The sequence below is a fragment of the Pseudoalteromonas sp. Cn5-37 genome (assembly GCF_021532495.1).
In the GTDB taxonomy this organism is placed as follows: Bacteria; Pseudomonadota; Gammaproteobacteria; order Enterobacterales; family Alteromonadaceae; genus Pseudoalteromonas; species Pseudoalteromonas simplex.
In genome coordinates, this window is sequence record NZ_JAKGBA010000017.1 from 1 (window position 1) to 57671 (window position 57671).

Here is a 57671-nt window from a genome sequence, read left to right on the forward strand (position 1 = left end):
CATACCAACCTTCGTTACATTGTCAGAGCCGCTACTTTATTCAGGCTCCTAGGATCATCTGGTGATACAGATGGTTCACTCATTAAGCGGTGAACAGCGCTTCATACGACTTCACGTCGCACGCCCCTTTATGAGTTTACGTAACAGAAAGGTGTTTTTGCTTAATAGAAAATTCCCCAATATTTCTTAATGACTGGTCATGCAAAACCGATGTATGGTTTATCCAAAAAGCGTTTACTTTTAACATTTCTAGTTTAGTCACACATTTGCATACCTATTCCTGAGCAGTTGAGATAAAATCCGGTTGATTTTATCAAGTTGTGGTAATTCATAAGGTCACTAGCATATTACTAGTTGTTCAGAAGTAACGGAGTATAGTTTGACGCACGCTTGGCAAGTAGCAGCAATTATTGCGACTAAAAACAGGTCTGACTTGTTGAAAAATAGAGCATTATATTCAATCTTGAACCAATCTAGATTGCCGGATTACCTTATTGTAGTAGATGACTCACCAGAAAATGTTCAACAACAGAATCGATACATTGTCGAATCTCTAGCATTAAGTAACTGCCACAAACAATATCTGATAAATCAGCGAACTCAAGGTGCTAGCGGGGCGTGGAATACAGCTGTAGACTACCTGTGTGCACAGCAAGGTAAATATTTTGACTCGTTGTTTCTGGCATTTCTTGACGACGATGATGAGTGGCATTCTGATTATTTGGAACGCTGTTTAGCGACAGCTAGTATGAAAAACTGCAATATGGTCGCCGCTGGATTTTATCGTTACGAAAGCAATGACCAACCGCCTATTGAGAGTTTACCCCCTACGTTTTTAGATGAAGACCTATTCCTGAGAGGAAACCCAGGTATTCAGGGTTCTAACTTGTTCCTGTCTCTTGATATTATGCTGATGGCCGGTTGCTTTGATGAGCATTTAGTCAGCAGTACAGACCGCGATTTGTGTATACGCCTTTGTGAGATAGGGTCTCTTCAATATCACAGTATAGATGAAGTGTTGCTAAATCATTATGCAGATAGCTGCCGCCAACGTTTAAGTACGCCAAATTCACCATCTAAGCAAAACGGTTTGTCTGCATTTTGGCAGAAGTACAATGGGCGGATGAATAACACACAGCATGACGCATTTCTTAAGCGTGCCCAGAACCTGTTTAATTGGCAGCCCAAATCACCCTTACTACCACAAGCAACATCAACGTCCGCAGTTCAATTTGGACTAACACTTGGAGTTGATTTAGGAAATATCTCCTTTGGTCAACTAAAGAATCTCATCATTAAAATTCACCAAGTAGATCAGCAGAACTTAGTAGGTTTTAACCTGATCTTGACCGCAGTAACTGAAGTATTGAATCTGAATGATTTGAATACATTTCTTGAATTTTTGGGAAGTCAGGGTATCACGTATTACAACTTATGCGATCAGCAAACATGTGTTGAAACGGCTACTGCAATTGTTGCCCAAGAGAACGTCGGTCATAGCGCATGGGTCTTAAAAAATAGGTGGCATCAAGAACAACTAATGGATAAAGGTGATAACGATACTTTAACACTGTTACGCCGGCTAGGCGCTTATCAGTTGAACTGCGTTACCTTTGATGATCAATTTAAAAAACAACAAAAAGAACTCGTTCAAAGGATAAAACAGTGCCGTGTTGAGGTTGCGCAATCTCGAATCTCAAAGCTATTTTGTATCGATGATCTGAAATTGCTTGGCACCGGTTCGGAAGCCATTGTAATGACCGATGGTAAACGAGTTTTTAAGTGCATCGATTACTGGAAAACTCGTATACCTACTAAGCAAATTAAGTTCCTACAACAGAGCTGCTCAAAATGGCATGACCTGCCCGGTTTATATGCTCTGAACGAAGTTTTTATCAATGGAACAAGCTTAGTCCTTACTTATCCTTACGAGGAAAGTATCCCATATCAAGGTGGTGACAGTGAACACGTTATTAACCTGCTTCACAGTTGCAGCAAAGCGGGTATTGTTTGTAATAATATCCATCCTAAAAACTTGATTAAAACCAAGTACGAGGTGAAGTTGATAGATTATGGCTCAGATATTCGACCATGGAATGAACTCGGTTTTGAACATATGGCACGGCGAGCATATCTAGCTATACATCATGCAGATAATCCTCGCCTTAAATCCTTAATGCGGCAGTCATTGCAAACTATAAACATGCCAGAAATGCAGGGTTATCAAGTTTTTCGCCAACGATTAGCTGGTATTGACTGCAATTTAGAGCAAGCAAATCGAGCGAGGCTCTCTCTGGCTCCGTCAGGGCCAGTAACTCCTTTTGTGCTGACCATTGGTGTCATTACCGGAGATGCCTATAAATTGTTACCCTTGCTTAACAGCATTGCTGAACTAGAACAATGTAGTTACTTGTCCGAGGTAAACACTATCGTACTTTGTAACGGTTGCTCAACCAGAATCGTTGAAGATGTTCTTATGCATAGCAAGCGTCCATTGAGCACCATAAGAATAATCAGCGAAACACAACAAATAGAAGATACGGAAAATGGCTTATTCGGTCGATGTTTCACTAGTCGTCAGGCTGGGCAGGTAGGTATTGCACATGCTCGCAGTATGCTACAAAAGTATGTTGGTTTAGAGTGTGAAACGAAGCCAGGTAGCGTTGCTTGGATCCTTGATGATGACATGCGTTTAGATGCACGTGCGAAACAATACCTCCCTTGGTTACCAAGATTTAGGCAAAATGGTATTGATGTTGTTATTGGGCAATATGAAGGTTCCTCACCTAATCCGCCATTAAATGGGTTACGTGGTCAGTTGTTGGATCTGCTACATAACTTACGTTGGTTAGAGACTTTATCGAACGATATTGAACTTCCAGATCGAAGCAGTGAGAATACTATTCTTCGCACCAAATACCCTGATTATTACTATGATCTATCACGCAAACACTCAGGTCATGTTGAAGCCCCATTTTGGATTGAACCTGCTTATGTTGGTGAAACTGTAGCGGAAGCACGTGCTCGTTTATTTGCTTTTGCACCAATGTTAGTCACCGGGTTCCCGCTTACTCGCGGTATCATCCCGTCATGCACTGAAAATCCATTAATGGCCGCGAAAGACACCGTTAATCGCGGGGGAAATACCTTTGTTTTAAACCCTAAAGCGTTAACACAAGTACCCAACTTGATACCAATAATAAATGATCGTGAGGCCCGCCGTTCAGATATGCTTTGGGCAATAGCCAACAAGCATCATAATCGGCTGAACATTAAAAGCGCACCATTCCCTGTACAACACACTGGCCGTGTGCAAAATGAGAAAATATTAGATTTGGAGAAAGTACAGGATGAAATTATGGGTTCAGCGTTGTATGCAGGTTTACAAGAATTCTTGTCAGCAAAAGAACAACATAACCTGGTTTTTAATCCTGATGAGATCTCTGACGTCTGGCAAGCAACCAGAAATGCACGCAATACCCGTCTTGCACGCTTAACACTCAGTTATTACAGGATTAATGGATTGGCACAGGCGTTGTCCAAGTATCCAGAGCTTACTGAACTGAGTGAATATCTTGCACGCTCTTTTAATTTCAGTGCAATTGAGAAACTAAAAAATCAGGTTGAGCAAATGAATGAGCATCATATTTGCGATTTTTTAAACCAAATAGTGCCGCAAAGTGCCCGCTTTGCGAATGCGCATAAGAACACTTTTGAGATAGTTGAATAAAAAATGCCTTATAAAATTTACTGTGAGCTCCCTACACTACACGGTACATTTCGAATGTATGACACTGGCAATGAGTTGTTAAGAGTGGTTACCTTTGGCGATATCAACAACCTAGGTAGCAAGCCTATGGTAAGAATACACTCTTCATGCCTTGCCTCAGAAGTATTTGAAGCTCGAGATTGCGACTGTGCAGACCAATTACGCGAAGCTATGAAAGCCATGGCTCATGATGGAAGTGGAATTATTTTTCATTTACATCAAGAAGGAAGGGGGCAAGGTCTATCTAAGAAAATTCAGGCAGTGTACAAAATGCAGGCGGAAGCCCTGGATACAGCTGAATCATTTCAAGCTATGGGCTTAGACCAAGATATTCGAGATTACGGGCCAGCGATTAGTGTACTAAAAAAAATGGCCATCGAAGAAGTGCGCCTAGTCTCAAATAATCCGCGAAAACGAAGTGCTTTAGAACAAGCTGGTATTGCGGTAGAAGTTGTAAATACACATCCGCAAGTACGCCCTGAAAACGCAGGCTATTTGCAGAGTAAGAATGATAAATTGGGGCACTACCTGCCGTTAAGTGTTGAGAATGATAATTCCAGTCCAATTCATTTTTATCATTCAGACCAAACATGGGGAGAGTTTTCCAACTTTTCACAACATGCCGTATATATACAAGGCAAAATTTGGCGAACAACCGAGCACTTTTATCAAGCACAAAAATTTACTGATCCAGTACTACAGGAACGTATCCGCACAGCTGCGAGCCCAATGTTAGCCAAAGAAATAGCCAGTCAGTTAGAAGTAAAACACCTGCAAGAAGACTGGTGTAACAAAAAAGAGAAGGCGATGTGGCAGGCAATAACAGCGAAGTTTACTCAACACCCTGAACTCAAAGAATTATTGTTATCGACAGAGCAACGTAACATAGCAGAACATACGAATAATGATAGTTATTGGGGGGATGCAGAAGATGGCTCTGGATTAAACCGGTTAGGTGAGTTATTGATGCAATTACGTAGTCAGTTACTGGATAGCCAAGAACAGAAATTATGTGCGGAATAGCGCTGCTCTATGGCGATACTGCAAAGGATAAGGTATCTGCCACATTAACCAAACTTTCTCATCGAGGGCCGGATGATCGGCACTGTTGGATAAATGGACAACTAGCTATAGGGTTTGTCCGTTTGGCTATAAACGATGAAAGCACGTCTGGGCGACAACCATACAACGCTGGTGAAATGATTGGCGCAATTAATGGTGAAATATACAATGCTGATGCTCTTGCTAAACAATATCACCTCACGTTAAAAAGTGAGTGTGATACACATGTCGTCGTTCCTCTATTTTCTGAAATAGGTAATCAGGTCCTGGCCGAGTTAGATGGATTTTATTCAGGTGTAATCTACCAATCTGATACGCAGACTCTTTATCTATTGCGGGATCATATAGGGAAAAAGCCCCTATTTTATGGACGAGCAGATAATAACTTATTTGTTGTAAGCGAGCTCAAAGCACTGCAAGACATTGAATGGTTTGAGCAAGTCCCATTGGGAATTAGCCAGTTAGAGTTAACTTCTGGAAAGTTAACTCTAATAGCAGAGCACCCAGAATTAGTCACTACAAAGCTTAATCTTGCTATGGCAATGGAAAAAGCGGTGATTAAGCGTTTACCAAAGCAACCTGTCGGTATTTTTCTTAGTGGTGGTTTGGATAGTTCAATTATTGCAGCTTTAGCACATCAATATCATAAAAATATTACTTATTTTGTACTGGGAAATCCTGATAGCCCGGATGTAGTAATGGTTAAAAAGCTTGTTAATCACTTGGGAATAAAGCGGGTTAACTATATTCCACTGCCAACGGAACAAGAGTTACCTACTTTGATTGCCAAGATAGTACGCGCAACTGAAAGCTACAACCCATCGTTCATTAGCAATGGTTTAGCAACCTACTTATTAGCAGATTCAGCACATAAAGAAGGATTAAAAGTTGTCCTAACCGGAGAAGGTGCGGATGAGCTTTTTGCTGGGTATCACGAAATGCTATCAGAAGATGAATGGCAATCAATTCGTTCAAATCTGATAAATGATATGCGCTTTACTGAGCTACGTAGATTAGATAAATGCAGTATGGCGCATAGTATTGAAGCTCGTTGTCCATTTTTGGATCGGACGGTGAAGAGTATCGCTGATACCTTAGAGCACAAAAATTTTTATTCGTATGGCCAAAATAAGGTGGCACTTAGGGATACCTTTGGGCATTTATTACCAGTTGAAATTGCTGATCGCAAGAAAACTTCATTTGATGTTGGTAGTGGCATCCGCAAATTAGTCGTGGAGTACTTAACTCGTAACACTAATACAGAAATCGTCGAGCTAAAGAAAATTTGGAGTCAAACATTTACAAACAACGCTGACAATTCTTACTTTTTTAGTTACCCAACATTCGATAACGTTATTGCAAAACGTGGGGGGTTCCACAGATGACAGTACGGTTAGCCCAACAAATATTGCTCGAAAAGTTTCAACGAGAGCCGTTTCACAACTTCTATTTAATCAATGATATTCAGCCTACTACCGGGGTATACGGGGGGACCTGTTCAGATAAGACTCTGAGTTACTTAGAAGCAGTAAAAACTGCGGGGCTAGATGCGCATTTGCATTCTGCACGGATTGGAGGGAAAGAAATCCATCGACTGGTGAGACTTGAAATAGATAATCAGCGCTATTTTGCTGATATTGGAAATGGCTGGCCATCTATTCATCTCTTCCCTGTGGATACACCAATTGAGTATGAGTGTTACGGCATGACTTATAGAACAAAAATAAAAGATGGTGTTATCACTGTGTACCACAGAAAAAACGGCGTCGAAAAGCAACAGATGGATATAGATATTGCAGAAAAATCGGATGCGGAAATCCGTCAAAGAATAGCTAATCGTTTTTCAGCCAATATAAATTATCCATTTAGCAATCAGCTGAGATTTTCAATGATTGTTGGTCAACGTTTTGTGTTTATTCGTGACACTCAGCTAGAAATATACAGTAGTGATGGTTACGAGGAAGTAACCAATATCACTAAAAGTGACATAAAAACAGTGATAATGAAATATTTTAACTACGATATCTCACCACTTGAATCATTCATTTTTAATAAAAAAGTTAACATATAAACAACGAGTAGCCCTCTATTATGATTAGTAAAGTGAGACGGAGATAATGAATGTATCATCGATAAAGTTGCATAACTTTATAGTGTTAAGTAGGCTGTTTTATCTTCTGCTTTGCCATTTTCTTGAATCTCATGCTATGCGACAAGCGGTGCCTTATTGCATTATGGGATACCAAAAGTTATCGATAGACTGGAAATTGGCACGTTGTTGTAACTCGGAATTGTCCAGTAACGAGTTATTATCTTATTAATGCTATTCATACTTAAAACATACATAGTCACCAAACCTCTCACTTATCTCATCACATAACTTAGTTCGGTAGATAATCCCACTACATTACAGCTGTAATAATGCTCTCGGAGGATCTTAACTACTTTTAAGCTTGATCTAGATCAAAGAAACTTTATACGCTGCAATTTATAGTGCGCGGCTGCAATTTTCGTTGTTTTTAAAAACTAGATTAGATTTTAAAAACAATACCCATTTATAGTGCTTAAAGGTGTGTCATGGCATTACTCATCAATAACAAATGTATTAACTGCGACATGTGTGATCCTGAGTGCCCGAATGAAGCTATTTATATGGGTGCAAAAATCTATCAAATCGATCCTAATAAATGCACTGAGTGTGTTGGGCATTATGATAATCCTACCTGCGTTAGTGTATGTCCTATCGACTGTATTAAGCCTGATCCTAATCATCGTGAAACGTTAGATGAGCTTGCTGAAAAATATATCAAGCTGACTGAGTGAATTAATAATAAAATTTACAGCTTATTAGTACACCTTGATTCAAATGTTCTACACTTACTTTAATGCACGTTAATCTCTTGAGGATCCTATGTTTTTCAGTAAGTCAGTAAACTCTGAGCTTGTGTCGTTAAAGACTGAGTTATTTCATCTACAGCAAGTGTGTGATGGCTTGAATGAAGAAATGATTTCGCTTAATGTACTTGAAAGCGGCGAGGTATCCTATATAAATCAAAACTTTACCAAAGCACTTGGCTACGATAAAGATGCGTTCCCTGGCACGCACTTATTTGACATCATTACAAATGAGTCCAAATCTACTGAACAATTTAGCCAATTCTCTTCTGCTTTAGAGCATTGTAAGCACTGGGTTGGGGCGCTGCAGTTTTATCACAAAAGTGGTAAAACAGAGTGGCTTAGAATTATTTCGCACCCAGTAAAAGGTCCTCAAGATCAAATTCTATTTTTCGCAATTTATGCCACTTTACTAACCGATACAATTGCTACCGCAAGAGAGCATAAAGACATTATTAAAGCGTTACACCGTGCTATGGCGGTTATTGAATTTGATTTAGAGGGTCATGTTTTAAGTGCAAATAGTCATTTTTACAATGCGATGGGTTACTCCGAAAAAGAGATAAAAGGTAAACATCACAGAATGTTTTGCGAACCAGAAGAAGCAAACTCTACTGAGTATGAGCAATTTTGGCAGCGTTTAAAAAATGGTGAGTACATAGCGTCTCGCTTTAAACGTGTTGATAAGTTTGGTAATACCGTTTGGCTTGAGGCCTCTTACAATCCGATTTTTAATGATTTTGGGGATCTCTATAAAGTAATGAAATTTGCAACTGTGATCACTGAACAAGTGAATCGTGAGCATGCAATTTCTCAAGCGGCAGAGATTGCTTACGGTACCTCAACAGGAACCGACAAACTCGCTGTAAAAGGAGCTGAAGTACTTAAAAACACAGTGGCTGTTATGGATGAACTTGCTTTACAGATGGAGCAAGCGGCGCAAGAAATCGCAGCCTTAGATAAGCAGTCGCAACATATAGCAAGTATTGTACAAAGCATTAGTAGTATTGCTGATCAAACTAACTTATTAGCGCTTAACGCTGCAATTGAAGCAGCTCGTGCAGGTGAGCAAGGCCGTGGTTTTGCGGTGGTTGCAGATGAGGTTAGGCAATTAGCATCTCGGACATCTAAAGCAACTGAAGAGATTGTGGAAGTTGTTCAGCGAAATCAATCATTAACTCAAAATACAGTAAAGGTTATAGAACAAGGGAAAGTCAAAGCAGAGCAAGGTCTTGCTTTGTCGAATGAATCAGGACAAGTAATGGAAGATATTCAACATGGAGCACAGCAAGTTGTTGATGCGGTTGGCCAGTTTGCTAACCAGTTAAATAAGTGATTCTAATTTGCAATAAGCCTTAGGCATCTGCATTGATGCAGCTGTAGAGTATTATAAGCAACCTAATAACGAGATTTTGCTGTGTTATCAATGCGGTTTAATTTCCTTAAAGCTCCTCCTATTTTTTGCGAATTGGAAGGAATACCTTGTCTCACTTCTTGAAACTCCATATCATAGAAATATAGGGATATATTGTAATAGTTTAATATTCAGTAACTTTTTAAGTAAATGAGTTCACTGTTTGAATTTTAATTTAGCAATGAAGTGATGTACCCCATGTTTTCTACCAAGCCACTAAAAAATAAAATAACCAATCTTGAAGACGAATTATTTAGGGTTTCTCAAATAAAGCAAAATCTTGATGAGCTAATGCTTACATTAACGCTTGATGGCAAAGGCTGTGTTATTGATACTAATCCCCAAGTTCAAATTGAACTGGGTTTTAGCGAAAATCAACTTGATGGGATGCATTACTTGATTTAGTGCCGCAATTGGCGCGAAAAACAGAACACTATCTGAACTTTAAACACGCACTACAAAACAAAAAGCCATGGGCAGGAGCCGTTCAGTTGGTCAATGCTAAAGGTGAAGAGGCTTGGCTAAGAGTGTTCGTTCATCCTGTGGTAAATAAGCAAAACCAATTTCTTCATTTTACATTGCATGCAAATGCATTAACACGCACGATTGAATCGTCACGCGAAAACCAGGACTTAGTAAAAGCAATTCATCGCTCTATGGCCGTAATCGAGTTTGATTTAACGGGTCATGTATTAAAAGCAAATCAGCAATTTTTACTGGGTGTGGGCTATAAAGAACACGAAATTATTGGTAAACACCATAGTATGTTTTGTTCACCTGAAGAAGCAAGCTCATCAGAGTACGCGGCATTTTGGCAGAAACTTCAAAAAGGTGAGTTTGTTTCCTCTCGATTCAAACGTGTTAATAAGTATGGTGATCCCGTGTGGTTAGAAGCCACATATAATCCTGTGTTTAGTGAACAAGGGGAGCTTTATAAGGTTGTTAAGTTTGCAACGGTGATTACTGATCAAGTAAATCGTGAAATAGCTGTGTCTCAAGCAGCTGACATTGCTTATAGTACCTCGACTGAAACTGATCAAATCGCTCATCAAGGGGCTGAAGTACTCAGTAATATGGTTAGTGTTATGGATGAACTTGCAAATAAAATGGAACAAGCAGCAAATGAGATCACAGCACTTGATAAACAGTCTCAGCAAATCGCAAATATAGTTCAAAGTATCAGTAGTATTGCTGATCAGACAAACCTATTAGCGCTTAATGCAGCGATTGAAGCAGCTCGTGCTGGCGAACAAGGAAGGGGCTTTGCTGTTGTTGCTGATGAGGTAAGACAGCTCGCTTCACGTACTTCAAAAGCGACTGTTGAAATTGTTGATGTTGTACAGCAAAACAGGGCACTGACTCAAAATACAGTTGAAGTTATAGAACAAGGTAAGAGCAAAGCTGAACAAGGCTACAGCCTAGCAACTGAATCTGGCAAAGTTATGTCAGATATTCAAAATGGCGCACAAAAAGTGGTCGATGCGGTTGGTCAGTTCGCTGACCAACTTAAATAGTGTTACCTGTGCTTATATTGAGTTTTGCAATAACCTCTTAAAATATCGGGATGGCGAAGTTTAATATGTTTACTTTGTCTCCCTGATACGCGCTTTCGCCAGAGTTTAAAACTCGAGCTTGTTAATTGCTCACGCATCAGTGCAATAACGTTTTTTTCATTTAAACCAAACTGTTGGTTTATTGCTTCAAACGGGGTTCTGTCTTCCCACGCCATCTCTATGATGCGTGATACTTCATGATCTAAGTGCTGCATTACGGCTCCTTTTTGTAGCTTATACGTATTTGCAGCAGGTTTAGATTATAAAATATCGTGTTGCCAGTGCTCTGCTAAAAAGTCGATGAACGCTCTGACTACATTTTGTTGGAAGTTACGCGATAAATACACCGCCCATAAGTGAGAGCCCATAGTAGTATGCTCTGGCAGTACTTTTACAAGCTCACCTGATGCCAAATAGTCATTGGCGAGATCGCATGGTAGGTGAGCCACCCCTATTCCTTGTTTTGCTGCTTTTAGAAGCACCCCCATATCGTTGGCAACAATGTTGCCCTTCACAGTCACTTTTTGTGTGTTGTCGCCGTGTTGAAATTGCCAAATAGTGTGTTTGTTATGAATAAGGCAATTGTGTGCGGTTAAGTCACTCGGCTCAAAAATCTGTGGATGCACAGCTAAATAATCGTTAGAGGCACACACAGCGGTTGCGATATACATTAGCTTACGGGCAATAAGACCTTCATCGGGCTGGTGGATGTAACGCAAAGCGATATCAACGCGGTCATCAACCAGCTGCGATAAACTATCTGAAAGTAACAGTTCAAAGCGCGTCTGCGGGTGGCGTTTGGTAAACTCTTCGATGGCATCAAATAGCTTATGTTGGCCAAGCCCAATCGGGGAGGCAACGCGAATGGTACCTACCAATTCGTTGTTATGACTGTGTGCTCGGCTTTGTAAATCAGACACTTGATTTAATATTTGCTGGCAATAGCTAAGGGCTTCTTCGCCTTGAAGGGTCAAACTTACTTTGCGTGTTGTGCGATGAAACAACCTTAAATTTAGCCACTTTTCAATGTCTTGAATATGCCTAGAAACTTGTAATCGGCTTAAACCTAAATGCTCTGCAGCCTGAGTAAAACTGCCTGTACGGGCAACTTCGACAAAGCTAGTAATTGAAGTGAGTTTATCCATTGGTATCTTAAAATGAAACAATGTGTATCTATATAGTGTATTTATCAGTAATTGGTGAACAAGTAAACTGCAATCATTGAAACAAACAACGGAGAATTCCTCATGAAATTAGCAGTTATTGGCGCAACAGGTTGGATTGGCAGCCACATTACTTCAGAAGCAATCGCACGTGGTCATCAAGTTAATGCATTAGTTAGAGACGCAAGTAAAGTAACCCAAGATAACGTCACTGTGACTGAATTTGATTTAACTAAAGACGATATCGCAACTGCAGCTGCAGGTAGTGATGTTGTTATTGCGGCAATTGGTGGTCGTGCTTTAGGTAACCATGAAATTGTTGCAAACACAGCAAAGCAATTATTAAACGCGCTTGCAGGTACTGGAACACGTATTTTATGGGTGGGCGGTGCTGGTAGCTTAGAAGTGGCACCCGGTGTAACTCTGGTATCAAGCCCAGATTTTCCTGCTGAATACAAAGCAGAAGCCATTGCTCAAGGTGAGGCACTTGATGTATTTAGAGCATCAGCAGCAGATACAGCTTGGACTTTTGTATCACCGGCAGCGGTCATTTACCCTGGGGAGTCAGAAGGCCCGTACCGTGTTGGTGGCGACAGCTTCTTTACTGATGCAAATGGCGAAAGCAAAATATCAGTTACTGATTATGCTAAAGCGATGCTTGATGAAGCACAGTCGGCAGCGCATTTAAATCAACGTATTAGTATTGCTTACTAATAGCGAGCCTTTATTCAGGCTCATAAAATGGTATTCTAAAAGACGTGTTAAGTTACCTGTTTAATTTATGAGCCTGTTATTTTCTATTGCACTTGCAACCATTCCTGCTTTACCTGAACCCGTCGCAAACAATGCTGTCGCCAAAGTTGTTATTGATGAACAAGCCTACTTCCTAAGCTTTATGGGCTTGAGTTCAGGCAAGGCACATACCGATGTTCATAATAAAGTGTGGGTCCTTAAAGTGGGCGACAACGCGTGGCAAGCGGCTAAAGCTGTGCCAAGTACATTGCCCCTTACTGGTCGTTTGGCGAGTACCGCAGTGGGTGTGGGTAAGCATGCCTATGTATTTGGTGGGTATACCGTTAGCGCCGATCATCAAGAAATCTCTACACCCGATGTATATCGCTATGATGTGCTCTCTAATTCATATACGCAACTTGCCAGTATGCCTGTTCCGGTGGATGACAGTGTGGCACTTAAGTACCAGCAGCGTTATATCTATTTGGTCAGTGGTTGGCATAACGATGGTAATGTTAACTTAGTACAAGTGTATGATACGCAAACAGATACTTGGCAACAGGCATCGCCGTTTTTAGGTCAACCGGTGTTTGGCCAAGCAGCGGCAATTAGTGGAAACACTCTATTGGTGTGTGATGGCGTTAAAACACAGGCGAATGCTGATAAGCGCCGCTCTTTTGCTGCGGTTGCACAGTGTTTAAAAGGCACGATTGATGCTGATAACCCATTAAAAATAGATTGGCGTACCGTGCCGCACCCTACAGGTGTAGCCCATTACCGTATGGCAGCAACCAGTTTTAATGGCGATATTTATATGATGGGAGGCTCTGATAACCCATATAACTACAATGGCATGGGATACGATGGCAAACCAGCACCAGCGAGTGATCATGTTTGGCGCTTTGATGTTGAAAAAAACACATGGCAAGTAATGCCAAAAGCCGATACCGCGAGCATGGATCATCGAGGTTTATTAGAGCACCAAGGAAGTTTGTATCGTCTGGGTGGTATGGACAATAATCAACAAGTGACAGCCGATGCCCTTGGTTACAAGGTAAAGTTATCTCTATGAATACACTCTATATTACTGGAGCGGGAGTGAGTGCCGCTAGCGGTATACCAACCTTTCGTGGTGAAGATGGTTATTGGACCATTGGTAGCAAAAATTATACGCCGATGGAAATGGCAACCCGTGCTATGTACGAAAACAACCCTCGCGAATTTTTAGCTTGGTATTATCATCGTTTTGCAACCTATCGCCATCACGGCCCTAATGAGGTGCATCATTGGTTGAGTGATAAAAATCTCATTACGCAAAATATCGATGGCCTTGATGGCAAAGCGGGAAACACTGATTTTATTGCTATTCATGGTCGCTTAGATCAAATGACACTGTTTCACCATCAAGGTGACGATGTGATGGCTTTTAACGCACCGTGGGATAAAGTCAACGAAGACAACCTCCACCACTCCTTGCTTGAGGTGTTCAATATTAATAATGAAAGCCCTAAGCTCAACGAATCGTTTAAGCCGTACGTGTTGTTATTTGACGAATACTACACTGAGCTTTATCGAATCTCTCAGGCGCAACAGCGTATGCTCGATGCCGATAAAATCGTCTTTATCGGCACCTCGTTTAGCGTCAATATTACGCAAATGGCACTCGATATTGCACGCAGTCAAGGCACGCCAATTGAAGTAGTAGACCCAGATCCTACTCATGTATTTCATCCTAATGTGACATACCACAAGATGACAGCGCTTGAGTATGTTCAGCAGCAAGGATAAAAATAAGGCGCTTATTAAGCGCCTTATTTAATTATTACTTTTCAGCTTTTGTTGCTGTGATGTTTAACCGAGCTTGTAAGGGGTCCGGTAAAAACTCTGCAGTCCCTGACTTACTCATTTGCAGTATAAAAGATTCATCATTTTGATATGCTTGCCAAGTCGGTAAACCTGGGCCATTTGGTGTGCCTAATTTAATAAAGTTCGTCACATAACGGTGCATTATTTTAGCGGCTTGCTTATCTTGCTCAGTGGTAATGTGCCCATATTTAGCAGCCACAGTATTAAAGAAGTACGGAATTTCGCTGGCGTGCTCTGCACCAGGTTTATCTAAAGTTTGCGCCACATAACCAAATCGATACAAAAAGGCATCATTACCCATATCTGTCACACGCTTTGCAACGAACCTTGCTGGCTCTTGCATTAAAGCGTCTTGACCAACTTGGTAATTAAGTAAGGGTAAAGGCATTTGGTCATTTGCATCGTAAGTCATTTTTGCTTGTGTACTGTGCGGGGCAAAACTCGCGAATAGCGCCTCTTTAGAAGCAAAATTAGCAAAGCCTAAATCCATATCTGTTGTGCCAACCATGGTCGCGACATGGCTAAATGTGCCTTTACTCAAGCGCGCTTCAGTCGCCGAATTGATAATAGTGCCATCAATAATTGGCCCGCCAACGTACGTAGAGTCATCATTATTTTGTCGATTTAATGTGCTCAAATTTAGGTTATCAACCACGTCTTCGGCAGATAACTCACGTAGTGCAGCAAGGGCATTTTCATCACTGCCTAAAATGGTGTGTTGTTTAGCAAAGTTTTCGCCAATTTTTTCGGCGCTTAATACGGTGTCGTCATCACTATTAAGTGGCAACTGCTTAAATAGCTCTCGTCCGCCCGCTGACATAATAATCGCTTGCTGGAATAAGCCATTAGCTGCAGGGGTTTGCATCATCGCATGTACCGATGCGCCTCCTGCAGATTCACCCATGAGTGTCACTTTTGCAGCATCACCACCAAATTGAGCGATATTTTGTTTCACCCATTCAAGTGCCGCAATTTGATCCATTAAAGCGTAGTTGCCAAGCGCATCGTTCTCAAAACGACTCAGAGCAGGGTGCGCAAAAAAGCCAAATCGGCCTAAGCGATAATTAAAGCTAACAAAAATAACCCCTTGTTTAGCAAAGCTCTCACCTGAATAAACAGCAGGTGATGCGCCACCATTTATAAAACCCCCCCGTGTATCCACACCACAACAGGGTAAGGAGTATCGCTGGGTTTAGTGGGTTTAAATACATTTAAATAAAGGCAATCTTCCGAAGGGGTTGTTGTCAGCGGTGCTGCATCGGCTACAAACGGCTTTTGCATACAGTCAGGCGCGTAATCGTTAAGTACTTTTACATCTTGCCACTTGGGCACAGGTTGCGGCGCTCGCCAGCGTAACTCTCCCACCGGAGCTGCAGCATACGGAATGCCTTTATAGGCAATAAAACGTCCTTCTTTTTGCCCTTGGATAAGCCCGCCGGTGACGGCAATTTGATCTGACTGAGGTTGTTCTTGGCAACCTTGCAAAAATACAGCAGAGCCTAATAGAAAAGATGAGTAAAAAATCGATTTGAGAATACGCGATGTCATAACAAAGCCTAGGCTGTTTGGGTAAGGCTTATAATATTAACATATTCAGATAGTAACAACGAGAAAACCAGCATAGCTACAAGGGGAGGCTATGCTGGTTTTAGTATTTGGCTAATAAAGAGTTTTCCTGTCATTAAATCGTTACAAAAAGGCTCTAAAAATCTGCAGCTCAATAACTCAAGGATCTGTGTAATACTTATTAGTGCAAAAAATTGCTAATGTAAAAGGAGTGTATTCTCATTTTAAGGTACATATGTTAGATAAAGTTTTGCATGATTTTTTAGTCATTTGGGCAACAATAGACCCTATCGGCACAATGGCGTTGTTTGCTGCTTTAACAGCTAAATTGCCTGCCGATAGGAGGCGAAAGACTGCTTTTAAAACGGTGGGTTATGCTGCCATTGTATTAATTGGAGCGATTGTCATAGGGCAGTTGCTGTTAACTGCAATGGGTATTAGTTTGTTGTCGTTCCAAGTTGCTGGTGGCATTATATTATTTCTGTTCGGTCTTCAAATGATTTTTGCTGAGGAGGCCCAGCAAGGTGATGTTGAGTCACAGCACGATATTTCTGTATTCCCTTTAGCAATTCCCGCAACAGCATCGCCGGGTGCAATTTTAGCGGTTATTCTAATTACCGATAACCATATTTATAGCGTTCAGGAACAAGTAATTTCGGCAATAACAATGCTGGTAGTGTTATTGATCACTTTATTATTGCTGTTGTTAAGTGAGCGAATTTTGAAAGTTATTGGGGTTGGCGGTGCATCGATACTAACGCGAATTATGGGGTTAATTTTAGCTGCATTATCTGTTGAGTTTGTGATGGAAGCACTAGGAGTCGCTAAATCGGTGGCCAATAATTAAAAAGCCCGCAGTGCGGGCTTTTTAATGGGGTATGCCAATATTATTCAGAAACAGTGAAAGATACGTCTAAGTCTTCACCCGATGTTACTGTAATTGGTTTTACTTGATAAAGCGTAAATGCTTCGTCTTGCGTTTCAGCGTCATCGATGTGCGCTGCACAGGTATAAGCAAGTTGATAATCACCTGGTTGAATGAACGCAAGTTCAAATTCGAATTGGTTATCTTCGCTATCGAACACAACATCCGCCGTTGCAAGAGGTGCATCTAATGGTGTTTCATCTTCGTTAACTTCATAGTTGTCCATTGGCATTTCAACATCGCTGCTATATAGGTAAACAGCATGACCGAATGAGCCATCTTCTAGTGCGATATCGATATTATCAGTTTCACAGTTAGCGATAAGTACGTCGCTAACTGTGCCTTCGATATCTTCAGATTCAGCAAGGTTTTCTAAGCGAACACCGCGTGGTTTTAAAAAGATCTCATCACTATTTTGTGGATCAACTAATGACTTTTTAAGGTCAAATTCAATAACAAACTCGTTACCAGCTTGGTTTAGGGTAAAGCCATCAAGTTGAATTTCACCGATACCATCGTTGCCTTTACGTTTAACAACCAGTGGTGCAATACTGTCATCTTCGTAAACAACATGCGAAGTCATGGTTAAATCGTTTGTGTCACCATTGATCACATCTGCACGGATCCATTGATATTCGCCAGCAGGCACTTCTTCATCTTCTAATAAAGAAAATACATCATCACCTGTGTAGTCTAATAAGTTAACCATTTCAGGCATGGTTTCATCATTATCTTCACGGGTCTCAAACGTGAATTCTTCACCACCTTGGGTTTTCAATGTGATTGAATCAAACACAACATTTACAGCTTTTAAACCTGTCACTGGTGCATCAGACACACCTAATGTGAACTGTGCAGTTTGCGGCTGAGGATCAACCGAGTCGTTCTTGTCGTTATCTGAGCCACAACCAACAAGTGCAAATAAAACGGCGCTGCTAAGTAATGTAGTTTTAAAGTTCATCATTTCTTCCCTTTGTGTTCTAAAAATTTATTAGCAGTGTAATAACTAAAACTTAATGTAACTTGAACTTCTAATGATAAGTTTCGATTAACACCTTTGTACCTTTTATGTAACAAGCTGAAAGTCAGAATAAAAAATAACTGCAAGTTTAGAATGCTTTTTAGGTAAATCCATTTTTCTTCCACATTTTGCTGACACCATGACAAAAAATAAGAACCTAGGAACGAAAATGAAGGTTATTGACTTGGAAAAGCGCTTTGAGCTTATGAGCTGGGCATTATTAAGTGCAGTAAATATGCTTTTACTAGTGGGGTTTATGAATAGTAAATCGGAGGTAAGTAATTTACTTTTTAGTTTTTTGTTGTGCTCTGTTTCATTACTATTAGCGGTACTTGTATTCAATTCAAAACGCAATTTAACGGTATGCCGCCACGGTGTGCATTACCGCAATTTATTCGGGCAATGCCGCCATATGCATGCAAGACAAGTGCAATTTATTCACCATTACTCGTTTTTTGGTTTGCGATTAGTGCTTGTTATGGGCGAAAAATATATTTGCTTTGCGCCTTTTTATAGCCTTAATGACAAACACCAACAACGCTTAAAGCGCTACGATAACGATTTGTTTGATTGGTTAAAGAACTTACAAAAGACCAATGATTTTTGTTAAGCAGGCGTATTTACCTGCTTAACCATGGCGCTAGATATTAGGTTTTATAACGACTTACATTTTGTTCTAACTGAGTTGCTGTGTCTGTCAGATCGTGCATGTACGATGTGGCTACATCGGTATCATTGGCGGTTTTATTCGCAATATCGACAATGGTCGTCATGTTTTGGTTAATTGCTTCAGACACTGATGTTTGCTCTTCAGCAGCTGTGGCTATTTGTGCATTTTGTGACGTGATAGTGTTAACCGAAAGCAATACTTCATTGAGTGCTTTTTCGACTTCGCCCGCTTCATTAACACTGGTTGCACTGCCTGATTTGATTGACTGCATAATGTTATTTACAGTTGTTGTTCCTTGTTGTACTTGCTCAATCATCGCCTCTATTTCATGAGTGCTATCTTGCGTGCGTTTTGCAAGCGTTCGCACTTCATCAGCCACCACCGCAAAGCCACGACCCGCTTCACCAGCTCGGGCAGATTCAATTGCCGCATTTAGTGCTAGTAGGTTTGTTTGCTCGGCAATGTTTCTGATCACATCAAGCACACTACCAATTTGACTCGATTGTTGATTAAGCTGATCGACCGCATTCGCCCCTTCATCAACTTGTTTAGCAAGGCCGTTAATCACCTTTATGGCAATGAGCAACTGGTTGTTAGCCTGTTTGACTAAATGATCGGCATGCTCAGCAGCCGTTGAGGCCTCTTGCGCACTGCGTGCAACTTCCATTGACGCCGCCGACATTTCGTTTATTGCGGTTGCAACTTGTTCACTTTCTTCATGTTGGCGATTAATACCTGCATGCATATTGGCAAGTAGCTCGTTGAGCCTATGTGACGCTTGATTCATCGATTGCGATGATTGGCGAATATCAATAACCATTTTACCAACGTCATCGGCAAAACGGTTAAACGAACTGCCAAGTTTGCCCAGTTCATCGTCTCGTTTCACCATTAAACGTTGGGTTAAATCACCATCACCTTGTGATATATCGTTCATTGCTAGTACGGTTGTGTGCAAAGGGCTAGTAATACTGCGCGATACCACCACTGCAATCGCTGCGGTAATTGCGACAGCAAATACAGAAGCGATGATGGTGTTTATAAAGGCATTATCGATACCTTCATTAACGCGTTGTTCTGTCGCTGCGACTTGTTGCTCAAGACCACTGATCCAAAAACCTGTTCCTAGCACCCAATTCCATTTTGGTACTAAAGCGGCATAGCCGAGCTTAGGATTCACACTGCCATTGGTATTTTTCCAAGAATACTGCACATAACCACCGCCGTTCTTTGCAGCATCAATCAGTTCTCGAATGAGATAAACCCCATTAGGATCTTTGAAATCATAAAGGTTTTTACCCTCAAGAGAGGTGTTAACCCCATGGGCAATGTTGACACCTTTTACATCATAAACAAACACATAGCCAGTATCGCCAGCATCATCAAAACGCAAATTACGTAAAATGCTTTTTGCTTGGTTTTGTAGTTGCTCAGTATTAGAGCCATCATCTTGTGCGATGAGGTTAGCAATCGAGCTCATAGCAATTTTTTGGTAATTGCTAACTTCAGACTTACGGTCGTTTTCCATTTGTGTAGCAAAACTTTCAACGGTTTGTGCACCACTGTGTTTTGATTGCACATAGTTGTAGAGTGTCAGCATAATTGCAATGAGTAGGGGGGGAAGTAGGGCTAGAAAGAGTACCCGTTGCTGTATTGATAGCGCCATTTATCGCTCCTAATAAAAATCCGCAGTACTAGTTTAGTACTTTTAAAAAGTTTTATTAGTCGACTTTATGGTTAGATCGATAGGCTATTGAAGCTGGTTTATGCGACCTGCTTATAAAAATACACTGTTGCATCAAATTCACCGGAGGAACTTTTCGCAAATCCAGGAATAGTGCCCGCTTCAATATAATCGAGTTTACGATACAAATATGAGGCAGTGTCACCTTGGCGGGTATCAAGTAATAGTAATTGAATACCTAAAATACGCGCGTCGGTCTCTAGGCTATTCATCAATTGTTTTGCAATTCCTTGGCCTTGATATTCGCTGTGCACCATGAGCTTTTCTACTTCACCGCGGTGAGCGCCATTAGCTTTGGCGCATAAAGAAAGCTGTACTGAACCAATCACCGTATCACCATCTAGGGCAAGGTAAAGCCTACGGTAAGGCGTTGCTAAATCTCTATCAACCCCTTGCCAGTAGTCGTGTGCTGACTGTAATGATAAAGGAGCAATAAAGCCAATTGATGCGCCACTGGCCACGCTATCAATTAGCAAATTATTGAGGGATTTCGACACCCCTTTTATAGAATGCACTGCTTTAATTTTCATTATTTATTCTTGTTGAAATGGATACACAGAACCTAAGTTAAGTAAGCTGGTTAGCTCATCAAGTGCCTGATAGCTTTCGGTTAAAAGCATCGGATCGGCAAAGTCGTCACTACTTAACGAGTCACGATAATGCTTATTCGCCCAATTTACTAGTTGGGTATATTTTTCTTCGCTGAATCGTACTGCCGGATTAACCGCTGCCAGTTCGTCCGAATTGAGTGCAACACGCAAGCGTAAACAAGCAGGGCCACCGCCATTTTGCATGCTTTGGCGCAAGTCAAAAAAGCGCACTTGCTGAACAGGGTTATCAGCCAAAATCATTTCTTGAATGTAATCGTGAACAGCTTGATTGCGCTGACACTCTTTAGGGGCAACCAGTATCATGCTGTCATCACTTAAGGTAATTAATTGGCTATTAAATAAATAGCTGCTTACAGCATCTGTAATGCTCACTTTATTGGTTGGCACTTCAATAATATGTAGCGGCTTGTTGCCAAGGTAGGCTTGTTTAATTTGTTTCAGCGTATCTGCTTGGTGCAAAAAGGCTTGTTCGTGGCATAAAAGTACATTGCCATTGGCCACAGCGATCACATCGTTATGAAAGACACCTTGATCTATCACATCAGGATTTTGTTGAATAAATAACTGATTTTCTGGCTTTAGCTGATGCAAACGGGCAACTGCTTGCGAAGCCTCAAGAGATTGTCTTGCAGGAAATTTAACTGGTTTTGGTAAGGCGCTATTAAAACTACTTGCCCCATAAACAAAGATCTCAAGCCCTGTATCTGCATGGCTGTCGCATAATCGATTATGATTTGCGGCGCCTTCATCACCAAAAAAGCCTTGAGCAGGTAAATGCGTATGATGGCTAAAGTAACGCTCATCGTTAAACATGGCTTTTAATAATGCTGTAGTTGTAACGGGTTCTAGCGAGCGGTGAAACTTATTATTTAAGTTAGCAGCCGTAAAGTGTACTTTGCCATCAAGGGTATCGGCTGAAGGCGAGATAGTGCCAGCATTGGCTGTCCACATGGCCGATGCACTGTAACAAGCTCGCAGTAAAATGGGGTCGGCTTTAAATGCTTTTTCAATAATCTGGCTATCGGTGCCTGTAAAGCCCAGTCGTTTTAGTACGCTAATGTCGGGGCGAGCATGAGGTGCAAAGATACCTTGCTCTAGTCCTAACTCGTGCATCGCCCTCATTTTTTCAAGGCCTTGTAGTACAGCCTCTTTAGGGTTTGAATGTGAAGAGGCGTGACTTAGTGAAGCGACATTGCCATACGATAATCCCGCGTAATTATGGGTAGGCCCCACTAAGCCATCAAAATTAACTTCTACTGCGTGCATACTTTGTCCATCATTTTTGTGCATGTATTTTAACCATACAGAAGTTATTTAGCTGAAGCCAGCTAACTCTAATTCGACATGACGCAAACTTTGTTGAAGGCGTTTCTGAGTAGCAATTAAATACGCTTTTTGTTTGTTCTGTTTAACTTGTTGCTGTCGTGCAGCTTTATATAACACACGCTTAGGAATGTGGTACTGCTCAGACGCTTCGGTGATTGTCAGTTGGTGCACCGAAATTTTTTTTAGCGCTTCAATAAATGCAGGATCATTATTTAACATAGCGACGCTCCAAATCAGCAACATTATGCGGATCGTTTGCTTCATGTATATGCCATGTGCTGATGTCTAATCGCCAAAGTAGATAAAGAGTGTGAAAGAAGTTAGTCACGTTAGTCTCCTTGTTAGTGCCAGTTCACACTCACTATTGGAAGATCTGTGCCAACCCTTTATTAAATTAAAATTCATTAAAAATCAATAGGTTAACTTGTGGTGGTTTGGGTATCCCTAAAATCAGGCACTAAAATAGTGAAAGGCAAATGCAGTAATGCACTTTAATGATGCGTGCTTTTATTGTTGAACGAGGAAATACGCGATGTGAAATCGCTACTACTTACTCGTATCTATTTCTCGTAGGAATGACTTTAGTCATGAATAATTAACCACCACACAAAAGTAAAACCTTGGCCGTAGGCGTGAAACTTGTTTCGCGCGCCAAGCAAGCGTGACGCCTACAGGTAGTACCGGCTTTATGCCGCGACATGGCTAAGGTCGGTGCGATACGAGAATAAAACGCGATGTGAAATCGCTGCTACGTGCTCGCACCTTGTATCTATTTATCGTAGGAATGACTTTAGTCATGAATGATTAATCACCACACAAAAGTAAAACCTTGGCCGTAGGTGTGAAACGTGTTTCGTGCGCATAGGTAGTACCGGCTTTATGCCGCGACATGGCTAAGGTCGGTGCGATTCGAGAATAAAACGCGATGTGAAATCGCTGCTACGTGTTCGCACCTCGTTTTTCATTCCTCGTTACTCAAACCCTTCCAACACAAGCTTTCCGCGAGCTTTGTGAGATTCTAAAATCCCATGGGCTTTAATAAGGTTTGCTACGTTTATCTTACCTAAATGCTCACCCAATGTTGTTTTAATTGTGCCGTTATCAACCAAGGTGGCAAGTTCTGATAGAAGCTGATGCTGGGCAATCATATCCTCTGTTTGGAACATTGAGCGGGTATACATAAACTCCCAATGCAACGAAATACTTTTACGCTTTAACTTCAAAATATCAAAGCTTGCAGGGTCGTCGATCAGTGCCAATTTACCTTGTGGCTTGATCACTTCCATAATGCTATCAAGGTGTTGGTCGGTGTGCGTTAAGCTCACTACGTAATCAAATTCATTCAGGTCGGCCGCAAGACGTTGCTCGTTAAGGTTTTTGCTATGATCAAGCACATGATCAACACCTAAGTCTTTCAGCCAGTTGGCGCTTTCTTCTCGTGCGGCGGTACCAACAACGGTTAAATTGGTAAGCTGTTTGGCAAGCTGCACTAAAATTGAGCCTACACCACCTGCAGCACCTATTACTAATACAGAGGCTGGCTTATTATTCTTTGACTTTTCGATCTGTAAGCGGTCAAACAATAGCTCCCATGCCGTAATACTTGTTAAGGGCAGGGCGGCTGCTTCACTATTACTCAGGCTTGTTGGTGCAAGACCGACAATGCGTTCATCAACAAGTTGCAACTCAGCATTACTGCCTTGGCGCGTTAAGTCGCCAGCATAAAACACACGGTCACCGACATTAAATAACGATACTTTGTCGCCAACGGCTTTAACCGTCCCCACGGCGTCCCAGCCAATAACTTTGTAGCCATTGTCTGGTGAAACATTAGCGCGAATTTTAGTATCTACAGGGTTTACTGAGATTGCTTCTACGGCGACAAGAATGTCGTGACCTGTCGCAACGGGATCAGCTAATTCAATCGCTTGTAGTGATGAGTCAGATAACGTTGGGGTTGCTGTAGTGTATCCAAATGCTTTCATAATGGTGTCCGTATTGATGAGTTTTAAACACTATAGCGTATAGAATTATATTAAAAAGAGGTGTAATCCAAATTCACTTTCAAATAATTTTTGTTAATTAAGGTCACTATTTACTAAATCGAGTAATTCAATTAGTTGCAGTGCTTGTTGTTCGTTAATGCTCGGGAAGCGACAACGAATTTGCGACGGTATCTCAGCGGCTTGATCTTGCATCGCCTTGCCTTTGGCTTCGAGCTGCACGAGTCGTTTGCGTTTATCATGGCTATCCTTAGTGATCGACAACAATGCTTTATCGCTCATTTTTTTCAAAATTTGCGTCATCGCACCGCCATCAATGGCGGTTTTTTCAAGTAATTCAGCAATACTGATCTGATCTTTTTCCCACAGCGCCATCATAACTACGTACTGCGGGTAGGTTAAATCTAATTGATTGAGAGAATCTCGATACGCACGGGCAATCCCATTCGATGCCATATACAAGCGGTGGCATAGCTGGTTATCTAATTTTAGTTGTGGGTATTTCATGCACGATCCTCAAAATTCAACACGAGTATTTTAATTTGCATGCAAAGTATTTGCAATCCCGAAAAAGCTGATCTAATATACTTTGTATACAAAATATATTTTCACTCAATTAGGAGAGTAATCATGAAAGAACTACAAAGCGTCGCATACACAGCAAACGCAACAGCAACAGGTGGCCGTGAAGGCACAGCAAAATCAGACGATGGTCGTTTAGATGTGGCACTATCAACTCCTAAAGGGTTAGGTGGTGATGATGGTCAAGGTACAAACCCTGAGCAGTTATTTGCAGCTGGTTACGCGGCTTGTTTTATCGGCGCATTAAAGTTAGTGGCAGGCCAAGCAAAAATTAAATTACCAGCAGATACCCACATTAATTCTGAAGTATCAATTGGTCCTATCGAAGGTGGTTTTGGTATTGCAGTTAAGCTTGCGGTATCGGTAGGTGATCTTGATAAAGACACCGCCCTTGCACTGGTTAATAAAGCGCACGAAGTATGCCCATACTCAAACGCAACACGCGGTAACATTGCTGTAGAGTTATCAGTGATCTAATCGCTATTTACCAAAATAGGCCGTGCTTTATGCACGGCTTTTTTGTTTTTCAGCAATCGATTTTGCTAAATCGCCTGAACCAGTAAGTGCTGATACTAGACCTTCGCGTGGTTCACTAAATTGTATTGGCTTTATCTTGCTTGCTCGGGCTGCATCGAATACCGGTATTTGGCTCATTGCGTATTCCGACAATGCGGTAATGGTTAATGATGGGTTTACCCCTAAATTTCCGGGTATGATTGAGCCGTCAATAACACGTAGGTTTTGATAGCCGAACACTTCACCTGAGCTATCAACAACGCCGTTAGAGGCATCAGTGCCCATGGCGACTCCACTCATTATATGCGCCGTCATTGGGGCACCAAAGAGCACTTCAGTTAAGGCTGAACCGGGCACGCCACCGAGTTTTTCGGCGTAGAGTTTGGTTGCTTCTTCTGCTTTTGGAAAACTAACGCTAAGCGGCGTGTCATTGTCTTTTTGCACCGCAGTAATGCTGTTTTTAAATAACCGATACCACTTGCGTCGCCATTCAAGGTGAATAAACGCCTCGGATTTTTGCATCACCAAAAATACAATTGAGCTGCGGGCTTTGCCTTTTGGCCGCAATACTTTAGCTGTTTTTATTGGATGGCGCAGTGTATTCACTAAAAACTTAGCAATACGCTTGAGGCCTTTGCCTGTCACCATAGGAACGTAAGGTAAATATAGCCATGTGCCATCAGCGCCTTCTCTAAACCGGCAAATTTCAATGTTGGTGTCTTTGTCGACCGAAATAAATGAGCTGATCGCAACGCCATCATCAACTTTTTTAGTGGTATTGTTCGCGGTGGTGAGGGTTTCTGAGTTAGTGCGAATTTGCTGGCCTAGCCAAGCTGAAATATTGGGCAGTGTTTTGTCTTTATCGCGCATTTTTAAAAGCAAAGGCACGGTGCCCATCACCCCTGCGCTTAGCACGACGCCCCGTGTTGTCAGCGTATAAATATGGCTATTGCGATGGCTGGTATCTTTAATTTTAATTTTGTATCCGGCGCTGCCATCTGCATTAAGCGGGATGATTTTGATTACTTCAGAGCTAGGTCTTATCTCTACACCGTTGCGTTCGGCAAAGTACAGGTAATTTTTCATTAAAGTATTTTTGGCATTATGGCGACAACCAATCATGCAGCTACCACAGTAATGGCAGGTATTTCGCCTCGGACCATCGCCATTAAAGTATGGGTCGGGTAGCTCTTTTTTATAGGCTTCGCCGGGTTTTGCAAAAAGCACCCCGGTGTTCACGGTTTTGAATGAGTCGCCTTGCCCCATCTGATCAGCAATGTCTTTTAGTGTGTGATCGGCAACATTGGTATAGGTATTTTTGGCGCTACCTAACATGCGCTGTGCAAGGCCATAGTAGGGCATGAGGCTGTCTTTCCAGTCTGATTTTATCCGTGTCCAAGCAGGAGATTGAAAGACTTCATCATCAGGAATAAGGTGCACATTAGCATAAATTTGTGAGCCACCGCCAACACCAACGCCATGTAACACTGCGACTTTGCTGGTAAACGAAAATTGAATGCAGCCTTTAAGGCCAATTTCTGGCTGCCACATATAGTTTTTGATATCTAGGTTGGTCTTTGGAAACTCTTTATCTTCGCGGCGAAGACCTTTTTCAAGTACTAAAACCCGGTTACCTTTTTCGCTTAGGCGAAGCGCACTCACAGAGCCACCAAATCCCGAGCCTATAATAATTTGGTCAAAATCAAATGTGTGTTGCTGCATTGTTTTCGCCTATTGGTGTTTATTATTAATTTAGCTGATTATTAACTTACTTTTTAATTATTAGAAATCATACTTTTTTTATATTTATCCTAATGAAACCAGTCAAATGGTCTAAACTAAAGGTGATTTATAATAGTAGCAGGAAGAATCAATGCGGCAGTTAGCGTTAGCGAAAAAGTTGTTATGGCTTACAGTTGGAAGCATTTTCATAACCGTTTTTGTTTTATCAAGTGTTTTATGGTGGCAATTATCGAGCAGTAACCAAGATTTAGCTGCGCAATCAGAAAAGCTGATTGTCGCCGAAGTTGAAGAAAAGCTAGCCTCAAATGCCGTAGCGTATGGTGAACAAGTTGCAGGTTTTATAAACGAAGCCTATCGAGTACCTTATTCATTTGCAGCAATCTTAGGGGATCACGATGCAGCAGGCACCTTAACTCGAGATGCGGTGGTTGAGTTAAATCGCTCTTTGCTACAAAAAAATACTATTCTTTCATCTATTTATTCGCAATTTGAAGCAAATGCGTTTGATGGCCGAGATGCTAATTTTATTAGTGGATATGATCACTCAGTTGCTGGTGTAGGTACTTTAGAAATCTACTTTACTCGTAATAGAGATGGCAGCATAGAACAGCAGGCAGTTGACGATGCGGCTGAAAAATATGTGGATACGCTCAATGAATTTGGTCAGCGTGAAGCTGAGTGGTACTTGTGTGTAAAAGACACCAAAGTGCCATGTATTATGGAACCCTACTTATACGAAATCACCCCTGGTTATTCTGAAATGATGACCTCTTTAACTGTGCCCATTCTTCGTGATAACGAATTTATTGGTGTTGCCGGGGTTGATTTAACATTGCCTGTATTTCAAAGCATGACCGAGCAACTCTCAAAAGAATTGTATAACGGCAAAGCTCGCGTCACTTTATTAAGCTCACTCGATTTAGTGGTTGGTAGCAGCCATTACAAAGATAAGCTTGGCAGACCGTTAAAAGAGGCGGTGGCTAAAAGCACTTTAGACAATTACGTAAAAGCGAAAAAGCAAAGTGGTGTATTTAAAGTCGGTGATGAGTATTTAGTTAACTACCCAATTACCATAAAGCTTGCTAAAACACAGTGGAACTTACTGATTGAAGTACCCGCCGAGCTTGCCCTTGAAGGGCCTCAAGCGCTAGCAAATAGCATGAGTGAAAATGCCAATACACTAGGCGGTTTGATTTTGGTGACGGGTATTATTATTGCTGGTGCAGCCTTTGTGATCATGACCTTAGTGATCCGTACAATTGTGGCACCATTACAGCAGATTCAAAAGCGCGTTGATAACCTTGCTAGTGCTGAAGGTGACTTAACTCAGACCTTACATGTTGATACTCACGCTGAGCTAATTGCATTAGCAACTGGCTTTAACGCGTTTCTTGCTAAATTGCGCGATTTAATTGGTGAGCTTAAGAATGTATCAACGCAAACCAAAGAGCAGGCTCACCTAGCGACTAGTGTTGCCGTTGATACTAAGCACAACGTTCAAGCTCAATTCCAAGAAATTGAGAGCGTAGTGACCGCTATGAACGAAATGAGCGCAACAGCCCTTGAAGTTGCAAGAGCCTCAGAGCAGTCAGCGCAACAAGCCGATGAAATAAATGGGTTAGTTGTTAGCAGTGAATCGAGCTTGTCGTCTGCGGTTACCCAAGTTAAAACCATGTCGGACGAAATTAAAGAGGCTAATCAAGCGGTCGAAAAAGTTGCGGCACGCAGTAACGACATTACACAAATTTTAGACGTGATCCGAACGATTGCAGAGCAAACAAACTTACTTGCACTGAATGCGGCAATTGAAGCAGCAAGGGCTGGTGAACAAGGTCGTGGCTTTGCGGTGGTGGCTGATGAAGTAAGGGCCCTTGCTTCAAAAACGCGTTCATCAACCGATGACATCAGTGGTTTAATTGACAGTTTACAGCTAGAAGTAGGTAATGCGTCTAAGGTTATTGAACAAGGTGTTGTGCGTGCACAGACCGCGGTAGATGAAACCTCAGTTGCATTTGATGCATTACACGAAGTTGTAGTTAAAGTAGACGAAATCACGCAACAAATTACCCACATTGCAACGGCTGCAGAAGAGCAAAGCTCGGTCACAGAAGAAATAAACCGCAACCTGACGTTAATTTCAGATGCCGCATCACAACTCGCTGAGCTATCTACCCAAGCCGGTGATGGTAGCCAAACTCTTAATGCACTTGTTGCACAACAAGATGATGAGTTGAATAAGTTAAAGACGAAATAGAGAGGGAGCTATAAGTTCTAGTTGCGAGATAAGAGATGCGAGAAAAACGCGATGTGAAATCGCTGCTACAAGCTCGCATCTTGTATCTATTTATCGTAGGAATGACTTTAGTCATGAATGATTAATCACCACACAAAAGTAAACCTTGGCCGTAGGCGTGAAACGTGTTTCGTGCGCCAATCAAGCGTGACGCCTACAGGTCGCAGCGGCTTTATGCCGCGACGAAGGGTAAAAATATCGTTATGCGATGAAGTAATCGAATCTGAAATCGATTAAGGGTGGTTATACATCGCTCGTAATTGTTAGATATTTATTTTTACCAAAAGTAACGTAATAAATGGGTAAAAATAGACCCGATAGTAAGTTACTGCTCATAGTGTTCGAAACAGTTACTTTATTTGATTGAATATCTTTGACAGAAAGTTTAGGGCTAGAGCACCAATCAATGGAGAACCAGATGAATCTAGCGTCGTCAGGTATTGTGTAGTTGGTTAAAGAGTTGGGTTTGATTTTTCCGATCTTTTTAGAATCGGCCCATAAAGTGTAATCTCTAATTTTATCATGATGTTGTTTTGGTCTGGTTACTTCAATTTCCATTTGAACCTCACTAGGATAGTAATTCCATTAAACTTAACGGGCTTATAGCTCGTTTTCTTCCATATTCAGTGTATTTTTATCAGAGCCGTTAATTAATTACTAGTCGTATAGTGCAAAGAAACTTAAGCTCATGCTCGCACCTCGCACCTCGCACCTCGCACCTCGCACCTCGCACCTCGCACCTCGCACCTCGCACCTCGCACCTCGTTTCTATCTCTCGTAGGAATGACTTTAGTCATGAATAATTAACCACCACTCAAAAGTTAAACCCTTGGCCGTAGGCGTGAAGCGTGTTTCGTGCGCCAAGCAAGCGTGACAGATTATCTTCTGTGACCTAATAACTTGATTGCCTGCTATTCGTACAATTTATTAGACTAATAGTTAATGTGTTTGAAAAATAACCTTTAGCTTACTCTTTCAAAGCATTTTTTATAAATAAAGCTATTTATATCAATGTATTAAATTTATTTTCGGATGCTCTCAGTTTATTAAAAACACCTATTTTATAAATTCATACCCTACCTTTTGCCTAATCGTGTTTTACGTCAGGCTGCTTTACCCTAACTGCATAATAAAAACTCACACAATTTTTCAAGATAGGTAGTAGGAGAACTTATGAATAAGAAGCAACAAAGCTATCAAGATCTTCATAAACCCAGCAGTGAATTTTCGAGTCGTGACGAATACCTTGAACACGAATTACAAATTATGCAGCCTAAGCGTTGGCGTCCAAATTTACCATTTCGTGACTATCGGTTTGAATTAGAAGACTCTATCCCTGCCATGGCAGGGACCATAGGCAAGGTGGTCATGGTGGGTGCAATTGCTGCAACATTTGCAGCGCCACTGGGCTTAGGCGAAGGTTTTATTTTAGAAAACGTGCGTTATGAGCTGTTAATTGTATCGATCTTCATTTTATTATTTTCGGGCTTCTTTTTACCAACAGCAAACTTAGCGGGTACGCATGGGCCGCTTATTCCTTTGATCCCGATAGTGGTGGCAGCGGGTGGTCACCCAATGGCTTTTGGTTTGCTGATAGGGGCGTTTGGCCTATTACTGGCGCTTAGTAAAGGCGGGAGTTTACTGGCGGGGTTAACCAGCCGAGGCGTGTGTGGCGGTTTACTGCTTTACCTTGGCTTTATTGGTACGATTTCACAGGTTAAAAAGCTGTTTGCATGGGCTGAAGGCATTGATATGACCCATATCGCTTTCATTGTGATTTTGTCGACTATCGTGTTGTATGCCTTACTTGAGCACTACAAAAAACGTTGGTTAGCCGTGCCATTAAGTTGCTTGCTTGGCGGTTTAATTGCATTTTTATTGGGGGCGCCGTTTGAGTTTAAAACAGCACCGGGTTTACCAAATATGAACCCAATGTATTGGTGGGGTGAAAATACCGGTTGGATGCTGGGATTACCAACCCTAGAGAGCTTTGTAGTGGTCTTGCCATTCGCGGTGCTTGCGGTTGCCATGTGGTCACCTGACTTTTTAGGACATCAAGTATTCCAAAAAATTAGTTACCCAGAACGCACTGAAAAAGTACAAATGAACATTGACGATACCATGTTTAGTGCTTCAATCCGCCAGACATTTGGTTCATTGTTAGGCGGCTCTAACTTTACCTCGTCATGGGGAACCTACATCGTGCCAGCAGCCATCGCTAAACGCCCAATTCCTGCGGGAGCGGTGTTAACAGCATTATTTTGTATCATTGCCAGTATTTGGGGCTACCCAATGGATTTAGCTATTTGGCAACCCGTGTTATGCGTCGCGCTAATAGTTGGTGTGTTTATCCCACTTCTTGAAGCTGGCATGGAAATGACCCGTGAAGGTAAAACTACGCAATCAGCTGCTATTGTGGTGTTTTCCTCGACCTTAGTGAACCCTGCATTTGGTTGGTCATTAACTATGTTGCTCGACAATTTGGGCTTAATTGGTTGTAAAGAGCGAAGCTCTGAGCTGTCTCCAATGAGCCGCTGGATTATTCCATTAGTGATGTTTGTTATCTTAACAAGCGTGATGGCAATAGTGGGGATGCTGCCAGGTATTCCGGCTTTAATGTCAGACTTTAGACATTGATATGTGAGGGTAAGGTGATAAACGCCTTACCCTTTAATAATTTTTTATAAGTGTGAACATCATACCAATAAGCTGCTCAGTCATCGGTTTCGACATTGGCCTGTGTAAATAACTTCTTAAGCCAGTAAATTGTATCTGAAATAAACGAGCATATTCTAGCGGACTATGAGTGTTGGCTAGTTCACCACGCTGTTGTGCAATATCAAATAGAGTCGATAAGTCGTGTTCAAACTGCTGCAAAAGGTCATCGGTTAACGTTTTAAGTTTAGGCTGAGTGTGATCGAATTCTGTACTTGCTTTGATTAACATACATACTTCACATCCATCTTCAGCACTTTCAAGTACCGTAACAACAAATGCATGTAAGCCATCAAGCATTGTTTCGCTATTCTCAATATGGCTCGCTAGCAACAGCTTAAGTTGCGTAGCATAGACTTTTAAAGACTCTGAATATAAACCTTCTTTTGAACCAAACGCTGAATAAATACTGCCTGGGCGCATATCAACGACCGTTTGGAGATCACGGGTAGATGTTGTAGAAAAACCTTTTTTCCAAAATAGCATTTGTGCCTTCGTGATTACTTCATCGCGATTGAATTTAACTTTATTGACCATGACGAATACCAAAATTGAGCAGTTGTTCAACTTTAACTTGAACAACTGCTCAAAAACAACTAGGCTAATCATAAATCTTAGTCAGACACGATAGGAGATAACATGAAAAACTTTGAACTCTACACAAAAGAAACCGCACCTGAGGGCTCAAAAGCACTTATCGATAACTCAGTATCAGCCTTTGGTATGTTGCCAAATTTACATGCCGTGATGGCAGAGGCACCTACACTACTTGAAGGTTACCAAGTGCTTCATGAGTTATTTCAAAAAACATCGTTTAATGCTCAAGAGCTGACAGTTGTTTGGCAAACAATTAATGTTGAACATAATTGTCATTATTGTGTACCTGCACATAGTGCAATCGCTGCGAGTATGAAGGTTGATCAAGAGATTGTTGATGCGTTAGTTAATAAAACTCCACTTGCTGATCCCAAGTTAGAAACTTTAAGAAATACAACCTTAGCAATGACGCGCAACCGAGGTGTAATTGACGAAAGTGAGTTAGAAGAGTTTTACAGTGCGGGTTATGGAAATCAGCAATTATTAGAAATTGTTCTAGGTTTAGCACAAAAAGTAATGAGTAATTATACGAACCATTTAGCTGATACGCCTGTTGATCAGCCGTTTAAAAAATTTATTAAGTAATAAATAAAGCACGGCTATATACCCAAACCACCTCAAGGTGCGAGTTTCTGCATCTTGAGGTGGTTTGGGTATAGCTTACTTAAACTTAACCGTTTTTTCGCTGCGGGTGTAAGCTCGGGTATCGGGTTTTGTCCATTGACCTTTTTTAAGGTAAGAGGTCGACACTACAAAGCTGTTATCTTTAAACTCGCTCGTCGATTTGACTTTAGTGATCCCATCTTTGTTACCCGTTACATTTTCATAAGCAACAAACTGAGTAGGGCTAAGTACATTCATAGTGCCTTGGGTGTAAAACCCAGCTGTAGTGAAGTAATAAAACACCAAAGACTGCTTTTTATTGTCCCAAAAAATCATCGACTCACCACCATATTCACCTTCATTGATAGAGTGAATGGTTTTAATAGCCGTGCCATTGAGCGCGCGTTGCCAGGTACTCACATCTTGCACCGCAGGTTTACCTGCTGCGACATTAAAGTCTGACTGCCACGTGCCTAAGTAAGGTTCAAACACTTTTAGCTTGTCATCAAGTTGTTGCTCTGCTGCCATAACAGAAAGCGAACACAGGCAGATTGATAGTAAAAGTGATTTTAGGTATGCCATAATAGCGCCCCGATAAAATTAATTTGTTTTGCACAGTATAGGTGATACTTCGTTGATTAAGAAAACATTAATTACATTTTCATTGTTGTTTTTAGCGCTGCTATGGCTGACATCATGGCAACTTAATATTACCTACTTTATTGCAGGCACTTACAGTGTAGCGAGCTTAATAAGCTTTTTGGTGTATGGCTGGGATAAACGTTTAGCAATGCAACATGGCGAGCATGTTATAAGAGTACCTGAGCGTACACTGCATATTTTAGGGTTAATCGGCGGTTGGCCAGGTTCATTCATTGCGCAGCAATGGTTAAGACACAAATCTAAAAAACGCAGTTTTATTGCCGTACTCTGGTTAACAGTTATTGTTAATTGTAGTGCGATATGGTCGCTGTATTATTTTAAGTTAATTTAAAAGAAGATCAAAAAAGGAAAGCAGTCGCTTTCCTTTTTTGTTAAAACCACTTATTGAGCAGCTTGAATTGATTCAATGCTATCAAGTTCAATTGTTAGAATTGTTTTCTTATCAACAACAACCCATTTGCGGTAAGTTAAGTAACCTGGCTTGGTTACTTCAATGTCGTACTTACCTTCATCAAGTTCAATACCATCTTCATAAACAGGTTTAATATTCATAATACGAACGCGCGCATCATCAGGTGTTGTGACTACCGTTAATGAAATAACCGATTCATCTACAACCACTTCAGGCGTTACTTCTGCAATAGGCTCAGGTTGTGGCTCAACATCATGGGTTGATGAACAGCCTGCTAAAACCAATAAGGCAAATAATGCGCTTAACTTTTTCATAAATACTCCATTTAATAGTTCACAATAAACGAAACCGCTTATAGTTTGAAAACTCATGAAGAATCAAGGAATAACAATAGAGGTGGGGAGCTATTATTCGTCTTCCGTGACTTTCATATTTATCATCAATAATAAATTTTTAGCTATTTTAGTATGTATCCTAATAAGGTTCAAATTATAGTTTCATTAATGTTATTAATTAATGATTTTTACCTATTATGTTTGTTGTGGTTTTGAAAGTAATGTTTATTGGTTCTCATCATTATTCTCTTTATCAAAAGCTATGCTGAAGTTACCCTGTCGAGTTAGATTGAAAATCGCACGTTGCCAATTTTCTGGTTGATTTTGTATTGCAGAATCAAACAGTGTTTTAAATAAATCAATAATGTGGTCAGAAACGGCAATAGGGTGCTGTGTTTCATCGGCCTCTTTTTCATAAAAGGCTTGGCATGTAATGACTTCATCGTGCTGGCAATCTATAACTAACATCGCTTTCGACCAGTCACCGTTAATTTGTTGATAGAGATATTGACCAAGTTGCTGTGGTATTTGTGAGTTGGTTGTCATGTGCTGTCCTTAGCGTTGTTGCTATAAAGTGCCGTTTTCGTATTTATTGGCAAGCTCTTTCCATGTGTCAAAAAATCCACCATGAAAGAAATAGCTATCAGAGATATTCAATATTTGATAATTTGTTGTCTCATGGTCTTTCCGTGAATAGTTTGATAGGCTATATCCTTGATCGCCTCGTTCATTTAGCCTCCCTATTAGTCTTGTAATACCGATATCTTCACCTTCCACGAGGTCATCAGTACTTATTGTGCCATGAGGTAATCCACCTGCGTTGGGCATTTTGGTGAAAAACTCAAATTTTTTAACAAACCAAGGTAAAATTGATAGTGGTGCATCAAATTGCCTAGTAGCTAAAAACGGGGCTTGACCTTTTGGTGAAATAATCCAATGAAGGATAACTGATAAGTATCCGTTTTGATTGTAAAAGGAGTGATAACGGCCAGGGTAATTTAATGAATCTTCAATTGTAATTAGATGTTTTATCCCTTTTGGTGGATTCTCTGGGTCTTTTATTTCTTTTAGTGAGGGGAAAAATTGTTTAGTCATTTAAATGCCTCCTTTAATGGGAGTGGTAACAGGTGTGATTGTGATAGCATCACCAAACTGTTCTAAGTTGATCAGCTTTCTCTCAAAATTAAATGTTTCAACAGCGCCATAGTCTGTACCATCTAATAAACTTTTAGTTAAACCATTACCTAAATAATATTGGTTATTGCCAATAACTTGCTGCATTTCAAGTCTTTTTTCTAATAGTTCAAATTTGCTTTGAGTTAATTTTAAATTTGAAAAGTATTTTAGGGCTCCCTCAGTATCCCATTCAGCCTCCATAAGGCCAGAGTTGAGTGCATCAGTAAACAATTCATTGTATCTAGTTTGAAATTCGGAGGTAAGCAGCGTATCTAATTGTTCAGTCGTGAATTTTTCAGATAACTCATCTCGCGCAAAATTATTGAGGTTTTCATACGTAGGCACAATGCTTTTGGTATCTGCTAGTGCATGTGTCTTTTGTGTATCTATAATAATAAGTGAGTAATTTTTATTTTGGTCATAATCAAGTCCCAAAACTTTACTGATTATTTCTGGATCGGAATCTGCATTTTCTAATTGGTCAAATGTAGTTGACCAATACTTTGCACCAAAGCCCGTCTCACCTCTAAAAGGTGCTCCTAACAATCCTGGCTTACCGTCATATTCTAAATATGTCGATTCCATGAAGCGCACATGAAATCGTTCACTTATTACAGCCCCACTTTTTGCTAAAGCAGTTAACTCTTCATCTGTGTATTTAGCCACATAGCCATGTTTTAGAAGGTTTTGTCTTGCGACTTCGAGTCTTAGCTGCGCTTCTTTTAATGACTTAGGCTCTGGACAGCTACGCTTTTTGCCGATGGTGAGTTCATCATCAAGTTTCTCTATTCGGTCGACTTGGTGTTGCTCAGTATTACCTTTACGAGAGTAGTTTAATCGTTTTAATTTGATAGCTTCAGCTAATTTTTGAATTGCTTGTGCTGCTTTTACAAAATACCTTGATTTTGAAATAGCAGAAACAGCAACACCTGCTCCAAAGGTTAATAATGCAAAAATGATTTCAAAAGCAAGTTGACCTGCCATTCTGGTTTTCTCAACGCTAGAATGGGCATCAAAATAATCGTAAGGGAAATTTGCAATTAATGTACGCGCTTGTTCATCTTGCGCAATCATTATCAGTGTTTTAAAGCCATCAGCAACGGCTTCAAACCCCTCGGTCGTATTTTCTAATATTAACTCTATTTCTTGTCGTAAAGCTTCTATATCACCTCGAACTAAATGTTCGAGTAACCGCCAACATGCGGCCCCTATGTCGAAGATACTTTCACCTACCCATTCAACTAAATCCGCTGTACCAGTAACAATACTTGCACCTTGTTCATATAGACCAGTTATGAATGCGCCTGTGTAGATTAATCCCTGCATAGCTATATTTTCTTGAGCAATTAAATCTTCTTGGATTTTGGCTTGACTGCGAATTTCTTTCACCATCGCAGTTAAATTGGTCTTTAGCTCTTTTCTAAGGGTGTTCACATCATCTTCAGTCGCACCAATAAATTCAATAATGACGTTACCTGGGGCTACATTATCTATGGTCGCTAAGCCGTTACTCAATGTTCCTTCGTATAAAGTGTTGTTTGAGTGCTGAATTTGAAAAGCAATATCTTCAACCGGAAGGCCATCACTGTAAAAGTAAGCAAGTTCAATGACTTTATCTTGGCGTGTTGCAACTCCTGAATCAGAAATATCGAAATTAGTAACGGCTGGCACATTTGCTGAGGATATAGTCCTAGGTGCACGCGCTGTACTTGGGCTTTCAATATCGTAATCAACGGGGCCATCAAAATTTATAAATGTGCCATCGAGGGTGAGTACATCGGTGGCAATAATCTCAACATTTCCTTGACTGTCGAGTTTAATTTCGCCGCCTTCGTTATGGAGAATTAAATCACCACGGCCTGAGCCAGTAATCGCGATTGACTGGTTGGTTTGCAAAAATGTTGAGCCATTGGGGGCCGAAATAGTTAAGTTACTTGAGTTGGTTTTAAGCTGAATATCGCTTTGCGCAAAGGCTTTAACTGCGCGACCACTGACCATCGACAGTGCTTGACGAGATTCAATAAGGGTGTCTTTTCCTTGCAATGCTTGGCTACCTGCACTTTGCATGTTGATATCGCGGTTTTGAGTGCTGAGCGAAACATTGTTTTTAACATCAATAAACTGATTATTTTTAATCACAAACTGAATGTTGTCGTTCTCAGTTGTTAGGCAGAGGTCTTTACCTGCATCGATACCCATTTTATTAAAAGCAAACACATTCTGGCGTGTTAAATAGCGCTCTCACTGCGTTAAAAATGACTTATTTAGACCCACTATACTTCATCATTTTTGCCTTGTTATAACGCAATTTTCCTACGCTATAACCGTGTCTTAATTTAATGCAATGGGTATATTAATAGTACCTAGCGCACCCACTCTATAAATTGGCGGCCTGATTTTTTGGCATTGAGCTCAAGGTCGTGCTCAGCAGTGTTGGCCTAAGATTTAAAGACAGCAAAGCAGGGTATAAGTTCATGCTTTGCTGCTAACATCCATGTTGTTAAAGAGCGGTTACTGTCGTTTATAAATTTGGGTCTGTTGGTGGTGTTACATCAATTAGCCATGCTGGAATGTAGCCATTTTCAACAGTGAGCTTGTAGCCTTTTACGTCTTTAGCGATGATGGCTAAGGCTGTAAGGGGTAAAGAAACTGCGCCTCGATTGCTCCACATTCTATCTTCATCACTGTAATACTCTTTATGAGCCAGCAGGGCTTTTTCCATGGCTTGATTATATTCTTGCTCACCGTTATCAGTGAATATGGCGGTGATCACCGGTATAAGTGGCCACTTCAAACGGCTTGCATAGAGGTATGCTTCATCTTCGACATAATCATCTGGGTTACAGGTAAGGTATGCTTGCTCAATCAAGTTGGCTAAATCAGCACTAGGGTTAAATAAGCCTTTAAGTAAATTGGCTAATGCATAATCAAAGGGTCTCAGTTGATTGCCATAATTAGCTGTTTTAAACACATCGTTATCGATAGCCGTTAAGTAAGCGATAGCATCATGGTTACGGGCAATAATACTGCTGTACAAAGCAAGTAACCACACAGGGTGCTCAGCATGTTCAGGGTCACGTTTACCAGTCACTTCTAAATATTCATCATCGTAAAAGAATGGGAAAGGTTGGCCGTCATGGGCGTCACTTTGAAATATGCCATGGCCTAATTGCGAAGCGCGAATAACATAGAGCCAAGCATGGTAGCTATTGGGGTTTTGAATCGCTTCCATGGGGAATGTGTCGATTAAGTTTGTATTGAAGCTAAAGTGCATTTGATACCCAGGGTTTTTCTGTATCATTTCAATTTCATCGACTTGCAATCTATTATATAGCTTTATGGTTCGGTCGTAGCTTACTTGTGCAAAACTGTAATGGCTCTCAATCATTTAATTTATTCCTTAAAATCCTATATCAAAAATCGATACGTCAATAACATCAACAAGCCCTGCGTCATTGGCTTTTTGTTGAATACCTATGTATTCAATATTCTGCCTTCTTTTTGCAATGTTAAACTCATCTAGCATATCTTGAATGCTCTCAACCTCTTTTACAAAATCATCATCGCCCGCTAAGTAGCGAGGGTCTTTTGTTAGGCGTTTTAACTGTTCACTATAGTTTTCAATTATCGAATTCATATACTTTTCAGAGCCTTGCTGGGCTCTTTCTTCTCCAGCACTCCGGCTACCCCAACTGGCATTACCGCCTTTGGCTTCGATAATTAATACTTTACCGTCTTCTGTTGCATACACTTGGTCAAACTGGCCTTGCTTGCTTTTACCGGGGAGTTTGCTTGCCAATGGTGTGGCATCTGGATAATTTTGTTTCGCATAAATGCGTGCGGCTTCTTCGCCCAGCGCTTCACTGGCTAAGCGCATGGCACTTTGCGCTTCTTTTAATGCAGTGGCGTTTCCGGCAAGGAGTGCGGCATCACGCTTGGCGACAGCTTGATTGCGTGCAGCTTCAAACTGTTTGAGTCGCTGTTTAACGTTGTCACTTAAATTAGCATGATTTATCTTTAATTTTTGCGCTATTTTGTTAAACACATTTATTTGGTCCGACACGGGCACTAAATTACCATTTTCGTAACGTAATTTAGGGGGCTTTTTGCCATCAAGGCGGTTAATAATGACTTTACCTTCACTGTTGGTATATGCGCGGTAATTGCCGCGAATATCGTCAGATAATTCAGTGAGTAATAAATATTCAGCATGGTCTTTTGCTGACACATGCGTCGCCACAGCGTGGTTTTTACTTGGCTGTAACTGTGTATCTGGTTTGGTTATTTTGGCTGAAACAGTCGGATGTTCAGCCGTCACAGCGTGTGATAACTGTTTATTTAGCTGCTTGCGTTTAACAATCTCGGCAATCTGAGTCAGTACTTTATTTGCTTTTGCTAAATACCTTGATTTACTTGCCAGTGAAGCGGCCGCACCCACGCCACCTGTGAGCAGTGCTAATACGACCTCAAATGCCAAAATACCCGTTAATCGTTCTTGCTCTACGTGTGAGTGGGCATCAATATACTCGTAAGGGAAGCGCGCTAGCGCCAAGCGGGTTTGTTCATCATCAAGTAGAATGTAAAGTAACTCACATGCTTGAGTAAGTGATTGGGCTGATTTTTGTGAGAAAGAAATAATTGTTTCTAGCTCATATTTAACGGCTTCTTTATCACCGCGAGTAATGGCTTCTATAATTCTAAAGCAAGCAGAGTACACACTTATGTTAATATCGATACCGAGTACAATCAGGTCTGCTACGCCCTCAATAAGTGACTTTGCACCTTGATAAAAACCAGTGGCATTTGCACCTAGCTCTATCATGTATTGGTTAAATAGGCTTTCTTGTTCAAACAAGGCATCTTCAATGGCTGCTTTTTGTCGAACTTCATTCAGCATTGCTTCTAGGGTCTGCTTAAACTCATTACGCAGTGCAACTAAACGCTGTTCGTCGTCATCAGATGAAGCAATAAAACGAACCTGACTTTGACCTTGCGGCACGTTGGCCAGTTGCGCTTTGCCATTACTGAGTGAGCCGGTATGCTCATGGCCAAGGCTATCGATAAGCGAGTAACGAATATTGTCTTCAGCACTGCCATCTAGGTAGCAATAGCTTAAGTCTAGTGTGCATAGTGTAGTAGAATCGAGTGAGCTATCAGCCAAATCAAATGATGGAATAGCAGGCGCACGACTCACATTAACGCTTTGTGCACGCGCTGTACTTGGGCTTTCAATATCGTAATCAACGGGGCCATCAAAATTTATAAATGTGCCATCGAGGGTGAGTACATCGGTGGCAATAATCTCAACATTTCCTTGACTATCGAGTTTAATTTCGCCGCCTTCGTTATGGAGAATTAAATCACCACGGCCTGAGCCAGTAATCGCGATTGACTGGTTAGTTTGTAAAAATGTTGAGCCATTGGGGGCCGAAATAGTTAAGTCACTTGAGCTAGTTTTAAGCTGAATATCGCTTTGCGCAAAGGCTTTAACTGCGCGACCACTGACCATTGACAGTGCTTGACGAGATTCAATAAGGGTGTTTTTTCCTTGCCATGCTTGGCTACCTGCACTTTGCATGTTGATATCGCGGTTTTGAGTGCTGAGCGAAACATTGTTTTTAACATCAATAAACTGATTATTTTTAATCACAAACTGAATGTTGTCGTTCTCAGTTGTTAGGCAGAGGTCTTTACCTGCATGTAAGTTAATGGTGCCGAGCTGGCTTATCCATTCTATAAATTGGCGGCCTGATTTTTTGGCATTGAGCTCAAGATAGTGCTCACTGGCTAAGGTTTGTAAAATGATTTTAGGTGCTTGCTTGTCATCATCAAACTGCAGCTCGTTTTGCGCCGCACTGACCAGCCTGTTTTGCGTATTATTTGCAGCGGTGACAACGCTTGGCTGCGATTCATTCATCGCAAAACCCATTAAAAACGTGTTGTTAGGGTCGTTATTTATACAGCCAATAAGTACCTCAGAACCACCAACAAGGGGGAAGTGCCAGCCAGTGGCCTGAGGTTGGTTTTGACATGCGTATAAAGCAAGTTGCTGAATTGCTTGGCTTGATTGCGCAATTGGCCTTGCAGTTGTGTCAAAATCAGTTCGCACACGGTAGCAACCTAAATCATCAATGAAACTAGAAGTCGTTAAAGACTCTACCTTAGCCGGAAATACCATAGGTTTGGGTTGATGTGGCAAAGGTTTGGCTTTAAAAGGCGTACCACGTTCGATAAATTGGGCTTTACAACTGTAGCGTGTTAAACCTTGGTGACTATTTTCGTCATTAGGTTGTTCACTGCTGTGATACACGCTAACACACAGTAAATCAGCACTACTGCCGGTGCCGGTTTGGTCGTCAATTGCAACTGAGCTACCCGCAAATAAATCACATACATTACCCACTAGCTGCGTTGTTTTATTAAGAGAGGCTAACGCGTTACTGAAATCTTGCGCTTGTAATGAGGCGGCACTGGGTGTTGATGCGCATGGTTCAAAGTAAGATTGACTGTTACTTGCGACCTTTAAATATTGTCCATGGGCCACGCAGTCAGTGCGATCATTGTAAATAGAGTGATGTACTTGGCTGTTAAAAAAGCCAACATAAGCGGTATTGTCATCGTTATTCATACCAGCTGAGTTTTTGACTGATACTATACCGCGCTGCAAATATGGGCTGTTTAAGTTACTATCACTGATCACTAACAGTTCAACGTTATTTTTTGTTTCAAACCAAATAAACAAGCCAAATTGGGTTAGTAAGCGTTGTAGAAAATGCCAGTTGGTTTCCATTGCTTGCACACACTGTGGAAGCGCTGGCAGTGATGATCCGACACGAAAATCAATTTGCCCTGGTGAATAGCCAGCTTGGCCTGCTAAATAAAAAATAACATCTTTTAAATTAACGCCAATAAAAACCTTACTGTTCGTAATGTTTTTTAATGTGCTCAATCTATCTTTAATAACTATTTTATATCGATATTTACCTTTGAATGTACCTAAATTGTCACACTCAAAAATGATCCCTGCTAGGTGGCGAAAAAAATTATCTTTATTAACGAATGTAATTAATGCGCTTTGTAAAAGCAGATGCTCTAAAAGAATTTGCTGGCTGGATTCACCAGTGAGAATAAACTCAAACCCTTGATTTAATTTCTCAATTCCATCTACCTGAGTGACATTTAGGGTTATGTTATTTACATCAATTAATAGTCGAGAATTAGACACATCCTTGTCCTTTTTTAACTAAGTCTTGTAGCAAGAAAGGGGAAAATACACACTTATTAATCAATATTCAATAGAATAATTGTAATCGTAATAATTACGTCATAATTTTGTTCATAATGCAGCTTGTTCTAAATTAATACATTGTTATTAGTTTTTATATTAAATTGAAATTAGTTTTATTTTTGAGCTGTATTGAGTTGACTTTTTTGAAAGGATGTTTGTATTATGCCCCCGTTTTAAGGACTAATGTACCAAAAGTATGACATGACTTTGTACTTTTTTTGGTTAATCAAGGATGATTTTATGGATAAAAAATTATTTATAAATCAAGTTGATAGCTTTTATTTTTTGGCTTGGTCTCTTACTAAAAGTATCTCTTCCTTACTTGATCAGACCGGTATTCCAGCACATCGAGTGTTTTCAGCGTCGGTGATCGATCAGTTTTTCTTTTTCCTGAATAGTCCACCTAAAAATGAAGGTAAAATCATTTTAATTAAAGAAGATATAAGCGCTTATATTGATGAGTTGATTGTTCTAAATACAAAAATAATCTCTTCTGTAGATGATGTGGTTATTAAGTCTCTTGCTGTTGATAACCAAGAAAATAGACGTTCAGGTATTTTTACGAAAATATTCAATAGTCATAAATGGTCCGATTGCGCATCAGTGCGATTTAATCGAGTAATCTGTCCTGTTTACGAAGAAGTTCTTTGTAAAAATTAATTAATCTAATAAATCAATGGGGTTTTGAATGCGTTTTGCAATTAAAAAAGCAGTGCTAATTACTTTGTTTATGTCTTTAACAGCATGTATGAGCACAAATGTAGAGCTAGATATCACTGCGACAGATAATCTTAATTTGAACCAATTTGATGAAGCTCTGCCTGTGGTACTAAGAGTGTATCAACTTTCGGACATACAGAGTTTTAAAACGGCGACGTTTGAAGATTTGTGGAAATCAGATAAGTCAGTTTTATCAAATACGTTGATCACCGTAGAAGAAAAAACAATTAACCCCGCTGAGAAAACAAAAATAGAATTTGAACAAGCAGAAAATGCGCGTTTTGTTGCCATTGTAGCCCTTTTTAGAGATCGCCAAGGTGATAAATGGAAAACGTTTTATCCTCTCGGTGACGGGCCAGTTAAATTATCTACATCGTTAGATGTATTGATTACAAATAACGAAGTTCAATTACCAGATGAAGACGAGGCTGAGTAATGAACGTTAAAGGGCCAATGAAACCTGTATGGGCTGAAGGCGTGTTGCTAGCACAGCAGCATTTTCAGTTGTTTGATGACTACCATGAGCAAAATCAGATTGTTAGACAAGGCTTGATTTCGCCATTGGCCTTTGGTTTGCACCACCTTACTATTGATGAATCCGCTCTCGCTCGCGGTATTTTAAAAGTGATCAGCTTTAAAGCGATTCTTGAAAATGGACGTTTACTTGAGTTTGATCGTCAACATCACGAAGAACTAAAGCTTGAGTTAGCTGCCGATACAGATGAAGTCACTGTGTATCTAGCGATTGCAGCAAATAAAGTTGTGAGCGACATTGAAGGCTATGCAACTAGCGGTCAACTCAGTGCCTATCAAGCAGATTACATTGAGTTTAGTGATCACCACGATGCAGCAAGAAACCGTGAAGTGCTAATTGCACAACCTAATTATATTTTGCTGACAGATAACGATGTAAAAACGTATTTTGATACGCTTGCTTGTATCAAAATTATGCGTGCTGAAGACGGCTCGTTTAAAGTCAGCAAAGAGTTTGTGCCGCCATTATTAACGATACAGGCCTCGTTTTATTTAACCGAGTTGCTTAATAGAACGGCGAATTTGGTAAATGCAAAAGTGAACGTATTGCTTGGCCGTAGAAAGAACTTTGGTTCAGTTACTGATTTTGGACCTAACGAAATGAATAGCTTTTTGCTGTTAAATGCAATGGCACCATCTGCAAAACGTTTAGACCATTTAAAAAGTTTGCAACTTGTTCATCCAGAGCGATTATATTGCGAGCTTGTTGACTTAATTAGCTCTGTGTCGATGTTCGAGCACAGTGATTTAGTGAGTCAAATCCCGCCTTATCAGCATAAGCAATTGACTCATGTCTTTGGCACCCTAGATATTTTATTAAGTAAATTACTTGAAGGTGTTGTTCCTAAGAAAATGGCAGGTCTTAAACTTGAGAAAGTATCGAACGCCATTTATCAGGTTGCCACCATTGATTCAGCCATTTTTGATAATAACGACTTCTACTTGGCCGTTTACTTTGAATCTGAAGATACCAAGTGGATTGATACGTTTAGTGATCAGGTCAAAGTTGGCGCCACAGAAAAGCTCGAAATTATGATTGCATCGGCTCTTGCGGGCGTGCAGTTAACACATTGTCAGCGACCACCTAATAAACTAGCTATCAAAAGTGGCTATGAATACTTCCGTTTAGAGGCTCATGGTTTTATTTGGCAGCAAATTATTGAAGAGCAATCGCTTAGTTTATTTATTCCATTTGGCTTACAAGCGGCGCAAGTCGAAATCGTTACAGTGGCAAGAAATTAGGACGCAAGACAATGCAAGAAGCAAAAAACGAACTTGATTTAATCGCCTGTATTGCGCCAGTGATAAACGCGCTTGCGCCTTTAAAGTTAAAGCAATCGACAGATCTTGAACTAAACGATTTTCGAGAGCAGTTACTTACGAGTTTTGATGAGTTTGAACGTAATTGTTATACCCAGCAAGTAACAACCAGTGTTATGCAGGAAGTTAAGTTTGCCCTGACTGCAATGTGTGATGAATTTGTAATGAGCTCTGGCGCGCATTTTCGAATGGATTGGATGTCGAGACCCTTACAGCTTGAGTTTTTTGGTAATAATCGAGCGGGTGAAGAGTTTTTTGAGCGATTAGCAAAACTTCGTACCGGAGGTGAGCCAAAGTTTGCAGCATTAGAAGTGTATTACATTTGTTTGCAACTTGGCTTTGAGGGTATCTACAAAGTGAAAGGAATTGAGCAACTTAAAGCCTTAATTGTTGATGTTCGTGCGCAAATAGAAGATGTACGCGGTACTCCACGAGGGCAACTATCTGATAATGGCGCGCCACTTGAAGGGTTTGCAATGAAGGTAGGCCGAAACATTCCTTATTGGGTGATTTTATCAATTTGCTTGGCATCGATTGTTTCACTTTTTGCTGGTTTTCATTTTGTTATTAACAAGCAAGCAACTCAGAGCAGCCAACGTATAGATAATCAAGTAGAAGTACTTACGCAATTAAGTAAAACCAACGAGACTCGATAGGAAAAGTAATGCAAGGAAGAGTGAACAAAAGCGGCCTAGTGCACTTTTTACTGGGCTTAGTGTCATCAAGAGCAACAGGGCAGTTAATTGGCTTAATTGCTGTGCTCAGTATTATTTGGTTTGCTGGCCGAATCGTTGGTTTAGACACGACAGATAAAAAGCTTATCGCGATGGCTGCGGTAACAGCTGTTTTTATCGTTTTTATTTTTATCCGTTGGTTATGGACAAAGCGTTCGGGCGATAAGCTAGCCTCTGAACTTGCGAGCCATAATGCGGGTTCAAGTGCTGAACTTGATGAAATAAAAGAAAAGATGCAAGAAGCATTAAGCTCGTTAAAAGCTTCCCACCTTGGCGCAGGGTACCGTGGTAATACAGCTTTGTATGCACTACCTTGGTATATGATTATTGGTCCTTCAGCAACCGGTAAAAGTACATTATTTGCGAACTCTGGTTTGCATTTTCCATATTCAAACTCAAATGAATTACACATCCAAGGTTTTGGTGGCACGCGTAACTGTGATTGGTGGTTTTCAGACCAAGCAATTCTGATCGACACCGCAGGGCGTTACACAACAGAACAATCTGAAAACAAAGAGTGGTTATCTTTTTTAAGCTTGCTCAAAAAATATCGTCCTAAACTGCCTATTAATGGTGTGATGGTCGCGATTAGTGTTGCAGATGTTTTAACATCAGACAGTGAAGAAATTCGTCAACACGTAAAACTAGTTCGTGAGCGTATTGAAGAACTTATTACTCAACTTGGGGTGATCTTCCCAGTTTATATAACCTTTACCAAAACAGACTTGATCAGCGGCTTTGAGCCATTTTTTAATGACTTAACAGAAAAAGAACGTGAGCAAGTGTTTGGTGCTTATTTGCTAGATATTAGCGAAGATCAACAAAATGATCCGGCTGAAATGTTTGAAGTGCGCATGGAGGAGTTATACCAACGCCTTTGTGAGCAACGTTTGAGCAAGGTTGCTCGCGAACGTAATGAGCACCGTAAGCAGCTAATTTTAGATTTCCCGAATCAATTTAAGTCAGCATCAACAAAGTTGACTGAGTTTGTAAACTTGTTATTTAAAGCCAACCCGTATCAAGAGGTTCCATGGTTTGCTGGTGTATATTTTACCTCAGGCACGCAAGAGGGCACACCGATTGAACGTATTACGAATGGAGTAAGGGATCAATTTGGTGCTGTCGTTGTTGAGCAAAAACAAGAAAGCATTACGCAAAGCTACTTTATCAACCGTGTTTTTAATGATGTGATCTTCAAGTTGCAAGACCTAACTCGTGGTAACCGCAAAAAGCGCTTGGTTGGCCGCTGGTTAAAGGGTTTAACAGTGACTTCAGGTTTGGCAAGTATTGCCGCCGTGACAGCATTACTCATTACTTCTTATACCAGTAATCAGCTATTGTTGAATCAAGGTGAAGCCCGTGTCAAAGCGATTGTAGAAGCGAATGTAAATAAAGCAAAAGACGAGCAAAAACTTGCAGCCACGCTTGATTTATTTGAACACTATCAATCGCTTAATAATTATGAAGAGCAGTTGCCATGGTATTTCATTTTTGGCATTTATGAGGGTGACGAAACCCTAACTAGCGTTTCGCAGGTTTTGTTTAATCAATTAAATCAGTTGATCACTCTTCCTGCAGAAAAGCAAACACTTGCGCAGCTCAAAGAGTTTGAGGCTATTTGGTCAGCAGATGATGCCGATGCTCGCGCAGCAAGTCGTCAGGCATATTACGATGCTTTGAAATTACACCTAATGTTAAGTGCTCACCCTGAACACAAAGACGATGAGTTTGCCAAGCAGCAGTTACTTAGTTTTATTAGCCAGCACTTTAACATTGAGATTGATGCTCAAGCTGATTCACCGATCACCTCACAATTAAACGATTTAGTTGATTTATATTTAGCGAACATAAGCACAGATCTAGAGAACCCAGGTGAAATTTTATTTTGGCAAAATAATGAAACGGCTGTACTGAATGCAAGAAATAGCCTGAACACACAACCAGAAGCCGAACCTCTATATCAACAAATTATTAGTAGCTTTGCTGAGCGTAAAAAAGCCATTCAGCTTAAACAGTTTATGGCTGCGAAAAATCGCGATGTACTGAAAAGCAACTTTAGCATTCCTTATGTCTATACCAATGCCGGTTGGCAAGAGTATGTTTATCCAGAAATTAAACGTATTTCTCGACTGGTATTCTCTGGTGATTGGGTAATGGGCACAAGTAATGAAAGCGGTCAAAATGCGGTTGATGAAGCGCAAGCTGATGCACTGGCAAAAGCAATGCGTAGTTATTACTTTAAAGACTATGGCAATACATGGTTCGCGTTTTTGAACAGTATAAAAGTGCCTACTTTTAGAGATTTAAATGATGCCAGTATTAATTTTGCTCGCCTTTCGTCTACTGATGGACCACTCATTGATCTGATGACGTTGGTGAATGACAACATCGTTGTTGCAGATAAACCATCTGCGGTTAGTGCAAACAACGACAAAATAGCGACCATTCTTTCTGGTGCAACAGATACTGCGGCTAAAAAAGTGGCCAAAGGAAAGCTAGCAAAGCAAGTTGCAGAGCGCCCTGATTTTTCTCAAGTTAGTACTGTTAGAGCCCCTGAACTTGAAACGCGTTTTGCTGACTTGCGTCGCTTCTCGCAGCATGATGAAGATAAGCAGATGTCTGATTATATGAGTCAGTACATTAGTTCTTTGAGCAGCATTCACTCAGATATAAAAGCGATGGCTGCTAGCAATGAAGATGATGCGCAAGCAATGGTGTTTGTACAAGACTTATTGTCTGGAAATAGCCAAGATAATGCATTGCAATCGTCTTGGATCATTATAGAAAGCCAAACTCGAGCGCTAGACCCAGAAACAAAAGACACGCTTGACGTGCTATTTAAAGCCCCATTGCAGTCAGGTATTGCAAGTATCATGGCAAAAGCACGTAGCCAGTTAAATGAAGAGTGGGAAAACCAGGTTTATACCATGTATAGCAACAGCATTGCTGGCAAGTACCCATTCAATTTGACTGGCCCTGATGCTGCTATTGCCGATGTTTCTGAGTTCTTAAATAGTGAAACTGGGGTGCTTTGGAACTTTATTAATAGCCAACTTAAACCATTCATGAAAGTACGCCGAGGTGTATGGGAAGAAAAGCAATGGAACGGTGTGGGGATTGGTTTTAATCAAGAGCTATTAGACGGTTTAACAAAAGCAAATAAAGTAACACGCTCTTTATTCTTGAACGGCTCAGACGCGGCTGGTTTTAACTTCCAAATGATGCCTGTACCACAAAAAGGCATTCGCGAAACGTATTTAGGTTTCTCTGAGCAAGGTTATCGCTATAGAAATGAACCGGAAGAGTGGCGTAATTTCTCATGGCCAGGAAGAGGCGCAGCAGAAAAAGCTATTTTGTATGGTTTAGATAACGCCGGACGAAGAGTCACTATTGAGCAAGATGGTCCATGGGCTTTATTAAAAGTACTTAACGAAGCGAATGTGAAATGGATTAAGGGTACAGAGTTTCTTGCTACCTGGGAATTAGTTGATAAATCAGAGCAAAGTTTAACAGTCCAGTTCTCATTAAAGTCTGGTCGCAATAGCGGTATTTTTTCAAAGTACATGTTGACCTCTTTTGCATTGCCTAATTCGTTGTTTGCACCTAAGCCACAACTTGCGCAAGCAAGCAGAGCCTCGGTTCAATAGGGGCAGGTATGTTTAATTTGTTCACCAAGAAAAAGTCGCCAACGCTGGTTAAGCAGTTTACCTACGGGTACATGGGTAAAACACCTGTTAGGCCTGACTTTGTAAAGTTAAATATATCTTCTAGGGAATCAGTAGCACTAGACCATTGGTTGCAAGAAGGTTTCGCGCATATAAACCGTGGTGTTATTGGCGGTAAAACAACTGCATTAAATGGAGTTTCTTCGTTATTTTTTGTATCTGGTAACAGTGACGACAGCAGTTTGTTTGGTGTTTTACAGCCAAGCACTGATAGCAGTGGTCGTTTTTACCCGTTTAGTTCGTTTATTCATAGCGGACTTGAGACTTACAAACGTCACCCTGCTTTTCTATTTTTATATGCAAGCCATGTCATTGAGCATCTATTAGGGGTTAATCAGCGCATCGTTGAAGCACATTCAATTGATGCGATGGCTGAGCAAGCTAAATCGTATAGTAAAGTGGCCGATGCATTAAAGCAGCAGCCAAATCTAAATCAAGAGCTTGATAAATTACGCAGTATTCCGATGAGTGTGGTTTGGCAGCATTTAGGGATCAAAGACATTCATCACCGAGCTGTTTTAATTGAAGAGCTTTCAGCGGTATTAAAGTCGATTGCGAATAGAGGTTGCCTACGTACACAGTTTGGTATTCGACTACCTATGCCACACTTTAGTCACGAAAGTGCCCTGGTTGCAGGTTTTTGGCTACATTTAATTGCTTCGATCGTTGCCGATCATAATTGGCAACCTTGGTTCTTTTACCAGCTAGGAAATGAAAGTTCGCAACCGAGCCTAACGGTGTTTTGTCGCCCTGTGCCGGCATCTTATTTTGGTTCAGTGTGGCTTGCTGAGGATAAGTCAAAAGACATTATTGATTTAGTAAATCTCTCACTAGACAAAGTGCCGAGCGAATACAGCCTTAATTTTGCTGATATGGACAATGTGAGTGTTTACGATGCGCTCAGAAGGTGGTGCAAAGCATGAGTGTAGTTAATCCGCATACCCATAACAGCTGGGAGCTGTGGCTTGAAGAGCTTAGTAAGCCACTTTCGGGGCTTGCGTGTGGTGAAGATCTAAAATACGAAGAAACCTTTAAAGCACTTAAAGCTTCATCATCAGGTGTGGGCGAAGTTGATTTTAAAGTCATGTTTATTCAAGCCACTGACCTTTTGCAAAACCAAAGTAAAGATTTACGTTTAGTGAGCTACTTGTGCCTCGCGGCTACCAGTGAGTTTGGCGTGGTGGGTTTAACCCATTCTTTAAAACTGTTTAATCAACTATTAAGTCAGTTTAGTGAACAGATTCATCCTTTAAAAGCACGTATGCGTTGTGCGGTTAACACGTGGTTTTTACAGCAGCAAGAACGCTTAAAAGGAATCGCCCAAGCTCAATCATCGAGCCCTGAGCAATGGGCTGAATTAGAGACTGTGTTAGCTGAATATAATCAGGTTTCAGTGCCTGTACTTGATGCTGAATCAGGGCCTTTATCAACTCTGAATGAGTGGGTTAGAGAACAAGTAATTCGCAATCCTGTTGCTAAGCCAGAGCCAGAAGTTAAAGCAGAGCCTAAAGCAAAAGAGACGACCGTAGTTAGCGAGCCAACGACTGAGCCCATAGCGCTACAAGTTGTTCAGGCAAAACCAGTGACAACTGCACCTAAAGTGGCTGACATTGCCAGCGATAGTGCTTACCTAGCAGCAATTCGTGAGCTGCTTAATTTTGATAAAGAACAAAACAACATTGAACGGGTTTTAAAGCTCTCGCGTGCAGCACGTTGGTCTGGATTAGCGTTACCTGCCAATGAAAATGGCAAAACAAGACTGCCAGCGCCGCGTGCGGCTGCCTTCGCCCCCATTGAAAACGCACTGGCAACGGAACAAGCAGAGCAAGCATTGTTACTTGCTGAGGGTTTGTTTATGGAAGGTGCAATGCAGTTTAATTTGAATCTGCAAATGCTTACTTTGTCAGCGCTGAAACAGCTAAATAAAGCAAAATTAGTACAGTGGTTAGAGCAACAGCTAGTCTCTTTAGTCAGTCAATTTCCGTTATTAACCAATTTAAAATATGACGATGGTTCGGGGTTATGCAGCCCACAAAACAAAGAAGCGTTATTAGACATTGCCAATTCACATGCTTCGCAAAATGAAACAACTCAAGTGCAAGCAAATCCATTTGACGAGCATTACATAGCCTTAAGCGAGCAAGTTGCAAAAGGGCAGTTAAGTGCAGCACTTAGCTTGGTTGCACAATTAAGTACGCCAACTGGATTCGACCAAGCTCAAAGTCAATTGCTTAAAGCTAAGCTGCTACTTAAAGCAGAGCATTATGAGCACGCATTGGCAATTTTAACCGAATTACTCGAGCAAATTGAAACTTATCAATTAGCGAAGTGGCAACAACAGTTTTGCATGGAAGTATGGCGTTTCGCCAAGCAATGTTATGCCAATTTGTCTCAGACAGAGAGTGATGACATGAGTTTAGCTGCTAAGCAAATTAGTCAGCGAATGATGGTTACAAACCCGGCTCAAGCAATAGCCTGGGTGTAACACGCCTAATTGGAATTTAGTCGTTAGACAAACAAACTGCAAAGGAAGAAACATGACAGATACATTTCAAAAAGAGATCCCACGAGCTCGGATCAACATATCGTTAGAGCTTGATACTGATGGGGCATCACAAAAAAGCGAATTGCCTTTAAAAATGCTGGTTATTGGTGACTATTCTAATGGTCAGAATAGCCAAGAACTTGCTGAGCGCGAACGCGTGACGATCAATAAAAATAACATTGAGCAAGTGCTGAAAGATATCGCGCCAAAAGCGAACTTTCAGGTGGCAAATAAGATTAAAGGCGACGGTGATATCAATGTTAATTTGCAGTTTGATTCATTTAAATCGTTCGATCCAGAGCAGGTTGCTGCACAGGTGCCTGAATTAAACAAAATGATGGCAATGCGTAATTTATTACGTGACTTAAAATCAAACCTTCTTGATAACTCATCACTTAGAAAAGAGTTGGAACGTGTTTTACAAAACCAACCAGAACTTGATGAGCTAAAAGCCAAGCTAGATGAAATTGCACCGCTTGCTTCTGAAGATGAAAAACAACCTGTGACGGAATAAGGACGCCGCTATGTCAATGCAAGAACAATTAAATGTAGCTGCTCACACGGTAGAGCAAGCGCCATTATCAACTTATGAAAACCTATGTAGCATGGTTGATATTGCCCCTGTAGGCGATGAAATCAAACTAGATACATTTAGAGATGCAGGTAATCTAGCAGAAACACGTGCGAATGAGCGCCTTACTGCCGCTATTAATGTCTTTTTAGATATGGCAGGTATGAGTGGCGAAGAAGTAACACGCATCGATAAGCTATTGCTTGATGATTATATTGCAAAAGTAGACACCATTATTTCGCAGCAGTTGGATCAGATTTTACACCACCCTGATTTTCAGAAAGTAGAATCAGCGTGGCGTTCACTGCGTTATTTAATTAACCGCACGCCAAATAACGCGAATATCAAAATTGAAATGCTCGATGTTGATAAAGAAACATTGCGTGATGACTTTGAAGAAGCGCCAGATACCACACAATCAGCGTTATATAAGCATGTTTACACATCAGATTATGATACTCCTGGTGGCGAACCGGTATCGACTATGGTGTCTAACTTTGAGTTTGATTGCTCAGCGCCAGACGTTTCACTACTACAAGAAATCTCGCGCGTTTCGGCAGCGGCGCATTGTCCATTTATGGGCAGCGTAGGTCCTAAGTTTTTCTTAAAAGAGTCATTAGACGAAGTATCTAAAATTCAAGATATTGGCTCTTATATGGAGCGTGCTGAATTCTTACGCTGGAAAAACTTCCGCGAGTCAGAAGACTCTCGTTATATTGGTCTTGCTTTCCCTCGTTTCTTACTACGTTTACCGTATGGTGAAACAAACCCAATTCGTAACTTTAACTACCAAGAAGATGTGAACAGTCAGCACCACGAGCGCTATTTATGGGGTAATGCAACATTTGCATTTGCTGCCAACATTATTCGTAGCTTCCATGATAATGGCTGGTCTGTGAATATTCGTGGCCCGCAATCAGGTGGTAAAGTTGAAAATCTACCATTGCACTCATTTGAAGCAGGTAAAGGCTCTGAAACTAAAATCCCTACAGAAGTGCTTATCTCAGAGACCAAAGAGCTTGAGTTTGCTAACCAAGGCTTTATTCCTCTTAGCTATTACAAAAACTCTGACTTTGCGTGTTTCTTCTCGGCAAATAGTGCCCAGAAGCCGCAAGTACTTGAAACAGCTGAAGCAACTGCAAACGCCCGTATTAACTCGCGTTTACCTTATATCTTCTTAGTATCTCGTATTGCTCACTACTTAAAAGTATTGCAGCGTGAAAATATTGGTTCGAGCAAACCTCGTCATGAGCTAGAGCAGCAGTTAAACGATTGGCTAGGTGCGTTGGTAACGAAGATGAATAACCCAGATGAGTCGTTAATTGCAACACACCCGCTCAAAGACGCAAAAGTAACGGTATCTGAGATCCCAGGTAACCCAGGTTATTACCGCGTGAGCACTTACATTGTGCCGCACTTCCAAGTTGAAGGTATTGATGTTCGCCTTGCCCTTGTTGGGCAAATGCCTGGCGAAAAATGAACTGCCAAGCCGCCGATGAAACGGATTTAAGCAGGCTGTGTAAAGACGTCAATTTGGTGAGTAGGGATAATAAACTTAGTTAGGCATGCTTACTGATTAAGTTTTGCATGCTTAGCTTCGTGTAAAGGAGTATTAAAATGGATGACGAAAGAGTCCGTGCGGCTATCAATGCCTTTTATAAAGGGGCAGGTGTAAATAAGAAGTTTAATGGCCAAGTTAACGAAAATGTAGCAGCTGTATTTGGGGTTATGATTTCGGAAACTAAGAAGTGCTCAAAAGCACTTTCGTGGGTTCCTGAGCCACCAAATGCAAAAGCTAGCATTTCTTGGGTTGTTCGTAATTTTGCAAATAGTGTTTTAAATCAGTTAAAAGATGAATCATCTTTAACTTGCGCTAAAAGAGTTATTCAAATATGGGACCGCAAAATCCAAATGGCAGGCATGGGTCTATGAGATTATTAAGTAATTTAATTTTCGTTTGCACGTTAGTTGTGTTTTGTACTTCGGCACAAGGCAAAAGTAATTCAATGTTTAAAATTAACTTCGCTAGTTTAAACCTTGAAATACCGAAAGAGAGTATTTGTTCCGTTGAAGTTCATAATTTGACAATGGCAGCTATGACTTTATTTGTTAATCAGCAAGATGAATGCATGGAAGTTGGTATTACTTATCTACCTGAGAGTAATGTAAGTGGTGGACTTGCCAAAAAACTTGGATTAAAAAACTCAGATTTATTTAGACAAGTAAGTGCACATGAATTAACAGCTAAGCAACTTGAGACTTTTGAGCGTGTTTTTTCAATTTCATCTGATGCGAAGTTTTCATTTGTAGAACAAGCTAGCGTGAATTTATTTTTCATAGAAGACATAGATTCATTAACAGTTTACGTGTTCAAAAATGAAGAAGTTGTATCAATTTCTGGGCAAGTTTCTCGTCAATTTTTAGATGTGATGCTCAGTAACTTGGTCGATTAAAATGAAAAGTTAACCTATTTTTCATTCTATATGTTGATTAGGTGTAAAAGAATGGCCCCAAGTTGGTTGCAGCCAACTTGGGACATGTTCCCCAGTGGCATGAAGCATCGGGCTTTTTGGGGGGCATAAACAAGGTTGTTTATGCCTATGCCATTAAACAGGAAACAATTCATTCTAAAAGGAGAATAATGAAATGGCAATTCCAGCGTATATGTGGTTAAAGGATGACCAAGGTAATGACATCAAAGGTTCTGTAACTGTTGCAGAGCGTGAAGGTTCAATTGAGATCCTACACTTTGATCATGAACTTCGCATTCCTACAGATAACGACACTGGCGAATTAACAGGTACTCGTAAGCACGAACCTTTTGTTATTACAAAAGCGGTTGATGCAGCAACACCATACCTGTACAAAGCGTGCTCAAACGGTCAAACACTTAAGCAACTTGAGCTTAAATGGTACCGTATTGATGACACAGGGACCGAGCGTGAATATTTCTGCCACAAGTTGGAAGATGTAAAAATCACCTCAATTCTACCAACAATGCATAACGTAAAAGACTTAGACAAGGAGCGTTACCCGCACCTTGAAACAGTTAGCCTACGTTATAAGCGCATTACGTGGACTTACCTTGATGGCAACATCGAGTTCTCTGACTCTTGGACTGAAGGTCGATAAGTCAGCAAAATTAAAGGATATGCGAAAGCATATCCTTTTCTTAGAGGTAAGTTTATGGCGTTATTCGATTTTTTAACTCAACCAGTCACACGAAATGGTCATCAAGGTTTTCAAACTGATGAGCAAAACAGTGTCTGCAAACATCTAAATGAATTACTTAATGCGCGTCGTGGCGTGTTAAAACATTTGGCCGATTATGGGTTGCCTGATGTCGAAGATATCTACGAGGGCCTTCCGTATTCACAGCACACCTTGGCGTTTGAAGTTAAAAAATTGATAGAAAAATACGAGCCACGAGTTCGCTATGCCAATGTCATTCCAATGGAAATTCGTGAAGAAAATTGCGTGATTAGGCTTGATATACAAGCATTTTTAACCTCAGGACAATGTATCAAACTTAACACCCGATTTGAGTCGGGTGGTAAAGCCGATGTGGCAGAGCATGCCAAGCAGTTTGATTAATTCAGCGTAAAAGGATAGTTCAATGCAACAGTATTTTGATGCACAAATGCGCTTATTAACCCAAGCCGGCAAACAGTTTGCTCAGCATTACCCTGAGCACGCAGGCATGTTAAATATCGATGCGCTAAAAGATCGTGACCCCCATATTGAACGACTACTAGAAGGTGTTGCCTATTTAACTGCGCATACGCAAAAGCGCTTAGATGAGTCTGTTCCTGAGGTATCAGAGCAAGTGCTGCGTCAGCTATGCCCTATATTATTGAGCTATTACCCATCAAGCACGGTTGTAAAGTTTAGCCCTAAGTTGGCAATGCAAAAATCACATCTTATTGAAAAAGGGCTGACGCTAAGCGCTGATAAGTCAGTGGTTGATAAAAAACATATCACCTTTACAACAACGCACGACCTACAAGTTAGTCCTCTTGATGTTGAGCATGTGCGTTATCAAGAGTCGCATTTAGGATCTGAGCTACGTATTGGCCTACGTTTTGTTTGCCAAGGTGAGCGCAAAAACTATGACCTTGCAAATTTACAGTTTTACTTACGTGGTGACACGCCTTTATGTAGTTCTTTGTTTAAGCTTTTAAAAACAGCAGAGCAGTATACAGAGCTTGATTTTGGCCCCTCGCATTTTGAACATAATAAAAAGTTAAAAGTAAAAGGTTGTAGTGCTACTTATTTAGAT

At 40.8% G+C, this 57671-nt stretch carries 51 protein-coding genes and 2 pseudogenes (1 of these 53 running past the window's edge); 33 read left to right on the plus strand and 20 right to left on the minus strand.

Annotated elements, in window-relative coordinates; translation table 11 throughout:
- Positions 1-379: 379 nt before the first annotated feature.
- The 9 genes and pseudogenes from L1266_RS16020 (at position 380) to L1266_RS22515 (ending at position 10654) form a co-directional block, all read left to right on the plus strand.
- The gene (locus L1266_RS16020) at positions 380-3730 is read left to right on the plus strand and encodes a glycosyltransferase family 2 protein (RefSeq protein ID WP_235377899.1); all 3351 of its coding nucleotides are present in this window, start codon (positions 380-382) and stop codon (positions 3728-3730) included.
- Positions 3731-3733: 3 nt separating this feature from the next.
- Positions 3734-4792, plus strand: a complete 1059-nt coding sequence (ribA, locus tag L1266_RS16025) for a GTP cyclohydrolase II RibA (protein WP_118845496.1) — start codon at positions 3734-3736, stop codon at positions 4790-4792.
- Positions 4780-6216 carry an asparagine synthetase B family protein gene (locus L1266_RS16030; protein ID WP_235377900.1) on the plus strand — a complete coding sequence of 479 codons (1437 nt, stop codon included), beginning with the start codon at positions 4780-4782 and terminating at the stop codon, positions 6214-6216. Before ribA ends, L1266_RS16030 begins: the two co-directional genes overlap by 13 nt.
- Positions 6213-6902: an arylamine N-acetyltransferase gene (locus tag L1266_RS16035; RefSeq protein ID WP_118845500.1), complete on the plus strand. Its 690-nt coding sequence runs from the start codon at positions 6213-6215 to the stop codon at positions 6900-6902. The genes L1266_RS16030 and L1266_RS16035 overlap by 4 nt, the downstream gene beginning before the upstream one ends.
- Before the next feature lie 506 nt (positions 6903-7408).
- Positions 7409-7654: a YfhL family 4Fe-4S dicluster ferredoxin gene (locus tag L1266_RS16040; protein ID WP_054553587.1), complete on the plus strand. Its 246-nt coding sequence runs from the start codon at positions 7409-7411 to the stop codon at positions 7652-7654.
- An 88-nt stretch (positions 7655-7742) separates the two neighbouring features.
- A complete protein-coding gene (locus L1266_RS16045) occupies positions 7743-9062 on the plus strand; it encodes a methyl-accepting chemotaxis protein (RefSeq protein WP_235377901.1) in 1320 nt (439 codons plus the stop codon).
- A gap of 276 nt (positions 9063-9338) precedes the next feature.
- The gene (locus L1266_RS22505) at positions 9339-9545 is read left to right on the plus strand and encodes a hypothetical protein (RefSeq protein ID WP_235377902.1); all 207 of its coding nucleotides are present in this window, start codon (positions 9339-9341) and stop codon (positions 9543-9545) included.
- A 251-nt stretch (positions 9546-9796) separates the two neighbouring features.
- Positions 9797-10063, plus strand: a pseudogene (locus L1266_RS22510) (PAS domain-containing protein); the annotation flags it as partial.
- Positions 10049-10654, plus strand: a complete 606-nt coding sequence (locus L1266_RS22515) for a methyl-accepting chemotaxis protein (RefSeq protein ID WP_442960609.1) — start codon at positions 10049-10051, stop codon at positions 10652-10654. The pseudogene L1266_RS22510 and the gene L1266_RS22515, both read left to right, overlap by 15 nt.
- A gap of 2 nt (positions 10655-10656) precedes the next feature.
- On the opposite strand, the gene L1266_RS16060 is transcribed toward L1266_RS22515, so the two are convergent.
- The gene (locus tag L1266_RS16060; protein WP_054553589.1) at positions 10657-10908 is read right to left on the minus strand and encodes a TIGR03643 family protein; all 252 of its coding nucleotides are present in this window, start codon (positions 10906-10908) and stop codon (positions 10657-10659) included.
- A 45-nt stretch (positions 10909-10953) separates the two neighbouring features.
- On the minus strand, positions 10954-11838 hold the full coding sequence (locus L1266_RS16065; protein WP_235377903.1) for a LysR family transcriptional regulator: 885 nt from the start codon (positions 11836-11838) through the stop codon (positions 10954-10956).
- A gap of 102 nt (positions 11839-11940) precedes the next feature.
- Here L1266_RS16065 and L1266_RS16070 point away from each other — a divergent pair, with 102 nt between their 5' ends.
- The 3 genes from L1266_RS16070 (at position 11941) to L1266_RS16080 (ending at position 14376) form a co-directional block, all read left to right on the plus strand.
- Positions 11941-12570, plus strand: coding sequence for an NAD(P)-dependent oxidoreductase (locus L1266_RS16070; RefSeq protein ID WP_054553591.1), 630 nt, complete (start codon positions 11941-11943; stop codon positions 12568-12570).
- A gap of 67 nt (positions 12571-12637) precedes the next feature.
- Positions 12638-13660: a Kelch repeat-containing protein gene (locus L1266_RS16075; RefSeq protein ID WP_166338459.1), complete on the plus strand. Its 1023-nt coding sequence runs from the start codon at positions 12638-12640 to the stop codon at positions 13658-13660.
- Positions 13657-14376 (plus strand): SIR2 family NAD-dependent protein deacylase, encoded by a 720-nt coding sequence (locus L1266_RS16080; protein WP_235377904.1) that lies wholly within the window; start codon positions 13657-13659, stop codon positions 14374-14376. The genes L1266_RS16075 and L1266_RS16080 overlap by 4 nt, the downstream gene beginning before the upstream one ends.
- Before the next feature lie 34 nt (positions 14377-14410).
- Here L1266_RS16080 and L1266_RS22520 read toward each other — a convergent pair whose 3' ends face one another.
- Together L1266_RS22520 and L1266_RS22525 are read right to left on the minus strand one after the other, a co-directional pair.
- The gene (locus L1266_RS22520; protein WP_442960610.1) at positions 14411-14962 is read right to left on the minus strand and encodes a carboxylesterase family protein; all 552 of its coding nucleotides are present in this window, start codon (positions 14960-14962) and stop codon (positions 14411-14413) included.
- A 12-nt stretch (positions 14963-14974) separates the two neighbouring features.
- Positions 14975-16002: pseudogene (locus L1266_RS22525) on the minus strand (carboxylesterase/lipase family protein); the annotation flags it as partial.
- 253 nt (positions 16003-16255) lie between these two features.
- Between L1266_RS22525 and L1266_RS16095 the strand changes: the two are divergent.
- Positions 16256-16867, plus strand: coding sequence for a MarC family protein (locus L1266_RS16095; protein ID WP_235377907.1), 612 nt, complete (start codon positions 16256-16258; stop codon positions 16865-16867).
- A 40-nt stretch (positions 16868-16907) separates the two neighbouring features.
- On the opposite strand, the gene L1266_RS16100 is transcribed toward L1266_RS16095, so the two are convergent.
- On the minus strand, positions 16908-17906 hold the full coding sequence (locus L1266_RS16100; RefSeq protein ID WP_235373912.1) for a DUF4382 domain-containing protein: 999 nt from the start codon (positions 17904-17906) through the stop codon (positions 16908-16910).
- A gap of 229 nt (positions 17907-18135) precedes the next feature.
- On the opposite strand from L1266_RS16100, the gene L1266_RS16105 reads away from it, so the two are divergent.
- On the plus strand, positions 18136-18576 hold the full coding sequence (locus L1266_RS16105) for a hypothetical protein (RefSeq protein WP_054553598.1): 441 nt from the start codon (positions 18136-18138) through the stop codon (positions 18574-18576).
- Between the two features lie 37 nt (positions 18577-18613).
- Here L1266_RS16105 and L1266_RS16110 read toward each other — a convergent pair whose 3' ends face one another.
- The 6 genes from L1266_RS16110 to L1266_RS16135 form a co-directional block, all read right to left on the minus strand.
- Complete coding sequence (locus L1266_RS16110) at positions 18614-20302, minus strand: methyl-accepting chemotaxis protein (protein WP_235377908.1); 1689 nt, start codon at positions 20300-20302, stop codon at positions 18614-18616.
- A gap of 98 nt (positions 20303-20400) precedes the next feature.
- Positions 20401-20910, minus strand: a complete 510-nt coding sequence (locus L1266_RS16115) for a GNAT family N-acetyltransferase (RefSeq protein WP_194441270.1) — start codon at positions 20908-20910, stop codon at positions 20401-20403.
- 3 nt (positions 20911-20913) lie between these two features.
- Positions 20914-22257: an N-succinylarginine dihydrolase gene (gene astB, locus L1266_RS16120; RefSeq protein ID WP_235377909.1), complete on the minus strand. Its 1344-nt coding sequence runs from the start codon at positions 22255-22257 to the stop codon at positions 20914-20916.
- A 48-nt stretch (positions 22258-22305) separates the two neighbouring features.
- Positions 22306-22536, minus strand: coding sequence for a helix-turn-helix domain-containing protein (locus L1266_RS16125; RefSeq protein ID WP_054553601.1), 231 nt, complete (start codon positions 22534-22536; stop codon positions 22306-22308).
- Between the two features lie 752 nt (positions 22537-23288).
- Complete coding sequence (locus tag L1266_RS16130; protein WP_235377910.1) at positions 23289-24302, minus strand: zinc-binding alcohol dehydrogenase family protein; 1014 nt, start codon at positions 24300-24302, stop codon at positions 23289-23291.
- Between the two features lie 93 nt (positions 24303-24395).
- A complete protein-coding gene (locus L1266_RS16135; RefSeq protein ID WP_054553603.1) occupies positions 24396-24827 on the minus strand; it encodes a MarR family winged helix-turn-helix transcriptional regulator in 432 nt (143 codons plus the stop codon).
- 123 nt (positions 24828-24950) lie between these two features.
- Between L1266_RS16135 and L1266_RS16140 the strand changes: the two genes are divergently transcribed.
- The gene (locus tag L1266_RS16140; protein WP_166338488.1) at positions 24951-25379 is read left to right on the plus strand and encodes an organic hydroperoxide resistance protein; all 429 of its coding nucleotides are present in this window, start codon (positions 24951-24953) and stop codon (positions 25377-25379) included.
- A gap of 27 nt (positions 25380-25406) precedes the next feature.
- Here L1266_RS16140 and L1266_RS16145 read toward each other — a convergent pair whose 3' ends face one another.
- Positions 25407-27140, minus strand: coding sequence for a GMC family oxidoreductase (locus L1266_RS16145; RefSeq protein ID WP_054553605.1), 1734 nt, complete (start codon positions 27138-27140; stop codon positions 25407-25409).
- Positions 27141-27291: 151 nt separating this feature from the next.
- On the opposite strand from L1266_RS16145, the gene L1266_RS16150 reads away from it, so the two are divergent.
- Entirely contained in the window at positions 27292-29415 is a 2124-nt protein-coding gene (locus tag L1266_RS16150; RefSeq protein ID WP_054553606.1) for a methyl-accepting chemotaxis protein, read from the plus strand.
- 1212 nt (positions 29416-30627) lie between these two features.
- Positions 30628-32091, plus strand: a complete 1464-nt coding sequence (locus L1266_RS16155) for a DUF3360 family protein (protein WP_138618854.1) — start codon at positions 30628-30630, stop codon at positions 32089-32091.
- Positions 32092-32124: 33 nt separating this feature from the next.
- Here L1266_RS16155 and L1266_RS16160 read toward each other — a convergent pair whose 3' ends face one another.
- Positions 32125-32706: a TetR/AcrR family transcriptional regulator gene (locus tag L1266_RS16160; RefSeq protein WP_235377911.1), complete on the minus strand. Its 582-nt coding sequence runs from the start codon at positions 32704-32706 to the stop codon at positions 32125-32127.
- A 102-nt stretch (positions 32707-32808) separates the two neighbouring features.
- Here L1266_RS16160 and L1266_RS16165 point away from each other — a divergent pair, with 102 nt between their 5' ends.
- Positions 32809-33351 (plus strand): carboxymuconolactone decarboxylase family protein, encoded by a 543-nt coding sequence (locus L1266_RS16165; RefSeq protein WP_054553610.1) that lies wholly within the window; start codon positions 32809-32811, stop codon positions 33349-33351.
- A gap of 75 nt (positions 33352-33426) precedes the next feature.
- Here L1266_RS16165 and L1266_RS16170 read toward each other — a convergent pair whose 3' ends face one another.
- Positions 33427-33951, minus strand: a complete 525-nt coding sequence (locus L1266_RS16170; protein WP_138599194.1) for a hypothetical protein — start codon at positions 33949-33951, stop codon at positions 33427-33429.
- 52 nt (positions 33952-34003) lie between these two features.
- Here L1266_RS16170 and L1266_RS16175 point away from each other — a divergent pair, with 52 nt between their 5' ends.
- Complete coding sequence (locus L1266_RS16175; protein WP_199530045.1) at positions 34004-34363, plus strand: DUF1294 domain-containing protein; 360 nt, start codon at positions 34004-34006, stop codon at positions 34361-34363.
- 50 nt (positions 34364-34413) lie between these two features.
- Here the strand turns inward: L1266_RS16175 and L1266_RS16180 are convergent, their stop codons facing one another.
- From L1266_RS16180 to L1266_RS16205, 6 genes are all read right to left on the minus strand, one after another.
- The gene (locus L1266_RS16180) at positions 34414-34758 is read right to left on the minus strand and encodes a PEGA domain-containing protein (protein WP_054554082.1); all 345 of its coding nucleotides are present in this window, start codon (positions 34756-34758) and stop codon (positions 34414-34416) included.
- 246 nt (positions 34759-35004) lie between these two features.
- Entirely contained in the window at positions 35005-35325 is a 321-nt protein-coding gene (locus tag L1266_RS16185; protein WP_054554081.1) for a hypothetical protein, read from the minus strand.
- Between the two features lie 21 nt (positions 35326-35346).
- The gene (locus tag L1266_RS16190) at positions 35347-35874 is read right to left on the minus strand and encodes a hypothetical protein (protein WP_235377912.1); all 528 of its coding nucleotides are present in this window, start codon (positions 35872-35874) and stop codon (positions 35347-35349) included.
- Entirely contained in the window at positions 35875-38172 is a 2298-nt protein-coding gene (locus L1266_RS16195) for a hypothetical protein (protein ID WP_235377913.1), read from the minus strand.
- A 304-nt stretch (positions 38173-38476) separates the two neighbouring features.
- Complete coding sequence (locus tag L1266_RS16200) at positions 38477-39343, minus strand: immunity 49 family protein (RefSeq protein WP_235377914.1); 867 nt, start codon at positions 39341-39343, stop codon at positions 38477-38479.
- A gap of 12 nt (positions 39344-39355) precedes the next feature.
- Positions 39356-43180, minus strand: coding sequence for a contractile injection system protein, VgrG/Pvc8 family (locus L1266_RS16205; protein ID WP_235377915.1), 3825 nt, complete (start codon positions 43178-43180; stop codon positions 39356-39358).
- Positions 43181-43483: 303 nt separating this feature from the next.
- Here L1266_RS16205 and L1266_RS16210 point away from each other — a divergent pair, with 303 nt between their 5' ends.
- From L1266_RS16210 to tssF, 14 genes are all read left to right on the plus strand, one after another.
- On the plus strand, positions 43484-43903 hold the full coding sequence (locus L1266_RS16210; RefSeq protein WP_138599200.1) for a hypothetical protein: 420 nt from the start codon (positions 43484-43486) through the stop codon (positions 43901-43903).
- Positions 43904-43931: 28 nt separating this feature from the next.
- Entirely contained in the window at positions 43932-44399 is a 468-nt protein-coding gene (tssJ, locus tag L1266_RS16215; protein WP_082389302.1) for a type VI secretion system lipoprotein TssJ, read from the plus strand.
- Positions 44399-45739 carry a type VI secretion system baseplate subunit TssK gene (gene tssK, locus L1266_RS16220; RefSeq protein WP_054554076.1) on the plus strand — a complete coding sequence of 447 codons (1341 nt, stop codon included), beginning with the start codon at positions 44399-44401 and terminating at the stop codon, positions 45737-45739. Before tssJ ends, tssK begins: the two co-directional genes overlap by 1 nt.
- Before the next feature lie 11 nt (positions 45740-45750).
- Positions 45751-46473 (plus strand): type IVB secretion system protein IcmH/DotU, encoded by a 723-nt coding sequence (icmH, locus tag L1266_RS16225; protein ID WP_054554075.1) that lies wholly within the window; start codon positions 45751-45753, stop codon positions 46471-46473.
- 8 nt (positions 46474-46481) lie between these two features.
- Positions 46482-50198 carry a type VI secretion system membrane subunit TssM gene (gene tssM / locus L1266_RS16230; RefSeq protein ID WP_235377916.1) on the plus strand — a complete coding sequence of 1239 codons (3717 nt, stop codon included), beginning with the start codon at positions 46482-46484 and terminating at the stop codon, positions 50196-50198.
- An 8-nt stretch (positions 50199-50206) separates the two neighbouring features.
- Positions 50207-51199, plus strand: coding sequence for a type VI secretion system-associated protein TagF (gene tagF / locus L1266_RS16235; protein ID WP_054554073.1), 993 nt, complete (start codon positions 50207-50209; stop codon positions 51197-51199).
- The gene (locus L1266_RS16240) at positions 51196-52761 is read left to right on the plus strand and encodes a TssA family type VI secretion system protein (protein WP_235377917.1); all 1566 of its coding nucleotides are present in this window, start codon (positions 51196-51198) and stop codon (positions 52759-52761) included. The genes tagF and L1266_RS16240 overlap by 4 nt, the downstream gene beginning before the upstream one ends.
- A gap of 52 nt (positions 52762-52813) precedes the next feature.
- Positions 52814-53335, plus strand: a complete 522-nt coding sequence (gene tssB, locus L1266_RS16245; protein WP_054554071.1) for a type VI secretion system contractile sheath small subunit — start codon at positions 52814-52816, stop codon at positions 53333-53335.
- Between the two features lie 10 nt (positions 53336-53345).
- The gene (gene tssC / locus L1266_RS16250; RefSeq protein ID WP_054554070.1) at positions 53346-54872 is read left to right on the plus strand and encodes a type VI secretion system contractile sheath large subunit; all 1527 of its coding nucleotides are present in this window, start codon (positions 53346-53348) and stop codon (positions 54870-54872) included.
- 137 nt (positions 54873-55009) lie between these two features.
- Positions 55010-55324 (plus strand): hypothetical protein, encoded by a 315-nt coding sequence (locus L1266_RS16255; RefSeq protein ID WP_054554069.1) that lies wholly within the window; start codon positions 55010-55012, stop codon positions 55322-55324.
- Between the two features lie 74 nt (positions 55325-55398).
- The gene (locus L1266_RS16260; protein ID WP_152967163.1) at positions 55399-55845 is read left to right on the plus strand and encodes a hypothetical protein; all 447 of its coding nucleotides are present in this window, start codon (positions 55399-55401) and stop codon (positions 55843-55845) included.
- A 193-nt stretch (positions 55846-56038) separates the two neighbouring features.
- Complete coding sequence (locus tag L1266_RS16265; protein ID WP_054554067.1) at positions 56039-56524, plus strand: Hcp family type VI secretion system effector; 486 nt, start codon at positions 56039-56041, stop codon at positions 56522-56524.
- A 54-nt stretch (positions 56525-56578) separates the two neighbouring features.
- Positions 56579-56986: a type VI secretion system baseplate subunit TssE gene (gene tssE, locus L1266_RS16270; RefSeq protein WP_054554066.1), complete on the plus strand. Its 408-nt coding sequence runs from the start codon at positions 56579-56581 to the stop codon at positions 56984-56986.
- Between the two features lie 22 nt (positions 56987-57008).
- Positions 57009-57671, plus strand: the 5' portion of a protein-coding gene (tssF, locus tag L1266_RS16275) for a type VI secretion system baseplate subunit TssF (protein WP_054554065.1). It continues 1056 nt past the right edge of the window; the window shows 663 of its 1719 coding nt (coding positions 1-663); it begins with the start codon at positions 57009-57011; its stop codon lies off the right edge, out of view.

Excerpts from the sequence above, each read along its gene's own strand:
- ribA (WP_118845496.1), top strand. The coding sequence starts at position 3,734 with ATGCCTTATAAAATTTACTGTGAGCTCCCTACACTACACGGTACATTT.
- L1266_RS16030 (WP_235377900.1), top strand. The coding sequence starts at position 4,780 with ATGTGCGGAATAGCGCTGCTCTATGGCGATACTGCAAAGGATAAGGTA.
- L1266_RS16035 (WP_118845500.1), top strand. The coding sequence starts at position 6,213 with ATGACAGTACGGTTAGCCCAACAAATATTGCTCGAAAAGTTTCAACGA.
- L1266_RS16040 (WP_054553587.1), top strand. The coding sequence starts at position 7,409 with ATGGCATTACTCATCAATAACAAATGTATTAACTGCGACATGTGTGAT.
- L1266_RS16045 (WP_235377901.1), top strand. The coding sequence starts at position 7,743 with ATGTTTTTCAGTAAGTCAGTAAACTCTGAGCTTGTGTCGTTAAAGACT.
- L1266_RS22505 (WP_235377902.1), top strand. The coding sequence starts at position 9,339 with ATGTTTTCTACCAAGCCACTAAAAAATAAAATAACCAATCTTGAAGAC.
- L1266_RS16060 (WP_054553589.1), bottom strand. The coding sequence starts at position 10,908 with ATGCAGCACTTAGATCATGAAGTATCACGCATCATAGAGATGGCGTGG.
- L1266_RS16065 (WP_235377903.1), bottom strand. The coding sequence starts at position 11,838 with ATGGATAAACTCACTTCAATTACTAGCTTTGTCGAAGTTGCCCGTACA.
- L1266_RS16070 (WP_054553591.1), top strand. The coding sequence starts at position 11,941 with ATGAAATTAGCAGTTATTGGCGCAACAGGTTGGATTGGCAGCCACATT.
- L1266_RS16075 (WP_166338459.1), top strand. The coding sequence starts at position 12,638 with ATGAGCCTGTTATTTTCTATTGCACTTGCAACCATTCCTGCTTTACCT.
- L1266_RS16080 (WP_235377904.1), top strand. The coding sequence starts at position 13,657 with ATGAATACACTCTATATTACTGGAGCGGGAGTGAGTGCCGCTAGCGGT.
- L1266_RS22520 (WP_442960610.1), bottom strand. The coding sequence starts at position 14,962 with ATGGTTGGCACAACAGATATGGATTTAGGCTTTGCTAATTTTGCTTCT.
- L1266_RS16095 (WP_235377907.1), top strand. The coding sequence starts at position 16,256 with ATGTTAGATAAAGTTTTGCATGATTTTTTAGTCATTTGGGCAACAATA.
- L1266_RS16100 (WP_235373912.1), bottom strand. The coding sequence starts at position 17,906 with ATGAACTTTAAAACTACATTACTTAGCAGCGCCGTTTTATTTGCACTT.
- L1266_RS16105 (WP_054553598.1), top strand. The coding sequence starts at position 18,136 with ATGAAGGTTATTGACTTGGAAAAGCGCTTTGAGCTTATGAGCTGGGCA.
- L1266_RS16110 (WP_235377908.1), bottom strand. The coding sequence starts at position 20,302 with ATGGCGCTATCAATACAGCAACGGGTACTCTTTCTAGCCCTACTTCCC.
- L1266_RS16115 (WP_194441270.1), bottom strand. The coding sequence starts at position 20,910 with ATGAAAATTAAAGCAGTGCATTCTATAAAAGGGGTGTCGAAATCCCTC.
- astB (WP_235377909.1), bottom strand. The coding sequence starts at position 22,257 with ATGCACGCAGTAGAAGTTAATTTTGATGGCTTAGTGGGGCCTACCCAT.
- L1266_RS16125 (WP_054553601.1), bottom strand. The coding sequence starts at position 22,536 with ATGTTAAATAATGATCCTGCATTTATTGAAGCGCTAAAAAAAATTTCG.
- L1266_RS16130 (WP_235377910.1), bottom strand. The coding sequence starts at position 24,302 with ATGAAAGCATTTGGATACACTACAGCAACCCCAACGTTATCTGACTCA.
- L1266_RS16135 (WP_054553603.1), bottom strand. The coding sequence starts at position 24,827 with ATGAAATACCCACAACTAAAATTAGATAACCAGCTATGCCACCGCTTG.
- L1266_RS16140 (WP_166338488.1), top strand. The coding sequence starts at position 24,951 with ATGAAAGAACTACAAAGCGTCGCATACACAGCAAACGCAACAGCAACA.
- L1266_RS16145 (WP_054553605.1), bottom strand. The coding sequence starts at position 27,140 with ATGCAGCAACACACATTTGATTTTGACCAAATTATTATAGGCTCGGGA.
- L1266_RS16150 (WP_054553606.1), top strand. The coding sequence starts at position 27,292 with ATGCGGCAGTTAGCGTTAGCGAAAAAGTTGTTATGGCTTACAGTTGGA.
- L1266_RS16155 (WP_138618854.1), top strand. The coding sequence starts at position 30,628 with ATGAATAAGAAGCAACAAAGCTATCAAGATCTTCATAAACCCAGCAGT.
- L1266_RS16160 (WP_235377911.1), bottom strand. The coding sequence starts at position 32,706 with ATGGTCAATAAAGTTAAATTCAATCGCGATGAAGTAATCACGAAGGCA.
- L1266_RS16165 (WP_054553610.1), top strand. The coding sequence starts at position 32,809 with ATGAAAAACTTTGAACTCTACACAAAAGAAACCGCACCTGAGGGCTCA.
- L1266_RS16170 (WP_138599194.1), bottom strand. The coding sequence starts at position 33,951 with ATGGCATACCTAAAATCACTTTTACTATCAATCTGCCTGTGTTCGCTT.
- L1266_RS16180 (WP_054554082.1), bottom strand. The coding sequence starts at position 34,758 with ATGAAAAAGTTAAGCGCATTATTTGCCTTATTGGTTTTAGCAGGCTGT.
- L1266_RS16185 (WP_054554081.1), bottom strand. The coding sequence starts at position 35,325 with ATGACAACCAACTCACAAATACCACAGCAACTTGGTCAATATCTCTAT.
- L1266_RS16190 (WP_235377912.1), bottom strand. The coding sequence starts at position 35,874 with ATGACTAAACAATTTTTCCCCTCACTAAAAGAAATAAAAGACCCAGAG.
- L1266_RS16200 (WP_235377914.1), bottom strand. The coding sequence starts at position 39,343 with ATGATTGAGAGCCATTACAGTTTTGCACAAGTAAGCTACGACCGAACC.
- L1266_RS16210 (WP_138599200.1), top strand. The coding sequence starts at position 43,484 with ATGGATAAAAAATTATTTATAAATCAAGTTGATAGCTTTTATTTTTTG.
- tssJ (WP_082389302.1), top strand. The coding sequence starts at position 43,932 with ATGCGTTTTGCAATTAAAAAAGCAGTGCTAATTACTTTGTTTATGTCT.
- tssK (WP_054554076.1), top strand. The coding sequence starts at position 44,399 with ATGAACGTTAAAGGGCCAATGAAACCTGTATGGGCTGAAGGCGTGTTG.
- icmH (WP_054554075.1), top strand. The coding sequence starts at position 45,751 with ATGCAAGAAGCAAAAAACGAACTTGATTTAATCGCCTGTATTGCGCCA.
- tssM (WP_235377916.1), top strand. The coding sequence starts at position 46,482 with ATGCAAGGAAGAGTGAACAAAAGCGGCCTAGTGCACTTTTTACTGGGC.
- tagF (WP_054554073.1), top strand. The coding sequence starts at position 50,207 with ATGTTTAATTTGTTCACCAAGAAAAAGTCGCCAACGCTGGTTAAGCAG.
- L1266_RS16240 (WP_235377917.1), top strand. The coding sequence starts at position 51,196 with ATGAGTGTAGTTAATCCGCATACCCATAACAGCTGGGAGCTGTGGCTT.
- tssB (WP_054554071.1), top strand. The coding sequence starts at position 52,814 with ATGACAGATACATTTCAAAAAGAGATCCCACGAGCTCGGATCAACATA.
- tssC (WP_054554070.1), top strand. The coding sequence starts at position 53,346 with ATGTCAATGCAAGAACAATTAAATGTAGCTGCTCACACGGTAGAGCAA.
- L1266_RS16255 (WP_054554069.1), top strand. The coding sequence starts at position 55,010 with ATGGATGACGAAAGAGTCCGTGCGGCTATCAATGCCTTTTATAAAGGG.
- L1266_RS16260 (WP_152967163.1), top strand. The coding sequence starts at position 55,399 with ATGTTTAAAATTAACTTCGCTAGTTTAAACCTTGAAATACCGAAAGAG.
- L1266_RS16265 (WP_054554067.1), top strand. The coding sequence starts at position 56,039 with ATGGCAATTCCAGCGTATATGTGGTTAAAGGATGACCAAGGTAATGAC.
- tssE (WP_054554066.1), top strand. The coding sequence starts at position 56,579 with ATGGCGTTATTCGATTTTTTAACTCAACCAGTCACACGAAATGGTCAT.